This window comes from Variovorax sp. Varisp46 (assembly GCF_059491885.1).
In genome coordinates, this window is record NZ_CP168515.1 from 3,291,752 (window position 1) to 3,348,079 (window position 56,328).

Genomic DNA, 56,328 nt, shown 5'->3' on the forward strand with positions numbered 1-56,328 from the left:
CGTTGCCTGCTTCAGGTCGAGCAGGTAGTTGCCGTCGGGCGAGCCCTTGCCTTCGACCAGGACGACGTAGCGCTCCATTCCCAGGCTGCCGGTGCCGGCGATGCGCCGCGCCACGTCGAGCACCCTGAAGAAGCCCGGGTTGTCCTGCGATGCCGCAAATGCGTCGATCAGCCTGGCCGCTCGCTCGCGCCCGGCCCTGTCGGCCCGCAGCGCGTGCTCGCCGTCGCGGCGAATGCGCCGGCCGCCGTTCTTGCGTTCGGTGCGCTTGTCGAGAAAGGCGGCGCGCGTGCGGGCCTTGAGCGTCGCGAGCAGTTCATGAACGAGGCCGCTGGCGGTGTCGCGCTCCACCCAGCGGGCTTTGCCGAGCGCCAATGCACCGGCGTAGCCTTCGAGAAACGCCTTGCACAGCGCGTTCGAATCGTCGGGCGTTGCGCGCAGGCTGCCGCCGGCCACCAGGATGCTCGACAGGAAGCGCACCAGCTCCCACGTCACAGGCGCCAAGGCGGCCTCGTCGAAGTCGTTGAGATCGAAATAGGCGAGCCGGTTGTCGCCCTTGTAGCTGCCGAAGTTCTCCAGATGGGCATCGCCGCACAGCCAGGCCGCCGGCGCCTTGGTGAACAGCGCACCGGCCGGCAGGCGGTCGTAGAAAAGGTGGCAGGTGCCGCGCAGGAAGACGAAGGGGTTGGCGCGCAGGTTGGCGTACTTCATCACCAGGCGCTCGGGATCGCGCCCGGCGTTGAAGCTGCGGATGGCCTTGGCGACGTTCAGCATGGCGTTGTTCGTTTCCCGCTTGAATGAGCGGCAGATTCTCGGCCAACGCGTGCCGATACCCGGCTTTGCTTGCCGGGCGCGCTTTTTTTCAGGGCATGTCGGGCCCGCCCATGCCGAGCGAGCGCAGCACGGCCGCCGTGCGCGTCTCGACGCCCAGCTTCACGTAGACGTGCTCCAGGTGCTTGTGCACGGTGCGCGGACTGATCGCGAGCAGGGCGGCGATCTCGGCGTCGGTCTTGCCGCGCGAGAGCCAGTGCATGACCTCGCCCTCGCGGGGCGTGAGGCCGGGGGGCGGTGCGTTCATGGCCGGCGCATCGGGCAACGGCGCCTCGGTGCGGCGGGCCAGCCGGTAAAGCAAGGCCACCGCCACCGCATGCTCCAGCCCCACGCGCCGGTAGTAGTCGGCCTGCAGTTCGGCTTGGCGAAATTCGCGCCGGCCCGGTGCCTTGGCGACGTGCAGGGTCGTGCGCAAGCCATTGCTGGCGGCCTCGCGATGCCGCACGGGCGAATGCCCGGACTCGAGCTGCTCCAGAAGGCGAAGTGCGCTTGCGCAATCGTTGCGCGTCAGGTGCGTCATGGCATGCCCCTTTCACGGCACATACGCATTGCTGCGTATGGCGCCTGCATGCATCGAGACGCAGGATGCTCGCAGGCCCTTGCCGCCGATTCAGTATAGGCAGGCAAGCGCCGCGTATGCCGCCGGCCGGCGAAGGGGATACACATGGCTATCGACGAAACACGGCTTAACGCGTTCATGGGTAACTTCGTCCATGGCATCGGTGCCGTGATGCACGCAGCCACCATCGTCGCAGGCGACCAGTTGGGCCTGTACAAGGCGCTGGCCGGGGCCTTTGCCTCGGTGCGCAGGCGGGCGAGCGAGACGCCCTTCAACCTGATTTTCGAAGCACGTCCGTGAGGACATTCCAGGAGCTGCCATGTCACGCCAATACATCGACTGCCGCGAGTATCCGAGCACGATGAACTGCAGTGTCGCGCTGTCCGCAGACAGCGAGAGCGAACTGCTCGATGCCGCCGTCCAACACGCCGTGGCCGTCCACGGCCACACCGACACACCCGAATTGCGCAAGCAACTGGCGAGCATGTTCAAGACCGGCACGCCGCCGGTGCAGGCGCCCGCACAGAAGGCTCCCGCCTGAGACGATCCTGCGCGGATCCGAGCGCCGTTTCGCACGGCGATGAATACCTTCGGGTGCTTGCAATGAGCACCCGTCGATGAAAACCGAGCAGCCCGCTTGAGTGCTGCGCTGCCCGCCGAGCGCGCTTTCCGAAGTCGCGCTATGGTTTGCTGCCACCACGGCGAACCAGACAAGAAGGCGGGTCCATGATCGATCTCAACATCAACGGCCAGTCCGTTGCCCTCAACGCTCCCGACGACATGCCGCTGCTCTGGGCACTGCGCGACGTCGTCGGCCTCACCGGCACCAAGTTCGGTTGCGGCATCGCGCAGTGCGGCGCCTGCACCGTGCAGCTCGACGGCCAGCCCGTGCGTTCATGCGTGCTGCCGATCGGCACCATCGGCAAGAAGGCCGTCACCACCATCGAAGCCGTTTCGCAGACACCGGCCGGCAAGAGCATCCAGAAGGCCTGGCTCGACGTCGACGTGGTGCAGTGCGGCTATTGCCAGTCGGGGCAGATCATGTCCGCGGCCGCGCTGCTGCAGCGCACACCCAACCCGAGCGACGCCGACATCGACATGGCCATGTCGGGCAACATCTGCCGATGCTGCACCTACTCGCGCATCCGCGCGGCCATCAAGCAGGCAGCCACCGGCAAGGCCGAGGTGCTGCAGTCGGTCGTCGCGATGCCTGTCAGGAGCGCATCGTGAAGCCGGCCGCCGTGGGTGCCGTGGGTATCAGCCGGCGCGGCGCACTGCAGGCCGGCGGCCTGGCGCTGGCCTTCACCTGGGTCGGCGGCAGCAAGGCCTTTGCCGCCATCAGCCCGCGGCAGCAGCCCGCCGACGCGGCCGCTGCGCTGGTGGATGGCAACCCCGCCTTCGCGCCGAACGCTTTCATTCGCATCGACGCCGATGGTGGCGTGCGCCTCGTGATGCCGATGGCCGAGATGGGCCAGGCCATCTACACCGGCTCGGCGATGCTGCTGGCCGAGGAACTCGGCGTCGAGCTCGACCAGGTGCGCGTGGAGCATTCGCCGCCGAACGAGGCGCTGTACGGCATGCCGCTGCTCGGCGGCCAGATCACCGGCGGCTCGACCAGCACGCGCGGCACCTACGGCGTGCTTCGCGAGGCCGGCGCGGTGGCGCGCACGCTGCTGGTGAGCGCTGCCGCCGCGCAGTGGAAGGTCGATGCTGCGAGCTGCACGGTCGCGCGCGGCGTGGTGAGCCACGCGCCGTCCAACCGGCAGCTCGGCTTCGGCGCGCTCGCCGGTGCGGCCGCCAAGCTGCCGATGCCTGCCAAGGTGGCGCTGAAGGAACCGAAGGATTTCAGGCTCATCGGCCAGCCGCTGCGGCGCGTCGATTCGGCCGGCAAGGTCGACGGCAGCACGCAGTTCGGCATCGACGTGCGCCTGCCGGGCATGAAGGTGGCGACGGTCAAGGCCTGCCCCACGCTCGGCGGCGTGCTGGCCTCGGTGGACGACAAGGCGGCGCGAGCGATTCCCGGCGTGATCGACGTGCTCCGCATCAAGGACGCGGTTGCGGTGGTGGGCGAGCATTTCTGGGCTGCGAAGCGGGGTCTCGATGCATTGAACGTGCAGTGGACGCCGGGGCAGAACGCCGCGCTCACCACGCAGCAGCTGCGCGCGGCACTGGCCGGTGCGCTGGCGAAGGACAAGGCGATCGTCGGCAAGGAAACCGGCAAGCGGCCCGAGGGCACACTGGTGCAGGCGACCTACGACCTGCCGATGCTGGCCCACGCGACGATGGAGCCGCTCAACACCACGGTGCACGTGCGGCCCGGCGAGTGCGAGATCTGGGTCGGCACGCAGGTGCCAACGCGCTGCGTGAGCGCCGCGGCCAAGGTCGCCGGCCTTGCGGAAGACAAGGTCGTTCTGCACAACCAGTACCTGGGCGGCGGCTTCGGCCGCCGGCTCGAGACCGATTCGGTCGAGCAGGCCGTGGCCTTCGCCAAGCAGGTGCCCTACCCGCTCAAGGTGGTGTGGACGCGCGAGGAAGACATCCGCCACGACATCGTGCGGCCGATGTACCACGACGACATCTCGGCCGTGGTCGACGGCGAGGGCCGGATCCTCTGGTTCGGCGACCGCATTGCGGGCGGCACGGTGCTGGGCCGGTGGGCTCCGGCCTTCATGGGCAAGGACGGCATGGACAGCGACCTGGTCGAATGCGTGGCCGAGCCCTGCTACGACCTGCCGAACCTCAAGGTCGAGTGGGTGCGGCACGACATGCCGCCCGGCTTGAACGTCGGCTGGTGGCGCGGCGTGGGGCCGACGCACAACCTCTTCGTGATGGAGAGCTTCATCGACGAGCTGGCGCAGCGCGCGAAGAAGGACCCGGTGGCCTACCGGCGCGCGATGCTGAAGAAGAACCCGCGCACACTGGCGGTGCTCGACCTGGCCGCCGACAAGATCGGCTGGGGCAAGGGCACGCTGCCGGCCCGCGTCGGGCGCGGCGTGGCCGTGGGCGATGCCTTCGGCAGCCGCGTGTGTGCCATCGTCGAGGTCGAGGTCACGCCGCAGGGCGAGGTGCGCATGCGGCGCGCGGTGGTCGGGCTCGACTGCGGCATTGCCGTGAACGCGAGCTCCATCGAGGCGCAGATCCAGGGCGGCCTGCTGTTCGGCCTGAGCGCCGCGCTCTTCAGCGAGATCACGCTGCGCGAAGGCACCATCGAGCAGAGCAACTTCCACGACTACCGGATGCTGCGCATCAACGAGGCGCCGCCGGTCGAGGTCCATACCGTCAAGAGCGGCGAGGCGCCCGGCGGGCTCGGCGAGGTCGGCACCGCCATTGCGGCGCCCGCACTCGCCAACGCGATCTTCGCGGCCACGGGCGTGCGGCTGCGCGCGCTGCCGGTGAACCGTGCACTGCTGGCGCAGGACAAGGAGGCGCTGAAGAAAAAGATCGCCGATGCCGGGCACGGCGCAAGGAGCGCAGCATGAAGCGGCTCCTCAAGGTGCTGGTGGTGCTGTTCGTCGTTGGCGCGGCGCTGTATTTCTTCCTGAACCGTACCGACGGCTCCGAGGGCGAGGCGCCGGTGCTGGCCGGTGCGCCGGCCGATGCGGCGCTGCTGGTGCGCGGCGAATACCTCACCAAGGCCGCCGACTGCATCGCCTGCCACACGGTGCCCGGCAAGGGGCAGCCCTTTGCGGGCGGCCTGCCCTTCGTGCTGCCCTTCGGCACGATCTACTCGTCGAACATCACCGCGGACCCGGCCACGGGCATCGGCAACTGGAGCGACGACCAATTCGTGCGCGCGCTGCACGACGGCGTGGGCGCGGACGGCAAGCGCCTGTACCCGGCGTTCCCGTACACCTCGTACACCGCGCTGAGCCGCAAGGACATCCTCGCGATCAAGGCGTACATCTTCAGCCTGCCCAAGGTGAACCAGCCGAACAGGGAGGCCGACCTGGGATTTCCGTTCAACCAGCGCTGGGCCATGGGCTTCTGGAATGCGGCCTTCTTCAAGAGCACCCGTTTCGAGGCCGATGCGTCCAAGCCGCCGGCGTGGAACCAGGGCAAGTACCTCGCGACAGCGCTCGGCCACTGCGCGGAATGCCATACGCCGCGCAACTTCGCCTTCGCGATGGAAAGGGGCAACGACCTCGCGGGCGAGTCGGTCCAGGGCTGGCGCGCCTACAACATCACGTCAGATGCGAAGAACGGCCTCGGCGCATGGAGCGATGCCGAGCTTGCCTCGTACCTCACGACCGGGCATGCCGAGGGCCGAGGCTCCGCTTCGGGGCCCATGGGCGAGGCGGTGGAACACAGCCTGCAATACCTGAAGCCGGAGGACGCCTCGGCGCTCGTGAGCTATCTGCGCACGGTACCGGCGAAGTCGGGCAAGGCGCCGATCGAGGTCGATGCGAAGGCACCGTGGGCCGTTGCTGCGAGCGCAGCGGCACCGGCAGCCAACACGGCCGAAGGCCACGAGCAAGGGCTCAGGCTCTTCGCTGCGGCATGCGCGAGCTGCCATCAGTGGAACGGGCAAGGCCAGCAGACGGCCAACGCATCGCTGCTGGGAACGCGCGGCGTGAACGACCCTGACGGCTCCAACGTCACGCAGATGATCCTGCAGGGCGTGAGGATGCGGGTGCTCGACAAGGAGGTCTACATGCCGGCCTTCGGCAAGGCCTACACGGACACCGAAGTCGCGGCGCTCGCCAACTACGTGATCGCGCAATTCGGCAACAAGCAGGGCACGGTGACGCCGGAGTTCGTCGCGAAGCAGCGCACGCAATGACGCCCCCTCCCCCGGGGGCAGCACCGGTGGGGCCGCACCTACACTGCGGCCATGAAAAAAAGAGTCAGGGAAGTTCAGTTCTGCCTGCAGCCTGTGGTGGAGCTTAGGCAAGAAGCCGCGTCTTACGCCTACACGGTTCGCGCGCCGCGTTCGAAAGGCGTGATACCGCCCAGCTCGTACCGTGACGGCGATTTCGCCACGCTCGCCGAGTGCCTGGGCGACGTGGCCCGGGCACTCGGTGGCGATTTCAAACGCATCTATGTGCGGCTCGAAGGCCGCTGCGTCGGGGAGCGCGATCTTGCGGAATTGCGCCAGGAGCCGGAGCAGGTCGCGGCCGAGTTGAAGGCAAGCTGCGATGCGGCGAGCGGCGCCGCGCAATTCGAGTCCACCCTGCCGGCGCCGGAAGCTCCGACAAGCACTCGCGATTGAGGACCGGATCGGCCGCAACGGCCGAGCAGTGCTGTATCCGGCTCGAAACACCGGTTACTTTTAGACACTTATCATGGGGAGTTCCGCGGCAGGCGGCGCTCCACCCTGACGCTTGCGGCCCTCGAGATCGGCCCCAAGAGGCCCGCGCCGCCGCGCCGCGAGCCATGCCGAGCGGTCACGGCACAGGCTGCACGCTCCCACGCACTCCTCATCGGCCTCCTCAGGGGTACCCGGTTCCGGGCATATCGCCGCCCCATACGCGTACTTACATTTTGTCTTGCAAACAAAAACAAGACATCTGCATGCGCAAGAGGAGAGTGCTCCGGCGCACGGGAGCCTGCCCGCCAGGTAACGAACGGACGATTGAAGCCATGAACAAGACTTTTCGAACCCTGTGGAATCCAACGCTCGGCACTTGGGTGGCCGCCCCCGAAACCTCGCGCGGCCACGCGCGGTCGGCGCGGCTGGGCGAACTGGGGGCCGTGGCCATGGCAGTGCTGCTTCTGGGCGCCGGGCCGGCGTTGGCGGCTGGCGGCGCCGGCGGCCAGCCCGTCGGCGACCCGACGCTGCACGCCGGCAGCGGCGGCAGCAACGGCAGCGGTGGCAGCGGCGGGCTCAACGACACCACGGTGGGCGCCAGCGGAGGAACTGGCGGGTCGTCGACCGATGCCGGCGTCACGGCGGGCTCCAACGCGAATATCGGCTCCTTCGGCGGCGCCACCGCCGGCACGGGTGGCGCGGCGGGCACTACCAGCAACGTCGTCAGCCCGGGCGTGATGCAGGGCGACAACGGCGGCGCGGGCCAGTCCCAGACCGGCGATTTCAGCAACGGCAACGGATACGGCGGCGGCGGCGGGGGTGGCTTCCAGGGCGCGTCGATCGGCAGCGGCGTCTCTTCCTCCTCGGACAGCTACACCGGCGGCACCGGGGGCGCGGGCGGCAACGGCTATTGGGCGGCCGGCGGCGGCGGCGCGGGAGGCTACGGGTCCATCCTCAACGGCCCGCTCGGCAACTACACGGCCTCCGGCAGTTCGACGGGCGGCGCGGGGGGCCAGGGCGGCGGCGCCTTCTCGCAAGGCGGTGGCGGCGGCAGCGGCGGCGGCGGATTCTTCCTGAACGCCACGGCACCGGGCCTCACGTTCACCAACAGCGGCACCATCGCGGGCGGAGCCGGCGGCGCAGGCGGGTCCGAACTGCTGCCGGCGCGCAGCAATGCCTCGGGCGGCGGCGGCGGCGCCGGCGGCAATGGCATCACATTGACCGGCAGCACCGTGACCGTGGTCAACACCGGCGCAGTCACGGCTGGCGCCGGAGGCGCTGGCGGAGCCGGCGGCGGCGGCGCGGGAGGCACCGGCGCGCCGGGCGCTGGCGGCGACGGCGGCATCGGCCTGGGAGTCACGGGCGCCGGGGCAACGATCACCAACAGCGGCTCCATCGCCGGCGGCGCCGGGGGCGTCGGCGGCGCCAACAGCAACGGGGGCGCGAGCGGCGCGAACGGTGCAGGCGGCGTGGGCGTGATGGGCGCCAACCTCGCCATCAGCAGCAGCGGCACCATCTCCGGCGGACTGGGCGGCGATGGCATCACCCGGGCCTCGGCCGTGCAGTTCACGGGCGGCAGCAACAGCCTCACCTTGAACACCGGCGCGGCGCTGTCGGGCGCCGTTGCCATCGACAGCGGTGCCACGGCCAGCATCATCGCCGGCGCGGGTGGCCTGAGCCTGGGCAATGCCCTGCTGCTGAGCGGCACGGGCACCTTCAACACCAACGGCCACGACATGGGCTGGACGGGCCCGATCTCGGGCGCCGGCAGCCTCGTGAAGGACGGTGCGGGCACGCTCACCCTGGGCGGCGCCAACATCTACACGGGCGCCACCAGCGTCGCCGCCGGCACCTTGCGCGCCGGCGCGGCCAACACCTTCAGCAGCACGAGCGCCTTCACGGTCGCCTCGGGCGCGACGCTGGACCTGGCCGGCCAGAGCCAGACCATCGCGTCCATGGCCAACGGCGGCACCGTCTCGCTGCTGGGCGGCGCGCCCGGCACCGTCCTCACGGTCACAGGCCCGTGGGTGGGCAACGGCGGCACGCTGCGCCTGGGCACGGCGCTGGGCGACAGCACCAGCGCGAGCGACCGGTTGGTCCTCAGCGGCAGCACCGCCATTGCCAGCGGCACGACCAACGTGCAGATCACCAACCTGGGAGGCCTGGGCGCGCTGACCGCCGGCAACGGCATCGAAGTCGTCAGCGCGCTGAACGGCGCCACGACCACCGCGCAGACCACAAGGAGCGCCTTCGTCCTGGCGGGCGGCCACGTCGATGCCGGCGCCTTCGAGTACCGGCTGTACGCCGCCGACGCGGCCGGCGCGGGCGAGAACTGGTACCTGCGCTCCAGCGCCGTCATCGTCCCGCCGTCCGGTGGCGGGAACGGCGGCGGTACTGGCACCGGCACCGGCACCGGCGGCGGTACTGGCGGTACTGGCGGTACTGGCGGTAATGGCGGTGGCGGCGGCGTGATCGTGCCAACTTACCGCGCCGAAGTGCCGCTGTACGCGGCGCTGCCCGAGCAGCTGCGCCAATCCAATCTGGCGATGCTGGGCAACATGCACCAGCGCGTGGGCGACGACGGCCCGGCCGGCGCCAGCACCGCTACACCGGACCAGGGCTACCGCCAGACCTGGGCCCGCCTCATCAGCACGAACCGCACCATCGACCAGAGCGGCACCGTCAGCCCCGCGAGCAAGGGGCGCCTCACGGGCTTCCAGGCCGGCACCGACCTGTGGGCTGACGCCAACTGGCGTGCCGGCATCTACATCGGCGAACTCGACGGCGACATGCGCGTGACCGGCTTCGCTCGCGGCCTTGCGAACTACGCGGCCGGCTCCAACGACCTGCAGAGCCAGTACCTGGGCGCTTACGCCACCTGGAAGAACGGCAGCGGCCTGTACGTGGACGGCGTGCTGCAGGCCGGCCGCCACCGCTACACGGCGGCACCCACGCTGGGCTTCGGCAGTTCCGGCAGCGGCAACAGCCTGCTGGCCTCCATCGAGGTGGGCCAGGCCTTCTCCATCGCGCCGAACTGGACCCTCGAGCCCCAGCTGCAGTTGGTGCACCAGCGCGTGAGCCTGCACGACACGGGCATCCCGGGCGCCCTGGTGCAGCAGGACAGCCACAGCGGCTGGCTGGCGCGCGCGGGCGTGCGGGTCAAGGGCGAGATCGCCACCTCCGCCGGCCTGCTGCAGCCCTACGTGCGGGTCAACGTCTACCGCAGCGGCGGCGGCACCGACGTCAGCCGCTTCATCGGCCCCGCGGCGTACACCGACATCGCCACGCGCACCGGCGGCACCAGCACCGAGCTGGCGGCAGGCGCCACGCTGCAGCTGACGCCGAGCATGAGCCTGTACGCGGAGCTGGGCAAGCTGTGGGCCTCGGGCGGAGCCACCCGCACGAAGAGCGGAATCGACGGCAGCGTGGGCGTGAAGGTCCGCTGGTAAGGCGCTGCCGCTGTTTCCGCCGCTGCGTCAGTGCGGCGCGGCGCCGAGATCCGCGCGAACCGCCGCGACGACGGACAGCACCGCGTCGATCACCGCATCCGGGTCGTCGAACTGGATGTCGTGACCGGCGTTCGGCAACAGCACCTGCCTGCCTCGCGAGGACCACGTCGCCTCGTCCTCGTGCAGCTGCTTCCAGATGGCCTGCACCTGCGTGCCCTGCCCGGGCGTGATCTTCATCCCCCGGAGTTCCGCCTCGGTGTACGGCGCCATCGCGGTGAGCACCACCAGCGGTCGATTGCCCAGGTCGCGGAAGGCGCCGGCCTCGGCGAGCGTGGCGTCGGTCGCATCGCTTTCCACCAACTGCGTGCTCAACGACTTCGGCGCAAAGGCGCGGATCGCCTGCGCATCGCGCGCCGTCTGGTTCCGCGCCTGGGGTAGCAGCGAGGGAGCCGCCGCGCGCAGCAGGCCGGACCACGCGAGCGACACGGCGATGCGCGAGCGCAACGACCGCGTCTCCGTCATGAAGTCCGCGACGCGCGCGACCTGGTCCGGATGCGAAGGGTCGACGAGAACCAGCCCCACCACCTCGGCGCCGAAGTGCCTCGTGAAACTCGTGGCGAAGAGCCCGCCCAGCGACTGGCCGACCAGCACGTAGGGGCCCCGCTCGCCTGCGCGGGCGAGTGCCGTGTGAAGATCGTGCGCCACCTGCCTGGCACTGGGAGGCGCATCCGAAGGATCGCTCCACATCAGCCCCGCGCGGCTGTACGAGCAGGCGCGCGTGCGCGCTGCGATCTTCGGCTGGACTGCCGACCAGCTCAACGAACCGCCGGCGCTCAGGCCCGCCTCGAACACGACGGTCGGCGAGCCGGAGCCCCGGCAATCCAGCTGGATTCTTCGCCCGCCGATGTCGACCATCTTCCCGGGCGCGGGGAAGTCGCGCGCCGCGCGGTAGCGGCCGGCCTGCTCGTACACGACGCCCATGAGGATGGCCAGGGCGACGATTGCAGCGCTCCAGAGGACGATACGCATCACCAGAAGTTTCGACGAGTGCTTCACTGATGCCGATGGTGCCACCAACGGCGCTGCTGTACCGCGTACTTTCCGCTTCAGCTTATCGACCGCATCCTTTGCGCAATCGATCTTTCGCTGTCGGCGCGCAGCCTTTCGGCTATCTTGAAAAAACCTGTGTGGAATGCGCTACTCCATGCACGCCGAAAGGGAATGAAATCTTCGCTGGCGCAGTGCGAGCCCCGGGGCAGATGTGATGGGAAACACAGTTGGGACGCGAAAGCGCTGTCAACGACCATTGCAATCCGTAGCATCCGGAAGGTGCATAAAACGAATTGTTCGAAGGAGGATCAGATGGTCGCCCTCTCACCACAGACTCCGTGGTCCGTCGCATGGACTCCACGCACAGCGGCGGGGAGCCGCGCGCATGGGGAACATGCCGAGCGAAACGCGCGGGCCGCGCCATTTGTTGCAACCGACGCCGCCCCCACCCTGCAAGCAGCGCCGCGCAGGCCTTGCGCCTATGTGTTCATCGCGAACCTGCCGCACCTCATCGAAGCCTATGGGCAGGATTTCGGAGCCGCCGCCAGCCTTGAAATACAGCGCCGCCTGTGCGCCCACTTCCTCACCTCGGCCGCCACCGACATGGCCCGGCTGCGCGACGACTGCTTCCTGCTGTGGGCCAACGACGCGTTCGTCTGCGGCGCGCGCGACATCCGTGAGCTGCCGCACGACGTACGCCACCGGAGCCGCCCCATCGAGACGCTGCTTGCCGTGCTTGGCGCCGAACCGGTGCGTGCGAAGGGCATCGCCGCGATGGTGCAGTTGCATGCCGACTGGATCGAGGTGCGGCCGCCCGAGCAGCTCGGCACGTCGGAGATCGAGTTCGCCCTGTGGACTGCGCAACCGTTTCCGGATTTGCGCGAGAACAGGGCCGACGAATGGTGCCAGCGCTACCGCTCCGACATGGACGTCGCCGTGCGCGTCAGCGAAGCGCTGCGCACCGAGGCGCTCTCCTTCGAATGGCAGCCGGTGGTGCACGCTGGCGGCAATGCCAGTACTTTCTACCTCGCAGGGCGCGTGCGTCTGCCGCCGAGCCGCAGCGAGCCGGCGCTTCTTGCGCAGGAGGTGTTCTTGCCGTGCCTGCAGCGGCTGGGGCTGGCTCGCGCGTTCGATCGCATCGCGGTGCGCCAGGCCTTGGCGGAACTGCGGTCGCAGACCTGCGCGCACATCGGCGTGGGCATCTGCGCGCAGAGCACCAAGCTCGACCACTGGTGGGCCTCGCTGTGCGCGGCACTCGACGAAGAGCCCGCGCTGGCCTCGCGCCTCGTGATCGAGATCGTGGGCAGCGCCACGCTGGCCGATCTCGAGGCCGCCCACGACTTCTGCGTGCAGATGCAATTGCGCGGTTGCCGCATCGCCGTGCGGGACATCGGCGGCGGCAACGACAACCTCGCCGCGCTGCAGTCCTGCGGGCCCGACATCGTGAAGCTCGATGCGTCGCTGCTGCGCCGCGCGCGCGACGACACCTTCGGCATCGAGTGCCTGCAGGGCATGATTTCCCTTTGCACGCACTTCGCGGCCCAGGTCGTGGTCGACGGCATCGAGCGCGAAGACGACATGCACATCGCTTCGCGCGTGGGCGCGCGGTGGCTGCAGGGCTACGGCGTGCGTGGCACCGAGCCGGCCGCCAAGCCTGCTGCTGTCGCTCCCGGGCATCCTTTCGGGTGACTCGAACCACGGCACGGATTTTCTTCGACCATGTACCTGAATCCTCTCTTCGCCAACGTGTCGCAGGCCGAACGCGTTGCGCTGGTCCAGAGCAGCCAGTTGCGCTCCTACCGGCGCAATGAAGTGGTGCTCGCGGCCGGCAGCTCGAGCGATTGCGTCTATTGCGTGGCCAGCGGACTGCTGCGCGTGGTGGAGCATGGCAAGGGCCGCGCCCACGCCACCAATGTCACGACCGACTTCATCCGCCAGAACGAATTCTTCATCGGTCCGTCTCTTTCCGAGGACACCTACCAGGCCAAGCACACGCTGGTTGCCGCGTTGCCCGCGGCAGTGCACCTCATCCCCGTCGTGGCGTTGCGCAAGATCTGCAGTTCGTACCCGGAGGTGGCCATCAGACTGCTGGAACTCGCGATCGAGCGCATGGCCGTCATGCGCAACCAGCTGCGGCGCATGTCCGCGCTGTCCACCGAAGACGTCGTCGGCCGCGTGCTGCACCAGCTGACCGTGCTGGCCCCCTCGAGCATGGGCGCGTTCGACAAGCGCATCTCCCAATCGGTGATCGCCTCCTACTCGGGTCTGTCGCGCGAAGTGGTCAACAAGACCATGCGCGACATGGAGCAACGCGGCCTCGTGCGGCGCGACGATCAAGGCGTGCACGTGCCCGCCAATTTCGCGTCCACCGACTTCGGCAACCTCTTGCCCGCCGAGGAAAACCTGGCGCGTGCCGAGCCGAGCCAGGTCGAACCGATCTTCTTCGAGAGCTTCCCGGCCCCGGCGAGCGACCCATCCGGGCGCAAACCCGAGGACGATTGATCGCGCTTGCGCTACTTGAAGGCATCGATGTCCAGAGAAAAGAGCAAGCGGATTGCCATGCGGCCCGAACAAGGCTCGAGGGAATCATCGTCCGTGCGCACGGCCGGGTCCAGCGGCGGCGAGCCGCGCGTGGAGGGGACCAGCGATGGAGTGCCGCGAATCGATTCGTCGACTTCCTCGACCGCCGCCGCCCTCCTGTTCGCCAAAGCGGCTCAGCAGGAACTCGTCCTTCTGATGCGCCTGATTGCCGAGGGCGATTCGGCCACGGCGATGCGGATCGCGTGGTGCATCGTGGAACGGGGGCGCGCGGTGCTGGGGCCTGAACTGCCGCCTTCGGCCTCATTGCCGGCACAAGCGAAGCTCTCTTTGCAAACAGAGGAAACGCGCCTCCCGCCATCGGCGAGTCCAGGCACTGGAGGCCGCGCGCTCTCGCGTCGCGAACTCGACGTGCTTCGGATGATTTCGCAAGGCCTGAGCAACCGCCAGATTGCCGAACTGAGCCATCGCTCGCTGCACACGGTGGATGCGCATGCGAAGAGCATCTATCGCAAGCTGGCCGTGAAGTCGCGTGCCCAGGCGGTGCGCGATGCCATGCAGAAGGGCCTGATCGATCTGGAGGCCTGTGAATAGAAATAGCTGCCGCGGCGCGATGGGATGCTGTAGTAAGGAATCCCTAATTCGGGTGATTGCGTTTCGACCTCCCGGCTTTCATCATCGCTGCGTGCACCTGCATCCATTGATTGCCCGCTTGCCGCTGGTGGAACGTTCGGCCATCGGGCAGCTTTGCGAGCTGCGTTCATACGCTCGCAACGAGACGATCCTTGCGTCGAACGAATGCACGCGTTCGTTCTACTGCGTGGAAAGCGGCCTGGTGCGCGTGGTTGCCCAAGGCCGCGACGGCGCGCAGGAAGATACGGAAGTGACCACGGATTTCATTCGCCGGCACGACTTCTATCTTGGTGGCTCCTTGAGCGAGCCGCAGTATCTGGCTGCCCACAGATTGATCGCGGTGCTTCCCAGCACGATATACCTCGTTCCCGTGCCGGTGATCAGGGCGCTTTGCGAGCGGCATCACGGCATCGCACTGGAATTGCTTGGTGCGGAGGCTGCCCGCATGAATGTCTTGCGCCGTCAGATCCGGCGCATCTCTTCGCTTTCTTCAGAAGAGATGGTCGGCCGTGTACTCCACAAGATGACCCAGATAGCTCCCGCTGGCCACGAGGCCTACGACAAGCGCGTCACGCAGGGCGTCATCGCCTCTTACGCCGGCGTTTCTCGCGAGGTCGTCAACAGGACGATGCGGGAGATGGAAAGGCGCGGCGTGTTGCTGCGCGATTCGCAGGGCGTGCATGTTCCCCAGGACTTCGCGGGAACAGATTTCGGCTTGCCGCCTTCCGCACCGTAGCCGGCCACAAGGGCGAAAAAATAGCTGGAACCGGTGAGTTGCATTCGCCAGGGTGAGGCGAAAGAATCGAACGACGATTTCCTCCCGTTGTTTCTACACAGACCTTCCATGTCCCACCTGTTCGTCGCTTGTACGTGCAACATCGCGCACCTTGGGCGCATTCATCGCAGTGGGTGGATGCGCCTGCTGCCCTGGCTGCGTCTTTATGAGTGTGCGAATTGTGGAAGACGCCAGCTTCGCTCCGAACGAGCGGTGGATGATGCGCGTGCGCGGGAGGCGAGCGCTGCGGGGTATACGGGACAGTGATGCGGGTCGGGTAGAACGCTTCCGTATCGCTCGTTGGCATCACCGGCGCCGTACAACCACGTCGCAGGTGGTATGCCCCTACGCCCACGGCCTCATCCCCGATGCTGGAACAATGCGTCCACCCATGGACGGCCTCGATCTCATCAAAACATTCCGCGAAGTCGCGTTCCGGCGCAGCTTCTCCCGCGCAGCGATCTCGCTGGGCATGTCCAAGGCCACGGTCAGCCGCTACGTGGCGGAGCTCGAAACGCGCAGCGGCGTGCGCCTGCTGAACCGCTCGACCCGCTCCCTGAGCCTGACCGACGCCGGCCAGGTGCTGCTCGACCGCAGCACCGAGCTGGTGACCATGGCCGAGAACACCCTGAACGACCTGCAGGCCCACGGGTCGCACCCGCGCGGGCGCCTACGCATGAGCGCGCCGCACGGGCTGATCGCCGGCTGGCTCTCGGACGTGATCGCCGAGTTCATCAAGCGCTACCCCGACGTCTACGTGAGCCTGGTGTTCACCAACGACGACCTCGACCTGATCGAGGAAGGCATCGACGTGCACCTGACCGGCGGACGCATCGACGACATGAACCTGATCGTGCGCCGGCTGGTGCAGTTCGACATGGTGGTCTGCGCCACGCCGGCCTACTGGGCGCAGCGCGGCATGCCGCAGACGCCCGAGGATCTGGGCCGGCACGAGGTGCTGAGTTACTCGGCGAAGCCGACCACCCACCTTCCCTTCGAGACCGACGGCAGGCAATACGACGTGCCCGTGCACAGCCGCTTGGAAGCCAACGACGCCGTCGCGCTGATCGAACTGGCGCTGCGCAGCGTGGGCGTGGCCTATGTGCCCGAGCCGCTGGCGCAGTCGCACCTGGAACGCGGAGCGCTGGTGCCGGTGCTGCGCGAGCACATGCCGCGCGACCATTGGCTGTACGCGGCCTACTCGCAGCGCCGCCACAACAGCGCCGCGATGCGCGCGATGCTCGACTTCCTGGAGCAATCGATGGGCGCCCTGACCGAGGGTCCGGCGCTGCCGCCCGCGCTACCGGTGGCGGTGATGCCGCCTGGATGCGCCCGTTCCAAGGCGCAGGAGCAGGTCGGCAGTAGCCAATAGCGCCGAGCTGACCGAAGGTTGGGAGCGGCACGCGTTGTGTTGCAATCGCATTTTTTCAGAATGCAGGCCACAGACGCGATGAGTACGCCCCTCCAGATCCGCCCTCCGGCGCCCGACGACTACGCGGCATGGAAGCCGCTATGGGACGGCTACAACGCCTTCTACGGACGCGAGGGTGCGACAGCCCTTGCCGACGAGATCACGCAGGCCACCTGGCAGCGCTTCTTCGATGTCTACGAACCGGTGCATGCGCTGGTCGCCGAGCGCGACGGGCAACTGGTCGGGCTCACCCACTACCTGTTCCACCGGAGCACCACGCGGCTTGAGCCGACCTGCTATCTGCAGGACCTGTTCACGCTGCCATCAGAACGCGGCCGTGGCGTGGGCCGCCAGCTGATCCAGGGCGTGTACGAGCGCGCGAAGCACGCGGGCGTACGCCGCGTGTACTGGCAGACCCATGCGACCAACACGGCCGGCCGCACGCTGTACGACAAGGTCGCGACGCACGACGGCTTCATCGTCTACGGCACGCTGGTCTGAGCCTGCGAAAAATAGGCGATTTATCTTTTTCCTGCAACGCCGTAGAGTCAACGCCTGGGCACCAGCGACAGGAGAAACACATGAACCGCGATGAAGTGATCAAGGCAGGCCAGCTCGAAATTCGCTATCTGGTCGATGGCTCCGCGACAGGGAGCATTGGGGTGTTCGAACTCACCCTGCCGCCGGGCGCCAACGTGCCGCCACCGCACAGCCATCGGGACAACGAGGAGTTCTTCTATGTCGTGGAAGGCGCGGTCACCTATTCGGTCGATGCCGAAACGCGCGAGCTGACACCCGGCGAATGGATGTCGACGCCGCGCGGCTCGGTGCACGGCTTTCGCAATGTCGGATCGCAGACGGCGCGCGCGATCGTCGTGCTCTCGCCGGACATCGGCGCGCAGTACTTTCGCGAGGTCGCGGCCGTGGTCAATGCGGGCGGACCGCCCGACAAGGCGAAGCTGGTCGCGGTGATGTCGCGCTACGGGCTGACGCCGGCCCTGCCCGCGCAGCCTGCTGCGTAGGTCCGACAAAACCCTCTGTCGCGCGCGCGGCCCTCCTGTCAGTACCTGAAGGTAATGCCGGCCTTCACGCCGTTGTTGGCCTTGCCGTCCGACTGAACACCGCCCGAGAGCGACAGATTGCCGCCGGTGCTCGCCCCCAGCGAGTAGGTGGGCCGTGGCGTGGAGGTGTCGGTGCCGATGTAGGTGCCGCTGCCGTCCGGCCGCAGCACGCCGAAGCTCGCCCCCTTGACGGTGGCCGAGGTTTCGGTCGGGTTCACGTTGGGGGCCACGTAGACGGTGCCCTTCTCGTCGCTGTCGACGGGCACCTTGACGGGCTCGGCCTGCACCGTTGCGGCGGCAGCGACCAGCACCAGGGTTGTCGCAAGAATCAATTGACGCATCGCCGACATGCTATGCAGGTGGCGGACGGCCCGCGTAGGACAAAAGGAGATTCAGGGTTCGGGCCCCGACATGAGAACTTGCGTACTCACAAGTTGAAGTGATGGCAAGCGCATGAATCCCGCTCTACGATGCAGTGTCCGAAACCAGACAGGAAATCGCCCATGCCCGCCAACGAAGTCGTCATGCCCGAGCAGCTCCTGAGCGCACTCGAAACCCAGAGCCGCACGCCGATCGCACGGATCGGCGAAGCGCTGATTTCGCTGGGCATGATCACCGACGATCAGCTTCGCTCGGGGCTGGCGCGGCAACAGCTCGATCCCACGGTGCCGCTGGGCGAGACGCTGGTGCGCATGGGCATCGTCAGCAAGGGCCAGCTCCAGACCGCGCTGGTGCGCAAGATGGGCTATCCCCTCGTCAACCTGCACCTGTTCCCCGCGGCGGCCGACGCACTGCGCAAGCTGCCGTATTCCGTGGCCCAGCGCCTGCAGGTCATGCCGCTGCGGCTGCACGAGGGGCGCCTCGTGGTTGCGATCGACGACCCGACCAGCCGGCATTCGGCCCTCGACGAGGTGGAGTTCATCGCGCAGATGAAGGTCACCCCGGTGGTCGGGCAATGCATCGACCTCGACAACGTGCTGCACGCAGCCTACGAAAAAATCGGCGAGTCGACGACCGCCGCCCCCGGTGTCTTTTCCTCGAACCTCGATCCCAGCCGGCCCCTCGAATTCGACATGGCCGGCACCAGCGAACTGCTGCAGACGCTCGAGAAGGAAGGCCCCGCCGCGCCCGCCCCCGAGGCTCCCATCGAGCAGTCGGACAACTCCCTGGTGCGGATGATCAACAGCATGATCCTGGAGGCGCACCGCGAGGGCGCTTCGGACATCCACATCGAAAGCTATCCCGGCCAGGAAAAGACCCGCATCCGCTTTCGCCGCGACGGCCTGCTCTACACCTACCTGGAGCTGCCGCCAAGCTACCGTAACGCCATCGTCGCTCGCGTGAAGATCATGTGCGACCTGGACATCAGCGAAAAGCGCAACCCGCAGGACGGCAAGATCAACTTCGCCAAGTACTCGCCGCAGCACCGCATCGAACTGCGCGTGGCGACCATCCCGACCAACAACGGCCTCGAAGACGTGGTGATGCGCATCCTGGCGTCGGCCAAGCCCATTCCCATGGACAAGCTGGGCCTCTCGCCGAACAACCTCGCGGAGTTGACCAGGGCCGTCGAGCGCCCCTACGGCATGGTGCTGTGCGTGGGCCCCACGGGCTCGGGCAAGACCACCACGCTGCACTCGGCGCTGATGCACATCAACACGCCGGAGCGAAAGATCTGGACCGCCGAAGACCCGATCGAAATCACGCAGACCGGACTGCGGCAGGTACAGATCAACCCGCGCATCGAGTGGACCTTTGCAAAGGCGCTGCGGGCGTTCGTGCGCGCCGATCCGGACGTGATCATGGTCGGCGAGATCCGCGACGAGGAAACAGCGAAGACCGCCATCGAGGCTTCGCTGACCGGCCACCTCGTGCTGTCGACGCTGCACACCAACAGCGCGCCCGAAACCGTGACTCGCCTGCTCGACATGGGCATGGACCCGTTCAACTTCGCGGACTCGCTGCTGGCCGTGCTGGCGCAGCGACTGGTGCGCCGCCTTTGCACCCGCTGCACCAGCAGCACGCCCGCAAGCCCGGAGACGGTCGACGAACTGCTGAACGACTACATGCACGCATTCGGCACGCAGCAAAACGACGCGGTCCAGCGCAAGGCGGTGCAGGACGACTGGATGCAGCGCTACGGCCGCGACGGGCACCTGCACAGCTACACCAGCACCGGGTGCAAGCATTGCGGCGACACCGGCTTCAAGGGACGCGTGGGCATCCATGAGCTGATGACAATGTCCAGAACGCTGCGCCGCCTGGTGCAGACCGGCGCACGTGCGGAAGAACTCCAGCAGACGGCGCTGCAGGAAGGCATGCGCACGCTGCGGCAGGACGGCATCGAGAAGGTGCTGGCCGGGCACACCACCATCGAGGAAGTGCGCGCGACCAGCAACGTGTGAGCGAGGCGCGGCGGCCCGGCGTCCCGAGCCTGCGAATGCCCACCCCATGACCACGCGCCCGGCCCCGAACCTCGACGCTTCCGCGCTGGCGCTGATCGATGCCTGCGCGCGGGCCTCGCTCGAACTGCTGGAAGGCAACCTCACGCCGCACGGCATCCTGGCCGCCAGCCGCACCGAGGCCGCCGTGGCGCGGCGCTACACGCGCATCTTCGGCCGCGACGCCGCCATCTGCGTCATGGCCATGTGCGGCAGCGGCGTGCCCGCGCTGGAGCAAGGCGCCGTGGCCAGCCTCGACGCACTCGCGTCGCAGCAGGCGGCCAACGGGCAGATTCCGAAGTACGTCGACCCCGAGGGGCAGGACGCCGACTTCTGGTATCTGGGCTGCATCGACGCCACCCTGTGGTGGCTCATCGCGGCGGACCATGTGCGCAGGCACGGCGATGTAGGCGCCACGCACTGGCGCGCCGAAGTCGAACGCGCGATCCAATGGCTGCTCGCGCAGGAGCACCAGCACTTTCGCCTGCTGCAGCAGAACGAGGCCAGCGACTGGGCCGACATCATGCCGCGCTCGGGCTACGTGCTGTACACCAACGCGCTGTGGTTCGACGTGAAGCGCCGCTTCGCACTCGAACACGCCGAGGAAACGCAGCACCACTTCAACCACCTGTTCAATCCGTTCCAGCGCGACCTGCCCGAGTACCACCGCGCAAGGCTGCTGCGGCACTATGCGCGGCGCGGCCGGCGCGACCCGGGGCTGTACCTGAGCTTCGTCAATTTCGCGGTGGTCGGCGACGAAGGCGATGTGTTCGGCAACGTGCTGGCGATACAGAGCGGGCTGGCCGATGCGGCGATGGCGCAGCGCATCGTGCGGACCATCGATGCGGCGCATGCATCGCAGCCCTACCCGTTGCGCGTGGTGCTGCATCCGCTGTCGCAGCAGCACGAGCTGTGGCGGGCCTACATGGGGCGGCATCGACAGAACATCGTGCACCAGTACCACAACGGGGGAATCTGGCCGTTCGTCGGCGGGTTCTGGGTGATGGCGCTGGCGCGGCAGGGGCTGCACGAGCAGGCGTGGGCCGAGCTTGCGCGGCTGGCACAAGCGAACGCGCAGGAAGACTGGCGGTTCACGGAGTGGTTCCATGGGCGCACGCTCGCGCCGATGGGAATGGCGGGGCAGAGCTGGAATGCGGCCGCGTTCCTGCTGGCGCAGCGGGCGTTGATGGGGGACGGGGTGGCCTGGTGAATGAGGGCGGCCGGCCCGTCAGGCCGCCCACACCCCCGGCGCGCAGGCGATGCTCACCGTGACGACGGGCGGATACAGATGCCCGGCCGCCGCGCCCGCCGCCATGCGTTCGCACGCGCCGAAGAAGCGGTACCACGCCGGCCCGCCGAAGATGATGCAGATGTGCAGCAGCGCGGCAATGGCGCTCGATGCGGCGCCGACGATCAGGGGAATGTTGTAGCTCACGAAGTCTCTCAAGGAAGATGCTTGCGGTCGCGCACGGTTTCGCGCGTCGGGCCGAAAGCGCCGAAGCGCACGGGCAAGCCGCTCGATGCCTCGGCGTACGCCACCCATGCATGCGGGCTTGCGACGGCGTGCGGCTCATAGATCGGCTCGGCGCCTTGCAGCAGTCGGGTCAATGCGTGCTGATGGCCGAGATCGCGCACGCCGCCGAGCGGTAGCGACGCGAAGCGGCCCGCCTCCGCCGTGCGGTAACCGGCGCACCAGCGCAGCCCCGCGCCGTCGACCGCATCGAGGTGGCTCACCACCAGCCCGTCGAGCGTGCCTGCCGCATCCAGCGCGTACCGCAGCAGCACCGCATCGGGGTGGCCCCTGCGGAACACGCCCTGCCAGCCTTCGTTCGCGTTGTGCGGCTCGCGCAACCGCGCATCGAGTGCCCGGTCGTGCGTGGGCAGCGGTCCCGGGCCATGGCGTGTGAGATAGCTGCGCAGAACACCCAGGTGCTGCACGGGCGCGTCGATGCCCACGTCGCGCAGCACGGCCTCGACCGCCGTCGTCGAGATGGTGCTCCACGTGGTGTGCGGATGGAACCCGCGCCACTCGTCCAGCAGCACGCCCTGCGCGCCCTCGAAGACCACGGCGCCGGGCCGCGCAAGGCGCTCGGCGATGCGGTCCGCCCCCGCAGGCGGCGACTGGGCCAGGCACGGCGCGGCGGCATCGAGCCATCGCCGTGCGAGCGAGTCGTCCTGGAGCACCGACAGTTCCCGCGCGCCATCGGCATGCAAGGGCGCCGCGTGCGCGAACTCGCGAAGCAGCGCAGCGCGGGAGGCTTCCAGTTTTTCCAAGGCAAGGGCCGGCTGCGACAGGTCGCCGTAGTGCAGCGCCTCGTCGGGTGCGGCGAGCGCATGCCGCACCGTTTCGCCGACACCCACGCCGCAGCTGCCGTGCGCCCCCTCCCCCCGCGCCCATTCGCGCAAACGGCCTGCCGCCTGATGAAAGGGCGTGGTCACGCGGCAGCGCGCATCGATCAGCAGGCGCGAGAACGCGTCCTCCACGCCCACCCGCCGCAATGCCGCTTCCTCGACGCGCAGCGCCGTCGGGTGCACCACCACCGGACTCGCAAGCACGGTGCCCACGCCCGCATGAAAACTGCCGGCGCCGAACTGCGAAAAGGTGTGATGCCGCCCATCCGCCAGCACCACGTTGTGCCCGGCCTGCGCGCCGCCGTTGAAGCGCACGACAGTGTGGGCCTGCAGCGCGCCGCACAGGTGGTCTGTGAAGAGCCCCTTGCCGCAGTCCCCGAAGCCGAGGCCGAGCAGTGAGATGTAGCGCGTGGCTGTCGCTGCGGTGCCGGAGCTCACTCGGTCATCAGCCGAAGAGCCGCTTCCACCACGAGGAGCGCGGGCCTGCCGCGCTCATGGCCACGGCCGGCGGCGCGCGGCGCGGCGCAGTCGGGTCGAGCAGCGCGGCATAGCCGTCGAGCGCGTGCAGCACCCCGCCGACGCGTTCCCGTGCCATGCCGGTGCCGCCCATCACGCCGGCCAGCGCCTCGAGGCTGGGCACGGCCTTCTCGGTGAGGGCGACGATGCCGGCGGCCACGGCACAGGCGTCGTCCGGCGAGTCCATGCAGATGACGTGATCGCCCAGCAGCTCGCGCCAGCGCGGCTCGCAGCGGCGGCGGCGCTGGGCGTCGGGAATCAGGAAGAACAGGTTCGTCGTTTCGGCCGCGGCGGCGATGACTTCCTCGATGGGAATGTCCTCGTCGAGCTTCTCGCCGATGAGGCCTTCGATCTGGTGGCGCGAGACGGCGGGGTACGGCAGTTCGTCGCCGGTGACGAACAGGTAGCCGCGCTTCTTGCGCTTGACCCAGCAGTCCATGTCGGTGTGCTGGGCCATGACGTAGAAGGCGAGCTCGTAGCTCTCTTCCCCCGAACCGCCGCCACCGCCTTCGAGATAGCTCCAGGTGAGCCACTGGTCCATCAGGTTGGCGGTCGATTCGAACTGGCCGACCTGCAGCGGTGCGTGGTCGGAGGTGGCGTCGCCGATGGCCATGAACATGAGCTGCGGGTCTGCCACGCCGCAGTCGGTCAGCAGCTTCATGAAGGTGGGCAGCTCCTTGCGCGCCAGCGTCTGCGGAATATCGCCCATGGAGCCCGTGACGTCGAGCGCGAAAACGATGCCCAGCGAGTTCGGATGGTCGGCGTTGTCGCGCGACTCGCGCACCTTCAGCCCTTGCGGGTTCATCAGCGGATGGGTGGAGCGCTGGGTGAAGACCTCGGCGCCCGGCTTGGCGGCGCGGTCGGCAATGAGCGCCGTGTGGGCGGCATGCGAGTAGTTTCCGTAGCCCATGAAGTGACTCCTAGCTTGGTGCGTATGTGCGGTTCAGGCGCCGGTACGGTGGGGAGGCGCGGGATCGAAATGAACGAACTGCGGCGCGCCGAAGGCTTCGCGCGACGCGGCGGAGAGCGCCTGCTCGATGCCCTGCGCGCCAAGGCGCTGGCAGGCGGCACTGTCTTCACTGCACTGGCGCAGCAAGGCCACGAGCGGTGCAGGTGTGTGAGCGCCGAAACCTGGCTCGCCGGCCGCACCGCCGTGCAACACGGCGCGCACGGTCCAGGCGGCTTGCATCAGGTCGCGTGCGGCGGCGGCGTTGTGGACCGTGCCGGTGGCATGTTGCGCGCGCGACCAGCCGATGACGAGCACGCCATGGTCGCGCGGATGCACGAGCGCATGCGCGGGCGACAGGTCGCGGTGCGTCCAGCCGGCACCGTGCACGAAGGCCAGCACTTCGAGCATGCGGCGCCAGATCCACACTGCGTGGCGCGGATCGATGCCTTGGGCGTTGGCCTGCTGCACGTCTTGCAGGCTGCCCCAGAAGCCTGCCGGGTGGCGCAGCACCAGCGCCTGGCGGGCGCCGTCGCCCAGGCCTTCGGCAATGCCCACGCCCAGCGGCTGCGGCAGGCGGCGGGTGAAATAGGCAGCACCCTGCACCGGCAGGTCTTGCAGCGACTGGAGCACCGCGCCTTCACGCACCAGCACGCTGTTGGCGGCGCTGTCTCGCGCGAGCTTGAGCGTGACGCGCTCGGGCAACGCACCGAGGCGTTCGGCGAACAGCACTTCGCTGTGCTCCCCGGTGGCCAGCGGTGCGAGCACGCGGTAGCGCGCGCCGCGCCATGTGAGGATGCGGCCGCCGGGCACGTCGGCATTGGCCCGGCGCAGCGCGGCGCGGAAGCTCTCGCGCTCGATGGTTTCAGTGCCTCGGGTGACGGTGGTGCCGCAGTAACTGCAGTTGACGGTACGCCAGCGGGCAGCGCGCGGCAACGGCGCGGAGCATTGGGGGCAGCTGAGAGCGAGCAGAGACAGCATGGCCCCCGCCTCAATCTTCCTTGGACGGCGCCGTCGGGTCGGGCGACGCCAGCACCCGGTCGATGCGGCGGCCTTCGAGCGCGACGATATCGAAGCACCAGCCGGCGCAGTCGATGCGCTCGCCCACCTCGGGCAGGTGGCCCGACACGGACATCAGCAAGCCGGCCACGGTGTTGTAGCGCCCGCGCTCTTCATCGGGCAATTCGCGGATGCCCAGGCGCGCGCGCAGCTCCGACACGGGCATGAGGCCGTCGAGCTCCCACACGCCGTCGGCCCGCTCGCGCGCCCAGGCGTCGGTCTGCATGCCGGGCTGCAGTTCGCCGGTGATAGCTTCGAGCAGGTCGCGCGGGGTCATGAGGCCCTGGACCACGCCGTACTCGTCGACCACGAACACGAGGCGGCCGGCGCGGGCGCGGAACTGCTCCAGCAGCTCCATGCCGGTGAGGGTCTCGGGCACGAACACGGCGGGCGTCGCCTCCTGGCCCAGCACGCCGCGATGCGCGGAGCCCAGGCGCAGCAGTTGCGCCACGCTGACGACGCCAACCACGTCGTCGAGCGAGTTGCGGCACACGGGGTACCAGGAATGCACGAGGTTGAGCTCGGCCGCGTCGGCGACCTGCTGCAGTGCCCGCTCCACGGTGAACGAAGCATCGAGCCATTCGATGTCGGCGCGCGGGATCATCAGCGACGACAGGCGCCTGTCGTCGAGGTGGAACACATTGCGCACCATCTGGTGCTCGTGCTGCTCGATGACGCCGGCGTCCACGCCTTCTTCGAGGCTGGCCGAGATTTCTTCCTCGGTGACAGAACGGGCCGCGTTGGCGTCGATGCGCAGCAGCTTCAGCATGGTGGCCGTGGCGCCCGCCAGCAGCCACACGAAAGGCTTGGCGCCCTTGGCCAGTCCGCGCATGGGGCGCGACACCCATCGCGCCACGGGCTCGGGATAGAGTTGGCCGATGCGCTTGGGCACCAGTTCGCCGAAGATGATGGTGAAGAAAGTGATGCAGGTGACGACCACCGCGGTGGACGCGACGCTGGCGGTGCCGCGCCCCATGCCGACGCCTTCCATCCAGACCGCGAGCGGCTCGGCAAAGGCGGCCTCGCCGACGATGCCGCTGAGCATGCCGATCGAGGTGATGCCGATCTGCACCGTCGAGAGGAATTGCGTGGGTGACTCCATCAGCTTCAGCGCGGCCACCGCGCCGGTGTCTCCCGTTTCGGCCAGTGCCGCGAGACGTGCGCGCCGGCTGGTGGAAAGGGCCATTTCGGACATTGCGAACAACGCGTTGAGCGTGGTCAACAAGGCCAGGAGGAAGACATCCATGAACTGAGGGAGAAAATGAGGGAATGTCACTTTACTTGATTGGCGACCTGCAAGGCTGCGACGCCCCCTTCGGTCGGCTGCTGCAGAAGATCGATTTCTCCCCCAGCCGCGACACCATCGTGCTGCTGGGCGACCTGGTCAACCGGGGCCCCGATTCGCTCGCGGTGCTGCGCCGCGTGCAGGGCTGCGGCGCCTCGGCGCTGAGCCTGCTCGGCAACCACGACCTGCACCTGCTGGGCGTGGCGCACGGCGCGCGCAAGGCCGGCCGCAAGGACACGCTGGCCGAAGTGCTGGCCGCGCCCGACAGCGAGGCGCTGCTCGAATGGGTGCGCCTGCAGCACATGGCGCTGCACATGCGCATTGGCGACGGCGACCTGCTGATGCTGCATGCGGGCGTCCTGCCGCAGTGGACGGTGGGCGACACGCTGGCGCTGGCGTCCGAGGTCGAGTCGGTGCTGCGCGGGCCGGCGCTGGGCGAGTTCCTGATGTCGATGTACGGCAACGAGCCGGCGCAATGGCACGACACGCTCACGGGCAGCGCGCGGCTGCGCGCCATCGTCAATGCGCTGACGCGGCTGCGCTTCTGCACACCTGAAGGCGTGATGGAGTTCGAGGCCAAAGACAGCGCGGCCACCCCGCCCGAAGGCTACATGCCGTGGTTCGACGTGCCCGGGCGCAAGACGGCCAGGGCCACGGTCGCCTGCGGCCACTGGTCGACGCTGGGCTGGCTGTCGCGGCCCGACCTGCTCTCGATCGACACCGGCTGCGTGTGGGGCGGCTGCCTGAGCGCGGTGCGCATCGGCGCGACGCTGGACGAGCGAGAGCTGATCCAGGTCGAGTGCGAGCAGTCGCAGAAGCCGGGCAAATAGATTCCGGCCCGGCGCGACTCACTCAGGAAGAAGGCAGCCGGAACTTGTCGAGCGACATGCGCTGCCGGCCCTGCGCGTCGAAGTTGCCGGGCGCCAGCCAGCGCTCGAACGCGGTGCGCACCGCGGGCCACTCGCCGTCGATGATCGAGAACCACGCGGTGTCGCGGCTGCGGCCCTTGTAGACCACGGCCTGGCGGAACAGGCCCTCGTACTTGAAGCCCAGCCGAAGCGCCGCGCGCTTCGATGGCTCGTTGAAGTTGTCGCATTTCCACTCGTAGCGGCGGTAGCCGAGTTCGTCGAAGGCGAGCTTCATCAGCAGGTACTGCGCTTCGGTGGACATCGGCGTGTTCTTCAGCAGCGGCGAAAAATTGACGGTCCCCACTTCGATGGCCCCGTTGGCCGGGTCGATGCGCATCAGCGCCAGCGAGCCCACGGCGCGGCCGCTTTGCCTGTCGATGACGGCGAAGTGCAGCGGGTCGGTGCTCTTCGCGATGCGCTCGATGTAGGCGCGGGTGCCTTCCGCTTCGGCGGGGCGCTCGACGCCGAGGTAGGTCCAGTCGCGCCCATCGGGGGCCTGCGCGTAGGCGGCGTGCAGATCGTCGGCGTGCTTCGAGGCATCGATCGGTTCGAGCCTGCAGAAACGGCCTTCGACCACACGGCGCGGCGGCTGGGCGCGCGGCGTCCATTCGGGAAGATCGGGACCGATGGACTGGCCGAACTTGTTTTGGCGGGCTGACATGAAAGGCTCTTTCGGAAAAAAGGAAAAACTGGGCGGGAGCACGTAAAGTACGCGCAACGTGGCTCCAGCGTAAGTGCCACGTTGGATTCATTTCATGGTGCCACGACCTACCCTCTCTCCCACTGCCCTGCTCGAGTCCTCCCTCTTAAGGGACCGCGGCGCAGGCTCGATGCAGCACCAGCTGCACGACCGGCTCAAGCGCGCCATCCTCGACGGCAGCCTGGTCGCCGGCAGCCGCCTGCCGGGCTCGCGCGCCCTGGCCGAGGCGCTGGCCGTATCCCGCAACACCGTCACCGCGACCTACGAGCATCTGGCGGCCGAGGGCTATGTGCAGCCCGACCGGCAGGGCACGCGCGTGACCGAACTCTCGTCCTCCGTCCTGCCGAAGCGCACGGGCAAGCCGACCGGCGCACCAGCCACCGCGCTGCGTCTCGCGAAGATCAAGCCAGGCACGTCGCGCGGCGAGATGGAGGCGGCGCTGCGCCCCGGTGTGCCCGCGTTGTCGCACTTTCCGTCGGCCCCATGGCGGCGCGCGCTCGACCGGGCGATCCGCGGCGCCGGATCGGCCGCGCTGGGCTACGGCGATCCGCTGGGCGAATCGCCGCTGCGCGCGGCCATCGCGCGGCATCTGTCGGTGGCGCGCGGCGTGCGCTGCGAGCCGCAACATGTCGTCATCGCCGAAGGCGCGCAGGAGGCCATCTCGCTGTGCGTGCGGCTGCTGGCCAACCCGGGCGAGACCGGCTGGGTCGAAGACCCGGGCTACCGCGGCGTGAAGGCCGCCATGCATGCGGGCGACATGCGCATCGTGCCGGTGCGGGTCGACGCCGAAGGCCTGTGCGTGACCGAACGCGACTGGCAAAAGCACCCGCCCCGGCTGATCTACACCACGCCCTCGCACCAGTACCCGGGCGGCTCGGTGCTGAGCATCGCGCGCCGGCTCGCGCTGATCGCGCAAGCCCGCCAGCACGGCGCGTGGATCATCGAGGACGACTACGACAGCGAGTTCCGCCACACGGGCGAGCCCATCGGTGCGATGCAGGGGCTGGTGGACGACGCGCCCGTGCTCTACGTCGGCACCTTCAGCAAGACGATGTTTCCGTCACTGCGGCTGGGCTTTCTCGTGCTGCCCGCGCAGCTGCTGCCAGTCGTGCAGGCACCGCTGGAAGAAATGCTGCGCGGCGGGCATCGCTACGAGCAGCTGGCCATGGCCGACTTCATCGAGAGCGGGCAGTTCAGCCGGCACCTGGGCCGCATGCGGCGGCTGTACCGCGACCGGCAGCAGGCGCTGCGGCTTGCGCTGCAGAAGTATTTCAAGGTGCCGCACGAGATCGACGGCGGCTACTGCGGGTTGCACCTGACGGTGCGGTTGCCCGCGCGCTTCGATGACCGCCGGATCGCGGCCGAGGCGCTGCGACATGGCATCGCGCCGTTTCCGCTGTCGGGATTTGCGATGCGGCCGACACCATCGGACAACGGGTTGGTACTGGGTTACGGGAACACGCCCATGGAACTGTTCGAGCCGCTGGTCAAACGCTTGTCACAGTTCGCGCGCGCAGCGGCATCGCAGGATTAGCCAGCATCACACGGCTCAAGAGTCCTTTCGTTCAAAACAAGAAGGGGCTTGGAGCCCATTGACTACATCCGTCGTAAGCAAGCGTGGATTTGGCATGTCAACTTGTTGGCATACCTGCAACAAGAATCCCTACGCCAAAAGGCAAGACCTGCGCGTTGCCGAACATTGGAATCACATAATTGCAATCGCTTGAAGCGTCCTGTCGCAGTGCACGATGACGCATCGAGAGCTGGCCATTCGCTCTCAAGGCAAGCAGCAATCAATAACGACAGCAGGGAGAGTGCGTGACTCACGCCATTGCGACAACATTCGTCGCGTCCCCGGTGATCTTGCCGATCCCGTGGAGACGCCATCCGTGAAGCGCCGCGTCACGATCCAGACGCCCTTGGGCGAGGCACTGCAATTCCATCGCCTCGTCGGTCGAGAGACGCTCAGCCAGGCTTACGTTTTTGAAATCGATCTGCTGGGCAGCAGCAACGCCATCGATCCCAAGACCCTGCTGGGCAAGGCCGCCACCGTCGCGATGGAAACCGAGAGCGGCGCCCTGCGCCACCTTGCCGGCATCGTCACGCGCTTCGGCCTTTCGCAGCAAGACGCGCGACAGTCCTTCTACAAGATGCGGCTGCGTCCCTGGCTCTGGCTCGCCACCCGCCGAAGCGACTTCCGCATCTTCCAGGACCAGACCGTTCCGGACATCCTTGCCGCGGTGCTCGGGCGCTACGGCCACCCGCTCGAGCAGAAGCTCAGCCGCAGCTACCGCACCTGGAACTACTGCGTTCAGTACCACGAGAGCGACTTCGATTTTGTCTCGCGCCTGTGCGAGCACGAAGGCATCTATTTCTTCTTCCGGCATGCAGCCGAGCAGCACGTGCTGGTCTTCGCCGACGACATCGCCAGCTCGCACGGCCCCCTGCCTGGCGGCGAGACCGTGCGCTACCACCCCCACGAACACTCGGGCATGACGGGAGGCCTGGAGCCCGGCGAGCGCATTCATGCATGGGAGCAGGCCGAAGAGATTCGCTCCGGCCACCACTACACCGACGACTACGACTTCGAAAAGCCGAGGGCCGACCTGGCGAGCCGCCAGCAAATGCCGCCCGGCCATGACCACGACAGCCATGAAGCCTACGAGTGGCCGGGTGGCTTCATCCAGCACGGCGACGGCGAGGACTACGCGCGCCTCCGCACGGAGGAGCAACTGAGCGAACGCCGCCGGGCCAGGGGCCGCTCCAACCTGCGCGAACTGGCGCCGGGCCACACCTTCCGCCTCGCCGGCCACCCGCGCGACGACCAGAACCGGCAGTACCTGCTGCTCGGTGTCGGCTATCACCTGCAAGAGACCATCCAGGCCAGTGAAGGACAGAACGGCGCCGAGGGCTCCGTGCAGCGCTTCACCTTCGATGCCCAGCCCACGAGCTTCGCCTGGCGCCCGCGGCGCACGACACCCAAGCCGTGGACCGAGGGACCGCAGACGGCGAAGGTGGTCGGCCCGGCCGGCGAAGAAATCTGGACCGACCGATACGGCCGCATCAAGGTCCAGTTCCACTGGGACCGCATCGGCGAGGACAACGAGCACGCCAGCTGCTGGGTACGCGTGTCGACGGCCTGGGCGGGTTCGACCTTCGGCATGGCCGCGCTGCCACGCATCGGGCAGGAGGTCATCGTCGACTTCCTCAATGGCGATCCGGACTGCCCCATCGTCACCGGGCGTGTGCACAACGCCGACGAGATGCCGGCCTGGCAGCTACCCGATCAGAAGCACCTTTCGGGCATCCGCAGCCGGGAACTGGGCGGCGGCCGCAGCAACCATCTCGCACTCGATGATTCGAGCGGCAAGGTCCAGGCCCAGCTCAAGAGCGACCATCAAAGCTCCAGCCTGAGCCTGGGGCACATCGCGCGCATCGAGGACGTGGCAGGCCGCAAGGACGACCGGGGCCAGGGCTTCGAACTGCGCACCGACGGGCACGGCGCGGTGCGCGCCGCGAACGGCCTGCTGCTGAGCACCGAGGCTCGCGCGAACGCCCAGGCCCACGTCGCGGACATGCGCGAGAACGCACAGCCTGGTCGGGCCTGCCAGCCTGCCGGTCAAGCCGCACAGCGAATCGGACTGCAAGCTCAGGGAAAACGGCGCGGCCAACGAAGGCGCGGGCTCATTGGCACGTTGACCCGATGGCGCTTCCCGACAACACACCTTCGGACCCACGCTGCGTTGCGCTGGTCCGGCAACTGCGATCGGCCTTCAACGCATCGGCTCGAGTGCTCGACGCTGCCGGAGGGCGCCCCTTGCGCGCCTATCTCGTGCTCGAGAACTGGCACGCCGGCGCATTGACCGGCGCCCTCGAAGAACACTACCCCGGCATGGCCGAGGAACGCGTGGCCGTGCCCGACCGCCACTTCAAGCACCGCGAAGAGGACGCGCCCTGCCTACTTCAGTTGCCGGAGCATTGGGCCGATTCGTCCCCGCAACCGGCGCTCGCACGCCTGGTCGCCAACGATCTGCCCGGATGGCTCGCGCAAGCCTGGGTGCAGGCCGAACAGCGCCAGATGCGGCAACCGCTGTGCGGCGTCCTCTTCAGCGAATTTATCGCCGTGGCCATTGCCGATCATTGGGCGGTGCTGGGCGATCAGCTGTCGCCTGCTGATGGCAGCGCGCGCCTCTTGCGCTATCAGGACCCGCGCGTGCTGCAGCGCGCATGGCCCGTGCTGTCCGACGCGCAGCGGCAACGGTGGCTCGGCCCCGTGCGGCGCTGGTGGACGCTGGAGCAGCCCTGGGGACCATGGTCCTTGGCCGACTTGGTGCAGCAGGACGTCCTGGCCACCTCTCGCGAGCCCGAGTGGTTCCAGGCATCCGCCAGGCCCGACGGCAACGCCGAAGTGCTGTCGTCGTCATCCGTCGGCCGCCTGGGTTTCGACCTGCCCCAATGGCAGGCTGCGCATTCCGCGCCGGCGGGCCATCGCGTTTGGGCGCGCCTTGCGGGCAATGGCGTGCCCGTCGACCGGCAACCCGGCGGCGCCGCAATGAGCCGCCTGCTGGCCCAAGGCCAGAGCCTCGGCCTGAGCGACGACAACCTGGAAGATTTCGTCGACCTCACCTGGCGAGCACATCCGACCCAAGGCGCGAACCGAGAGGCCTTCTGGCAGTCGCCAAGCGAAGCCGCCCTGCTCGCCCGGATCCTGGACGCGTTGCGCCGCCGGCCGGACCTGCGTTTTGGCACCGCATACGCCGATGCGGTTTCTGCGACATAAGAAAAGAAAGAAAGCCCCGATGCCCTGCGCCACACCTTGCAAGAACTGCGACCGCAAGGGCCTGCCCATTCTGTTTGTCCGCTATGCGGCGGCTTACAGCGCGCAGACCAAAGGCATGAATGCCCTCAAGCAACTGCAACCCATGGGCCAATTGCAGGCCCAACCCGGAGGCGTCGCCATGCAGGCCGCGCTGTACAACGTGCGCCTGCTGCGCGCAGGCTACTTGTATGTACGCATCGAGCGCAAAGGTCTCGCCCCCGAGTGGCAGGGCTACGTCGTGCACCCGCATGGCTACCTGGGTGAGTTTCCGGTGGCTCTGCCGCAGGCGGCAGAGTCTCACCCGGCATGCGAGATGGAGTTCCGTGGAGCCAACAGCTCGATGGTGTGGGTGAGCGATGCAAAGAACGTCACCAAGCTCGACTACATGTTCAATCCCGACCCGATCGACTACGAACACCTGAAGAAGGAGATCGAGCCGAACCTGGACAAGTACACACAAGGCTTCGACGTTGCGGGATGGGCAGGCGGTAACACGAGCCAAAAGGACACGCTGCAGCCCGGACAACTCAACGGGCAGGTGGTGGAGTTCAGCGCGCTGAGCACGCCATCCGTGCGCGACGCCATCGAGCCGCAGATGTATGGGCTGATGGGAAGCAATGCGCAGGAGCGTGGTTGGGGCGACTATGACGAACAGGTTGAGGTGCAAAGTCCAGGCTATGACGTGATGGGAAACGCTACCGGCGTCACGGAGATCAGCACCGACACGAGGAGGCGCATCGGTCCAAGCTATGACAAAGCCCATGGAGCTCGCCTGGAGCGTATGCGCACTTTCCTGTTGAAGAACAAGGGGGCGGTGGTGGCATGCGACGATGCCGTGGGCATTGCCCAGGAGCTTGGGCACTTGCAAACAGAAGCTCAAACGCCCTACAGCCATTGGCAGATCGAGCAAGCCGGCGGGTTTTCCAAGGGCGTGACCAAGGAATGGGTTCTTCAAACGGCAGTGAGCGCCAAGAGCCTGCGAGACCTCGTCAAGAAAGGCGCGTTTCAAACGATTGGCAGCGGCTACGAAGAATCCAAGAGCTTCCGTGCGCCGTTGCCCAACGATCCTCAGGCACGCGCCCTGGAGCTTGCTGCACGAAATGCCAGCAGAGAGCGAAACAGAGCGCAGCAGGAAACGACCGCCACTCAAAAAATAGACGCGCAATTCATGCGGCTGTTCGATGAATCGACGGCCAAAAGCTTTATCGATACCGTTCACAAGCCAGCGCATGACAAGGTCCAAGCCTCGCGCTCCAAGCTTGGAGAGGATCAGGGCCGCTGGCTGGGCAGCTCATCTCTCTTCAATGTGATGGGTCGCTACAGTGGCAAGGACGCTCGCGTAGATCGCCCCGGTGGTGGAGCAAACCTGAGTCTTCAACTGGCCCAATGCCTGGCAGGCACCGAAAGCAATGACTGGGGCCGCAAGTGGCTGGAGCAGTTGGATCTCTGGGGTGACAACGCCCTCTCTCGCACGCTGTGCTTCAACAACTTGGCGTACCTGGCGTCGCTCCGACCCGCGGTGGAAGAGGAAGGACAGGCCGGGCAAACGACGGCGTTGCCAGCGCCGGACCCCAGCGTTCGATTGCTGGAAAGCCTGGCAGTCAAGCTCAAACTGCTCGCTGGGCGCGTCGGCCTTGGCGACAAGGCCCTTGCATTCATGAGTGAGTTTCCCGCCCTCGGAGAAAGCGGCAGGTTGCGCAAACTGGCGTGGCCCGCGCATGTCATGACACTGATGAGTGTGAAGATGGTCGCGGGCCTTTCCGCATTGCCTGTGACCCGCAAGGAAGCGCAGTTGGTCCGCTATATGGCGTTGACCGGCATCACCACGCTAGGGCGAACGGTGGAGAATGAAGCCGAGCGTTTGCAGTTGCGCGCCAATGACGTAAGGCGCGCACAGATGCTGGGGCGTGCCGAGAAGTTGACCAAGCTTTCCACTGCTCAGAAGGGCAAGGCCGGCGAAGCGGCGATGGATCGAGCGAAAGGTGCAGCGCCTGGTTCACGCGCAGCGATGCTGGCCGGTGTCTTTGACTTCGGAACCAGCTTGTTGAAGGGTGGACAACTTATCGTCAACCCTGATGGGCGCACCGCGGTGGAAATGGCGGGCAACGTCTTGCAAAGTATCGGCTCGATTGCAGACTGGCGCGCCAAAGCGTACGAAGAGACGATCTTCAAGGGCATCAAAGGCGCCAACGTATACAAGGAGAAGGTCTTGGAGATCGGTTTGGACACGTTGAATGTCGCGCAGCTGAGGAATCTGCAAAAAATGGCATTCAAGTTCTTGCTGCCCGCGGCGATGGTTTCTGTTTGGTTTGATGGCGTCGATGCACGAATTTCTGACCGACGGGGACAGGGAGGGTTAAGAAATGCGCAGATTGCGAGCGTCTTGGGAACGGCATTCACTATTGCGAGCACCGCAGTGGTTGCCTTTGATATCTCGATCATGGGGCTGGCGGCGGCAAGTCTCGGAGCAGTGCTAGGTCTGATTGGTGCTGCGTTGGTTGTCGCTTCTGTCGTTGCAATTTCTCTTCTCAAGGAAGATGAATGGGTCAACTGGTTGACGGATTGCCCATTGAACAAGAAGAAAATCCCGATTCACACCAATCTACAAGAAACGCTACAGAAACTCTCCAACGTGCAAGCTGAATTGCAATCGGTCCACTAGGAATTCCAGGATGTTCCCAAATGAGCATGTCTATCAGCGTGCGCGCCAACGCTCAATCGATGAGGGCCGCAGGTGCGTGCAGGCCGACGGTAGCAAGAGACTGTTGAAGCCCGTTGAGCGTGTCGAACGCAGTGGTGCGCCCCTACCAGCAGGACGAAGCATCTATGCGCAGAACGAAACTTACCTAGAGTTGTGCAACTCAGGGTGGGAGCGGCAATGGAAAGCAGGCATCGGAACGGTATTTGTTCTGCTCCCGTGCCTGTTGATTTTCTGGGGGTTCTATGGCTTTTCCCTTCATCCTATCGCTTTTGATCATGTGCTGCTGTTTTGGGGTGCCAGCGAAAATACGGCCACTTCAGCCGATCTATGGTTCGGCTGGCTGCTGCTTTTCCCCTTGTCCCTCGGCTGCTGCATCCTGTTGTGGCTGTGGTTCGACGTCATGGGCGTGCGCACGTGCTTCTTCACCTATGCACGAGGCCGCATTCGCTTCAATCGGGTGACGCGCAAGGTCTATCTGCTGAGGCCACGAGGTTGTGGTGGCAACGCCGTGTTCGACTGGGACCGCCTGCGCGCCATCGTCGACATGGACGGCTATGACCTGCTGGCCAGAAAGAATGGTGCGCCCAGCAAGGCTGCTTACTACTCGCTCATCCTCTACCACCCACCGCTTGATGCAGCCGACCCGCTTGCCAAGGGCGAAGACGCCGTCTTCGTTGGCCCCACACTGCCCATGCAGCAGGAGGCGGCCCCCCTGTGGGAGTACATCCGCTGCTACATGGAATACGGTCCTGGCCAGGAAGGCATCCCCGAACGGATAGAGCAGCAACACACTACCTATTGCGGCAAACCCAGTTCCAGTCAGTACAAGCTGGAGCAACGCCCAGGGGTGATGGAAACCGCTTATCACATGCTCAGTCAAGTCACCTGCTCGTGGCCGGCATTTCCAAAGGAATGGCAAAGCGATTCGGGCATCGGCGAACCTGAAGACAAGCCGGTGCAAACGGGCGCCGTGATGACGGCGCTCGTTTATCGGGCCCAAGGCAAGCTGAGCAAGGCCGATGAGATCGAGTTCTTGCAGCGATGGGGAACGGCCGAAGCGGTACAGGAAGCAATGCCAAACAGGAAGTGAAGCAACTGCGAGCAGTTGCACATAGGCACGTCCTCGGTGCGAATCACCCTCGCTTGCTCACCACATGCTCCCGCCGAAAGTTGCGCGGCGTACTCCCCACCCACTGACGAAAGCGCCGGTTGAAATACGCCTCGTCGGTAAACCCGCACTGGTGCGCAATCTCCCGCACCAGCAGCGAGGTGGAGGACAGCAATTCTTTCGCCCGCTCGATGCGCCGCTCGGTAACCAGGTCGGTGAATGTGCGATCGGTTTCCTTGCGCAGCAGGTTGGCGAGGTAGTTGGGCGAGAGAAACGCAGCGGCCGCGGCATCGGTCAGCGACAGTGGCTTGTCGAGGTTGTCGCGCACGTAGCGCACCACGCGTTGCAACGCGTCCCGCTGCGAGGTTTTCCCGTTGTGCTGCAGCGAAAGGCGCATCAGCGCCTGCTCCTGCCGCATGCAGGCCAGGGCGATGATCTGCTGCACGATGCCACGCATCGCGATCTTGGCACCGAAGCTGCGGCCCGCGTTCAGCGCGTGCAGCTCGTCGAGCCAGCCGCGCACGCGGGCGAAGTCGGCCTCGTCGAAGGCGAAGTCGACGTACTCCTGGAACAGGAAGGGCGCGAGATCGGGGTAGCGCGCGAGCGACACGTCGTCGAGGTCGAGCGCGTCGACCTCGAGTTCGGGCCACAGGAAGCGCTGGTCGAAGTTGACGATGCAGTACAGCGCATCGGGCGGATGCGGAATCACGTGCACCCGGTACGGCAGCACGAAGCTCAGGTGGCGCGGGCCGAAGGGGCGCACCTCGCCGCCGATGGCCTGCTGCGAGCTGCCCTCGATGCCGATCTGGATCTGGAAGTACGCGTGCCGGTGCGGCAGCGTGAGCTCGTTGCGCGCACCCTGGAAGCGGATGTCGAAGTCGAGGTGGTCGGCACGCTCGTGCATGCCGTAGGTGCGGACGGACGTGGGGGGAGGAGAGGTGCGCATCGGAGAACGGGCGGGTCGGCAGGCGTCTGCCCGCGAGGGTACGCCAACTCGCGGCCCGGAAGGCCGGCCCGGCTCGATGCGCGGGCCGTCCTCAAGCTCAGACGACCGCGACTTCCAGCGCGCCCACGCCCGCCACCGTGCCGCGCATGCGGTCGCCCCGCTGCACGGCGGCGACGCCGGCCGGGGTGCCCGTGAAGATCAGGTCTCCGGGCTGCAGCGTGAACAGTGTCGACAGGTAGGCGATGGTGTCGGGCACGTTCCAGATCATGTCGGCAAGGTCGCCGACCTGGCGTTGCGTGCCGTTCACTTCGAGGCGGATCTCGCCCGTCGCGGGGTGACCGGCCTTGGCCACGGGCACGAGTTCGCCGCAGGGCGCGGAGCCGTCGAAGGCCTTGCCGGTGTCCCAGGGGCGGCCCATTTTCTTGGCCTCGCCCTGCAGGTCGCGGCGGGTCATGTCGAGGCCGACGGCGTAGCCATATACATGGCCGAGTGCGGCCGAGGCGGCGATGTTCGACCCGCCGGTCTTGAGCGCGACCACGAGTTCGATCTCGTGGTGCACGTCGTTGGACAGCGGCGGATAGGCGAACTCGCCGCCGTCGGCCACGATGGCGCTGGCCGGCTTCATGAAAAAGAACGGCGGTTCGCGGTCGGGGTTGTGGCCCATCTCGCGGGCGTGCTCGGAGTAGTTGCGGCCCACGCAGAAGATGCGGTTGACCGGGAAGCGCGCGCGTTCGCCCTGGATGGGCAGCGAATGAACGGGCGCGGGGGGAATGGCGTAAAGAGTGTCGGTAGTCATTCGACGACTCTAGCCATCACCGCCCTGCGCCTTGGGGACGTATCTATGCGAGTCTTGGACTCAGCTACGGTTTCATCTCGGTTTTTTCCGGGGTGCGTGCACAGGCCACCGGGTGCTCCCCGCAGCGAAATAAAGGAGGAGGCCGCAGGCCGGGGGACATTCGCGGAGCAAGGTACCCCGTCGGCGTGACCGCGCCCTGAACAGCTGCACGAATTGCTACCCAGCCGCACCGAACCCCGTATCGAAGGTACCCTTCACGTCGAGCGGCTGCTTGATAAGCCCGACCTGCCAGTAAAAGTCCGCCGTGCCCTGCTGGTCGGCGATGACCTGCGCGTCGATGGCCACCCACTTCTGCTGGCGGCGTTCGAACTGCAGCTTCGCCGCCTCGGGCGGAATGCCGATGATGCGCGCCAGCGCGGCCGAGTAGGCGTCGACGTTGCGGTACGACCAGAGCTGCGCCTTCACCACGCGCTGCAGAAAGTCCTGCAGCACGGGCCGCTTCGACGCGATGGCGCTGTCGGTGGCCGCGAGATAGCTGAGCCCCGGCAGCAGGCCGCGCCCGCTGACGAGCACGCGCGCATGATGGCTGACCTCGGCCAATGCGGTGTACGGCTCCCACGTGGCCCAGGCGTCGACCGAGCCCTGCGTCAGTGCGAGCTTGGCGTCGGCGGGCGCGAGGAACCGGATGTTCACGTCCTCGGGCTTGAGGCCGGCCGAGGTGATGGCCTTCAGCGTGACGTAGTGGCCGATGGAGCCGCGGTTCGTCGCGATGCTCTTGCCCTTGAGGTCGGCGGCGGTCTTCAGCGGTGAGTCGGGCCGCACCAGCACGGCCGTGCCGTAGGAGTCGGAGCGGTTCGCGCCTATGGCCTTGACGCGCGTGCCCGCCGCCAGCGCGAAGATCAGCGGCGCGTCGCCGATGGGGCCCGAATCGACCGCAGCGGCATTGAGTGCTTCGGCCAACGGCGCCGCGGCCGGGAACTCCGACCACTGGATGTCGTAACCGAGGCCTTCGAGCCCGCCCGCCGCTTCGAGCAGCGCGCGCAGGCCGCCCTTCTGGTCGCCGGCCTTGAGCACCGGACGACCCTGTGCGGCAACCGCTCCCGGCAGAGCGACAGCGGCGGCAATCGATGCCCCCTGGACGAGAAACCGGCGGCGGGAACCGCGGACAATGGATGTGCTGAAGTTCATGGCATTGCCCGTCGTCACAGCAGGAGTTCGGGCTCGGCTTCGAGCAGGCCTTCGTAAAGGCTGTCGAAGGAATGGATCGCACCGTCGGGTCCGCCGATCTGGCTGTGCGTGTGGCGCGCGGTTTCTTCGTCGATGGGCTGCGGCTTGCCGGCGGCTTCGGCGAGCAGTTGCGTGTGGCAGGCGTTGTCGAGCGCGATGTACCACCACGCAGCGGCTTCCACCGTAGGCCCGGCCGTCAGGATGCCGTGGTTCCTGAGGATGGCCCCCTTGCGGTCGCCCAGCGCCTGGGCGATGCGGTCGCCCTCGCTGGTGTCGACCACCATGCCGGTGAAATCGTCGAACAGCGCCACGTCATCGTGGAACACGCAGCTGTCCTGCGTGAGGGTGTCGAGCTTGCGGCCCAGCGTGGACCAGGCCTTGCCGTAGGTCGAATGCGTGTGGGCAGCCGCAACGATCTTCGGGTTGTGCTCGTGGATCGCGGCGTGGATGGCAAAGGCGGCCTTGTTGAGCGGCCTGTCGCCAATGACGGTCTCGCCCTTCGAATTGACGAGCAGCAGGTCGGACACCTTGATGCGCGAGAAATGAACGCCGAGCGGGTTGACCCAGAAGTGGTCGCTCAGCTCGGGGTCGCGCGCGGTGATGTGGCCGGCCAGGCCCTGCGCAAAGCCGAAGCGCGCGAACAGGCGGAAGGCGCCAGCCAGGCGCTCCTGCCGATGGCGGCGCTCGGCCTGGACGGTGGGGCGCGCAGGGATGGGGTCGAACCAGTATTTCTGCTGCGGGTTCGGGTTGAGCTTCAGCGACGCGTGGCGGTCGATGGAAAGAACGGCACTCATGGGGAGATTCCTTGGTATTCGGTTTTGCTCCCTCCCCCAGAGGGGGAGAGAGAAAGAAGGGTCAGGCGGCCTTGCGGGCGGAAGCCAAGCGCTGCGCCACCAACTCCCGCGTGCGCGGAATCAGCTCGCGCCCATAGTCCAGCGCGTCCTCCAGCGGATCGAAGCCGCGGATCAGGAAGGTCGTCACGCCCAGGTCGTAGTAGTCGAGCAGCGCATCAGCCACCTGCTCCGGCGTGCCGACCAGCGCGGTGCTGTTCGAGCGGCCGCCGATCTCCTGTGCCACTGCGGTCCATAGCCGCTTGTCGAGCCGCGAGCCTTTCTCGGCCGCGGCCAGCAGGCGCTTCGCGCCTTCGCTCTGCTGCGGACCGCCTCGGTTGTAGCCCTGCACCACGCGCAGGCGCTTGGTCTCCGCGAGGATGTTCTCCGCGCGCGCCCACGCGGCCTCTTCGGTCTGCGCCAGGATCGGACGGAACGACACCGAGAAGCGCACGCCGCGCCCATGCTTCGCCGCCTCGGCGCGCACGCGCGTGGTGAGCTCGCGCGCCTGGTCGAGCGACTCGCCCCACAGCGCGTACACGTCGGCGTACTTGCCCGCGACCGGAATCGCGGCCTCGGAAGCCCCGCCGAAATACACCGGCACATGCGGCTTGCCGCTGCGCGTCTGCACCGGCTTGACTTCGGAGAAGGCGTTCTGGAAGCGGTAGTGCGCGCCCTCGTGATCGAAGGGCTTGTCGGCCGTCCATACCTTGTGCAGCACCTCGAGGTATTCGTCGGTGCGGGCGTAGCGCTGGTCGTGATCGAGCCAGTCGCCGTCGCGGCGCTGTTCCTCGTCGGAGCCGCCCGAGATGTAGTGCACGCCAAGCCGGCCACCGCTGAACTGGTCGAGCGAGGCAAACTGCCGCGCGGCCAGCGTGGGCGCGACGAAGCCGGGGCGGTGCGCGAGCATGAAGTGGATGCGTTCGGTGACCGAGGCGGCGTAAGCCACCGTGAGCGTGGCGTCGGGGCTGGTCGAGTGGTGCGGCACGAGCACGCGGTCGAAGCCGGCCTTCTCGTGGGCCTGCGCGAAGGCGCGCACGTAGTCGCGGTCGAGCGACGGTCCCTTGGCGGCGTGGATCTCCGAGACCTTCTGGCCCTGGATCATGCCGATGAACTCGACGCCGTCCTGGTGTTGCTGGCTCATGGTTCTTGTCCTCGTGAATGGAAAGTGGATGTCAGGCGGCGGGCAGGCGCAGCACGCTCTCGAAGCTGCGGTCCCACAGCGGTTTGACGTCGGCCGGACCGTCGAGCACGCCGATCTTCAGGAAGGTGTCGGCCACGTCCTGGTGGCTGCGCACGACCGCATCGCTGACGGGGCCGAGGCTGTACTCACCGCTGCGGCGGTTGAAGAGCTCGACGATGTCGCCCACGGGCACGCGCGTTTCGGCCGACTGCGCGCGGGCGTAGGCCAGGAAGTTGCCGTTGATCCACGCGAACGAGCGTTGCAGTCGCTGCAGCAGGTCGCCCAGCGCGGCACGGTGCAATGCATCGTCGAGCGCGCGCGGATTGGCGTAGATGGGGAAGTTGCCCGAGAGATACCCCACGCCGGTCTTGATGACCCGCGCGCCGTACTGCGTGCGTGCCAACTGGCCGTTGTAGCCATAGATGGCCCAGGCATCGAGGTCACCGCGCGCGAAGGCCGAGAGGCCGTCCGACGGCGTGAGACTCACGGCCTGGATGTCGCTGAACGACAGGCCCGCTTCGGCCAGTTGCCTGGCGAGGTAGTAGTGCGAAGTGGTGGCGCGCACGTAGCCTACGCGCTTGCCCTTGAAGTCGGCGATGCTGCGGATGGGTGCATCCTTGCGCGCCAGCGTGGCCTGGTTGTTCAGGTCTTCGTGCGTCACGGCCACCAGCTTCACGCTGGACTTCTGCCGCGCCGCGAACACCGGCGGAATCTCGCTGCCCGAGCCCAGGTCGAGTGCATCGCCGTTGATGGCCTCGATGTGCAGCACGCCGTTGTTGAGCTCGCGCCAATCGATCTTGTAGGGCGTGTCGGCCTGGCCCGAAGCGGTGAGCAGCGGCCGCCAGAGGCCCTTGTAGGTGCCCACGCGCAGCGTGACGCCCGACAGGTCGCGCGACGGCGACGCAGCCTGGGCCAGGCCCGCTGCTCCGGCGGTTGCAGCCGTGCCCCACGCGGCGGCGGCTTGCAGCAGGCGGCGCCGGTCGAAAAGGAAGTCTGTTTTCATCCACCGAACCGTAACCAGGCGGGCAGCGGAAGCGAACGCAGAAAAACGAGTTTGCATATGCGGGATGCGTCGTTTCCCGGCGGCAGGCGGCCCGCTAACGTCTGGGCACCATGAGTGCACTCCCCTTGCGCCGCGCGCCGGCCACGCCTGAAGAACCATCGCCTCCCCCACCCGCCACCGTCGATGCCGCGGTCCTGGCGCGGCTGTCGGCGCAGTTCGCCGCCACCGCAGCCGACCATGATCGCAGTGGCGCCTTTCCACGCGAGAACTTCGCGGCGCTGCAGGCGCAAGGGCTCATCGGGCTCGTCGCCCCCGCCGAACACGGCGGCGGCGGCGCCACGCTGGCAACGGCACGGCGGGTGATCGCGGCCGTGGCGCGCGGCGAGCCAGCCACGGCGCTGATCCTCACGATGACCTATCTGCAGCACCACGCGCTGACGCGCACCGACAGCCGTTGGCCGCCGCAGCTGCGCGAACGCGTGGCGCGCGATGCGGTGGCGCACGGCGCGCTGATCAATGCGCTGCGGGTTGAGCCCGTACTGGGTTCGCCCGCCCGCGGCGGCTTGCCGGCCACGGTCGCGCGGCGCGAGGGCAGCGGCTGGAAAATCGATGGCCACAAGCTCTATACGACAGGCATCGAGGGCCTGAGCTGGCTCGCGGTGTGGGCCCGCACCGACGAGGCCACGCCGCGCACCGGCGTGTTCCTGGTGCCGCGCGAAGCACCCGGCGTGCGCGTGATTCCCAGCTGGGACCACCTGGGCCTGCGCGCCTCGGGCAGCCACGAGGTGGTGTTCGAGAACGTCGCCATCGGCCTCGACCATGCAGCAGACCTGCGCGCGCCGGCCGACTGGGCGCCTGACGCGGGCAGCCAGACCGACATCGACGCCCATGCCACGCAACAGGCATGGATGACGGTGCTGCTCGGCAGCCTCTACGACGCGGTAGCGACAGCCGCGCGCGACTGGCTGGTGGGCTTCCTGAACCAGCGCGCGCCCGGCAGCCTCGGCGCGCCGCTGGCGAGCCTGCCGCGCGTGCAGGAGCACGTGGGCGAAATCGAGGCGCTGCTGCGAACCAACCGCCTGCTGCTCGACGACGCGGCCGCCGCTGTCGATCATGGCCATCCACCGCCGGCCGCCGACAGCGGCCTGCTCAAGTACACGGTGACGGGCAACGCGGTCCGCGCGGTCGAACTGGCCCTGCAGCTCAGCGGCAACCACGGCCTCACGCGGCAGAACCCGCTGGAGCGGCACTACCGCGACGTGCTGTGCAGCCGCATCCACACGCCGCAGAACGACGCAATCCTGGTCGCGGCGGGCAAGCGTGCGCTGCTGTCGCCGGGAGTCGCCGCATGACGTCCCTGCCCTTCCCGAAAGCTTCGCGCCGCGATTGGTTCAAGCAAGGCGCCGCCCTCTCATTGGCTGCAGCCGGTTCGCTGCGCGCCCTCGCACAACCACAGACCACGCTGGTGCTCGGCGACCAGGCCGGCGGCCTGCGCTCGCTGTTCGAGGCCTCGCGCACGCTCGAAGGCGCACCCTTCGCCTACCGCTGGGCCAACTTCCAGGGCGCGGCGCCGCTGTTCGAGGCGCAGCGCAGCGCGGCGGTCGACACGGCCATGGCCGGCGACCTGCCCGTGCTGGCCGCGGCCGTCGGAAAGACGCCGCTGAAGATCGTCGCCACGCGCGTCGGCAAGGCCGACTCGCTGGGCATCGTGGTGCAGCCTGATTCGCCGCTGCGCAGCGTGGCCGACTTGCGCGGCAAGACGGTGATCGTCTCCTCGGCGCGCGGCAGCATCTCGCAGTACCAGCTGTACGGTGCGCTCGAAGAAGCCGGCGTGCCGCGCAGCGAGGTGACGGTGAAGTTCGTGCTGCCGACCGATGCGGCATCCGCCTTCGCGTCGAAGCAGATCGATGCGTGGGCCATCTTCGATCCGTACTACACGATCGCCTTGCAGCAGGGCGGGCGCATCCTGCGCGACGGGCGCGGCATCAATACCGCCCTGGGCTTCATCACCGCGAGCGAACATTCGCTGGCAGACCCCGCCCGGCGCGCGGCCATCGTGCAGTTTCTGGACCGGCTGGCCCGCGCGGGCGACTGGGCGCTGGCCAACCCCGAGGCCTACGCGCAGGCCTACAGCCAGCTCACGCGGCTTCCGATCGAGTCCGCTCGCATCATCACGGCGCGGGCGTCCGTGGCGGGCCGGCCGGTGAGCGAGGCGGACATCGTCGCGCTGCAGGCTGTGGCCGACCGCTCGGCGCGCGACGGCATCCTGCCGGTGCGCGTCGACGTTCGCGCGATCACGGACACCAGCGTCTGGAAGCGCACGGCGTGATCGCGCCGCTGCGCGAATTCGTCGGTGCCTTCGGCCGGCTGCTCGACAGCACGCCCGACGAGCCCCGCATTCTTTCGGAAGGCGGCGCGCTGCTGCGCACGCTGGTGGCGCGCGACGACTGGCTGCCCGAGGCCTTTGCACAACCTGACCCGCTGCGCTACCAGCAATTCCTGCTGCACGCGGACAGCACCGAGCGCTTCTCGGTCGTGAGTTTCGTGTGGGGACCAGGGCAGGCCACGCCGGTGCACGACCACACGGTGTGGGGACTGATCGGCATGCTGCGCGGCGCGGAGTACAGCCAGGGCCATGTGCTCGACGCGCAGGGCCGTGCGCAGCCGCAAGGCGAAGCGGTGCGGCTCGATGCCGGTGACGTGGAAGCCGTGTCGCCCACCGTCGGCGACCTGCACCGCGTTCACAACGCGCATGCGGACCGCGTATCGATCAGCATCCACGTCTACGGCGCGAACATCGGCGCCGTGCGGCGGCATACTTACCCGGCGCAGGGCGGCCGCAAGCCCTTCGTCTCCGGATACTCCAATGCGCTGCTGCCCAACCTGTGGGACCGCTGCGCCGAACTCGGATCTTCTTCGACAACCGCATGACGACTGCCTCCTTTCCCACCCTTCCCTTCGCCGCCGTGCGCGCGCGGCTCATCGCACGCGAAGAAACCGCCCTGCTCGACGTGCGCGAGGAAGATCCGTTCGCACAGGAACACCCGCTGTGGGCTGCGAACCTGCCGCTCTCGCGCGTCGAGATAGAGGCCTGGCGGCGCATTCCGCGGCTCGACACGCTGATCGTGCTGTACGGCGAGCACGGCGGCGCCGACCTTGCCCCGCCGGCCGCGAACACGCTGGCCGCGCTGGGCTACACGAACGTGCACCTGCTCGAAGGCGGCCTCGAAGGCTGGCGCAAGGCGGGCGGCGAGCTGTATCGCGACGTGAACGTGCCGAGCAAGTCATTCGGCGAGCTGGTCGAGCACGAGCGGCACACGCCCTCGCTCTCTGCGCCCGAGGTGAAAGCGCTGGTCGATGCGAAGGCCAACGTGGTGGTGCTCGACGCGCGCCGCTTCGACGAATACCGGACGATGAGCATTCCCTCGGCCACCAGCGTGCCGGGCGCGGAGCTGGTGCTGCGCGTGCGCGAGCTGGCACCCGATCCGGCCACGCAGGTGATCGTGAATTGCGCGGGGCGCACGCGCAGCATCATCGGCACGCAGTCGCTGGTGAATGCGGGCATTCCGAACCCGGTGGCGGCGCTTCGCAATGGCACGATCGGATGGAAGCTCGCGGGACAGGTGCTGGACCATGGCGCGAACCGGCAGGCGCCCGTTGCGGTGTCGCCGGCGCATCGCGCGCAGGCGCAGGCCGATGCAAGGCGCGTGGCCGATCTGGCCGGTGTGCGCCGCATTGCACTCGACGCCCTGCAAACGCTCGAAGCGCCCGGACGCACCGTGTACCGCTTCGACGTGCGCACGCCTGAGGAATATGCGGCGGGCCACCTGCCCGGCTTTGCCAGCGCACCCGGCGGACAACTGGTGCAGGAAACGGATCACCAGGTGCCAGTGCGCGGCGCGCGCATCGTGCTGGCGGACGACGATGGCGTGCGCGCTTCGATGAGCGCCTCATGGCTCGCGCAGATGGGGTGGGAGGCCTACGTGCTGGAAGTGGTGCCGACGGCTGCGGCGTTCACCGAAACAGCGGCACCGGCGAGCGCCTATCCAGCTGTCGCCGCTGCCGTGGGCGAGATCGCACCGAAGGAACTCGCGGTGTTGCTGCAGCAGCAAACCGGCACGGCGGTGATCGACGTGACCACCAGCGCGAACTACGTGAAGCGCCACATTCCGGGCGCCTGGTACGCGATCCGCGCACAACTCGCGCAGGCGCTCGACGCCGTCATTCCACCCGCCCAGCGCTACGTGCTGACCTGCGGCAGCAGCCTGCTCGCCCGCTATGCCGCAGCCGACCTGCGCGCCCTGCTCGACGCGCGCGGCGAGGGCGACGTCGAGGTGCGTGTGTTGGAGGGTGGCAACGCGGCCTGGTTCGCAGCAGGCCTCGAAGCGGAGACCGGCGAGACGCGCCTCGCGACCGCACGCACCGACCGCTATCGCCGCCCCTATGAGGGCACTGACGCCTCCGCCGAAGCGATGCAGGCCTACCTCGATTGGGAGTACGGCCTGGTCGCACAGCTGGGACGCGATGGCTCGCATCACTTCAACGTGATCTGACCCGCGAAAGAAAGCATTTTGAAAGGATTTCGACACGCCGGTGACACTGTGTCGCCAGGGTAAAGGCCGTCATCCGGCTAAGCGGCAAGGCGTTGGAGATTCATATCGACAACAACTCGTCCCAGGAGCTTTGCCATGAGATTTCCTGTTCTTGCCCTGTCCGCTGCCGCGCTGGCAGCCACCCTGACCGGCTGCGTGGTTGCGCCGGCTCAACCCGTCTATGCGGCGCCTCCGGGCGTGGCCTACGTCGCTCCGACGTACGTGTCGCCCGGCGTCGGGTTCACATGGGCCTACCACCCGCGCTACGGCTGGGGCTGGCGCCACCCGCAATACGGCTGGCACCGCGGATGGCGCTGAGCTGCGGCGGCTGACGCCGTTGCGCAGCCAGGCCAGCTAGCTCGGCTCGGCGCTCTTGAACAGCGCCGCGACCTTGCGCTTGGACTTGATGTTGCTGGAGATGCCGCGCGCGGGCGTGGCTGCCTTGGCGGCAGCTTCCCAGGCGGGCGTGGCGTCCGGCTCGCCGGGCTCGTAGGGCTTGTCGAAGAACGGATCGCGCGGCGCCGACGGCGCGCGGTGCGGGCGTCCACCGCCGCGGCGGGCTTCGGCTTCGCGGCGTTCGCGCGGCTGGTCGAGCACATCTCGTGCATCGCCGGCTTCGCCTTCTTCGCGCCAGTGGCGGCGTCCGTCGTTGATGCGGCCGCGCGGGCGGTCTTCCTCGAATTCGACCGGCTCGAGTTCGATCTTCTTCTTGATCAGTTTCTCGATGTCGGCCACCAGGCGCGCATCGTTGCCACCGCTGGCAAAGCTCACGGCGAGGCCCGAAGCGCCGGCGCGGCCGGTGCGGCCGATGCGGTGCACATAGTCTTCGGCGTTGAACGGCACATCGAAGTTGAAGACCGCCGGCACGTCCTTGATGTCGAGGCCGCGCGCCGCGACGTCGGTGCACACCAGCAGATCGACTTCGCCGGCCTTGAACGCGGCGAGGGCCTTCAGGCGTTCGTCCTGGCTCTTGTCGCCGTGCAGTGCGGTGGTGCGCAGGCCATCGCGCTCCAGCGAGCGTGCGAGGCGCGCGCAGCCGAGCTTGCTGTTGACGAACACGAAGGCCTGCGTGATGCCGCGCTGCTTCACGATCTGCTTGAGCGCACGGCGCTTGTCGTCGTCGCCCACGCTGTAGAAATGCTGCTCGACGGTGGAAGCCGTTTCGTTCGGCCGAGCCACTTCGATGGTGACGGGGTTCTGCAGGTAGCTGCTGGCGAGGCGCTTGATCTCAGGCGAGAACGTCGCCGAGAACAGCAGCGTGGTGCGCTGCTTGGGCAGGTAGCTCAGGATGCGCTGCAGGTCGGGCAGGAAGCCGATGTCGAGCATGCGGTCGGCTTCGTCGAGCACGACGTATTCGACCTGGTTGAGCACCGCGTTCTTGGCTTCGATGTGATCGAGCAGCCGGCCCGGCGTGGCCACCAGCACTTCGATGCCCTTCTTCAGTTCCAGCGTCTGCGGCTTCATGTCGATGCCGCCGAACACGACCGTGCTGCGCAGGTTGGTGTACTTGGCGTACAGCTTGACCTGTTGCGCGACCTGGTCCGCCAGTTCGCGCGTGGGCAGCAGCACGAGGGCCCGGACCGGGTGCCGCGCCGGAGAGGTCGAGGCATTTTCATGCTTGAGCATGCGCTGCAGCAGCGGGAGCGAAAACGCCGCCGTCTTGCCGGTGCCTGTCTGGGCGGCGCCCATCACATCCTGGCCCGAGAGCACGACCGGAATGGCCTGCTCCTGGATCGGTGTCATGGTCTCGTAGCCCATTTCGGCCACGGCGCGCGCCAGCGGTTCCGCCAGCATCAAATTGGAGAAGGAGCTTGTCATTGAGCCCGCTATTGTCGCATTGCCGCAAAAAACGGCAGTGACTTCGGCATGACAACGCCCGCGCCCATGGAGTTGCTATTTATTCAATAGCAATCCAGCCAGCATCGACGGGGTATTCGGGGACATGCAACTCAAAGGCTGCGTGCATTGAAAGTGTCGCAGGTCTTGATGTCGCCGCTTTGATAGCCCGAGCCGAACCACCGTTGGCGCTGCGCGCTCGATCCGTGGGTGAAGCTGTCGGGCACCACCGCACGGCCCGCGGAACGCTGCAAAGCGTCGTCGCCGATCTTCTGCGCAGCATTCATCGCGGCCTCGATGTCGCCCGGGTCGAGCCATTTCTTCGACTCCTGCGAATGGTGGGCCCACACGCCCGCGAAGCAGTCGGCCTGCAGCTCGACGCGCACGCTCATCGCGTTGTTCTGCGTCTGGCTGAGTCGGCCGCGCATGCCGTCGACCTTGGCGGTGATGCCGAGTTCGTCCTGCACGTGATGGCCGACCTCGTGCGCAATGACGTACGCCTGCGCGAACTCGCCCGGCGCGCCGAGCTGGTTCTTCAGCGTGTCGTAGAAGCCGAGGTCGATGTAGACCTTCTGGTCGCCCGGGCAGTAGAACGGCCCCATCGCCGACTGCCCCGTGCCGCAGGCCGTGGGCGTGGCATCGCGGAACAGCACGAGGCGCGGTGCGTGGTAGGTGCCGCCGTTCTGCCTGAATACGGCCGTCCACACGACCTCGGTGTTCTTGAGCACCGTCGAGACGAACGCCGCTTCGCGGTCGCCGGACGGCGGCTTGGGCGCGGGTCCCTGCTGTTGTTGCTGCACCTGGGCCGGACCGCCACCGCCGCTGAGCAGGCTCAGTACCGTGAGCGGGTTGATGCCGAAGACCCAGCCCGCGATCAGCGCGACCGCGATGGTCCCGATGCCGATGCTGCGCCCGCCGATGAAGCCGCCCCCACCGCCGCCACCTTCACCGCGGCGGTCTTCGACGTTGTCCGATTGTTCGTTGCCTTCCCATCTCATCGCAGTCTCCTTGCCGGCCATTGCAGGAGGATTTGCCGGCGTTCGCAGGATGGTACTTGTCCCGGCGCCCCCCAGGGTAACCGGCCGTCAGCGGCCGGCCGGCAATACGTCAGGTTTTTGGCAGAGTGACGCCGCGCTGGCCCTGGTACTTGCCGCCACGGTCCTTGTAGCTGGTCTCGCAGACCTCGTCGCTCTCGAAGAACAGCACCTGCGCGCAGCCCTCGCCCGCGTAGATCTTGGCGGGCAGCGGCGTGGTGTTGCTGAATTCGAGCGTCACGTAGCCTTCCCATTCGGGCTCGAACGGCGTGACGTTGACGATGATCCCGCAGCGCGCGTACGTGCTTTTGCCCAGGCAGATGGTCAGCACGTTGCGCGGGATGCGGAAGTACTCGACCGTGCGCGCCAGCGCGAAGCTGTTGGGCGGGATGATGCAGTAGTCGCCGTGCATGTCGACGAAGCTCTTCTCGTCGAAGTTCTTCGGGTCTACCACGGTGCTGTGGATGTTGGTGAAGACCTTGAATTCAGGCGCGCACCGGATGTCGTAGCCATAGCTCGAGGTGCCGTAGCTGATGATCTTGTGGCCTGCGGCCTCGCGCACCTGGCCGGGCTCGAAGGGCTCGATCATGCCGTTCTGCTCGGCCATGCGCCGGATCCATTTGTCGCTCTTAATAGACATTGAAAACACCCCAGTCTTCGCGCACTTCGTGTCGCTACGCCAACCCCTCAAGGGGCAACACCAGCGGCCCGGCAAAGCCGGTTCCGCGGTGTTCCTGGAAAAGGTTTCGCCGCGCTCGCTGGGTCGGCGATTGTGGCATGGGCGGGTTCGCCCTCTCAGGCCTCAGCCAGCCTGCGAAATCACCGTGCGCTCGACCAACCGGTCGTCGCCCAGCACGATCATCGCGAAGAGCATTTCTTCCAGCGTGTTCGCCAGCTTCGTCTTGCGCGCCAGCAGCGGCGTGGCCGCCGGATTGAGCACCAGGAAGTCGGCTTCGCAGCCCGGCTGCAGGTTGCCGACCACGCCGTCGAGTCCCAGCGCGCGCGCCGCGCCGCCGGTATGGCGCCACCAGAGTTCCGAGGGCGCGATGCTCAGGCCGGCCTTGGTCTGGCCTTCACGGCCGACGTAGTAGGCCGCCATCATGGTGTGGAAGGGGCTGAAGCTGGTGCCGCCGCCCACGTCGCTGGCCAGCCCGTACGGGTAGCCCACGCGGTCGGCCGCGCCGAAGTCGAAGAAGCCGCTGCCGAGGAACAGGTTGCTGGTCGGGCTCACGGCCGCGGCCGTCTTCGTCTCGCGCAGCAGCTCGCGGTCGGCCTCGTCGAGGTAGATGCAGTGCGCGTACACGGCGCGCTCGCGCATCAGGCCGAAGCCGGCGTACACGTCGAGGTAGGAACGCGCCTTCGGATACAGCTCGCGCACCCATTTCACTTCGTCGCGGTTCTCCGCCACGTGCGACTGAATCCAGGTGTCGGCGTACTTCGCGGCCAGTTCGCCCGCGCCGCGCAACTGGGCTTCGGTGCTCGCGGGCGCGAAGCGCGGCGTGATGGCATAGCCCAGGCGGTCGACGTTGTGCCACTTGCGGATCAGTGCCTCGGTATCGATCAGGCTCTGCTCCGTTTCGTCGCGCACGCCGTCGGGCGAGTTGCGGTCCTGCAGCACCTTGCCGGTGATCATGCGCAGGCCGCGGCGCTGGGCGCCTTCGAAGAAGGCGTCGACCGAGGCCACGTGCGAGGTCGCGAAGGTCAGCGAGGTGGTGACGCCGTTGCGCAGCAGTTCGTCGAAGAACACGTCGGCCACTTCGTTCGAATGCGCAGGGTCGGCGAATTTGCTTTCGGCCGGGAAGGTGTAGTTCTCGAGCCAGGGCAGCAACCCCGGCGAGGGCGAACCGATGATGTCGGTTTGCGGGAAGTGGATGTGCATGTCCACGAACCCCGGCGCGAGGATGCGCCCGGGCAGGTGGGTCGTGTGCGCATCGGGATGGCGCGGCGCGACGGCGGCATGGCTGCCGGCATCGAGCACGCGCTGGCGGCCGGTGCTGTCGGGGGCGACGACCAGCAGCCCGTCTTCATCGAAAACGGGCTGGCCGGCGGCATCGAATCGCAGGAGGGAGGCGCGGTAGGCTTTTTTCATCGTGGGTAGGGAGGGTAATCCAGCCCCGCCGGCCCACGATTTCCACGCGCGTATGAGTGCTATATGCGGAATGCACTCAGCGCGCTGGCAGTGCACGCGACTGGATGTCGAAGGGCACGCCGGTCGGCACAGGCCCATCGCCGTCCTTGCGCTTGGTCAGCAGCGAATACTTCGACTCGATGAAATAGACGCGGTTGCCCCACACCGCACCGGACGACGGGTCGTTGAGCCCCGCCACCACCGTCTGCAGGCCGAGCCTTGCACCGTCGACGCGCGCCACGGTGACCTGGCCGCCATAGGGACCCTCGCCGAAGGCATTGCTTTCGAACAGCACGAGCCGGCCCGGCTTCCAGGCGCGGATCGCGTCGACGTTCTTCAGCACGCGCGGAGCTTCGATGCGCGTGACCTCTCCCGCATTGCCGTCGGCGCCCAGGCCGATGCGCAGCACGTAGGACGCCGCGGCCACGAGACTCACGTAGACATCGCGCCCGCCGTCGATGGCGATGCCATTCAGCCCCTTGTAGGGCCCCGGACCGGCCAGCGCCGGGTCTTCCTTCCAGACCGCGAGCGCGGCGGCGCCCGGCGCGAGCTTCAGCACGCGCGGGTGAAAGGAGTCGGTCACGTAGAGGTTGCCGCGCGCGTCCTGGGCGAGGTCGTTGCAGTAGCCGTTGTCGGGCATCGCATAGCTGGCACGCGGTGCGCCGGTGGCCAGGTCGTAGCGCTTGAGCGCGCTCGGCGTCTGCGGCACGGTGGTGAAGCCACTGTTGCCCGAGCAGATCCACAGCGCCCGGTGCTTCGCATCGACCAGCACGCCCTGCCCGTTCGCAAGCCCGTTGGCGCCGGGCTTCACCAGCACTTCGGCCTTCGGGGCGACGCCCGGCTTCAGCCGCGCGACCGCGCCCTCGCGCCAGCTGCCGACGTAGAACGTACCGTCGGGGCCGATGGCGACGCTTTCCGGATACCAGTCGTCGGGCAGGGCCTGTACGGCGGGCGGGGCGGCCGAGGCCGTCGCCGCGACGTACGCGAGCAACGCCCCGAGCAGCAGTGCGCGCGCCCGCGTCATTGCCACACGCGATATACGCGTCCCGTCTGCGGCCCTTCGACACTGCGGATGTAGGCCTGCGCAGCCTTCGCCGCCGACACCGACTCGAAACCCGGAAAGAACGACCCGTACAGCGGCAGCGACTCGGCCAGCACCGTCGGGCTCACCACGTTGATGCGGATGCCGCGCGGCAGTTCGATGGCAGCGCCGCGCACGAAGCCTTCGACCGCCGAGTTGACCGCCGTGGCATTCGCGCCGTGGCGGATCGGCTCGTCCGCCACGATGCCCGTGGTCAGCGTGATCGAGCCGCCGTCGGTCAGCACATGCTGGCCCAGCAGCGCGAGCCGCACCTGGCCGAGCAGCTTGTCCTGCAGGCCGACGTTGAAGTCGGCCGGCCGCATCTCGTTCAGCGGCCCGAAGAACAGCCCGCCCGCCGCCGACACGATGGCATCGACCCGACCGACCGCCGCATACAGCGCCTCGACGCTCGCGTCGCTCGTGATGTCGACCTGGTGATCGCCCCGCGTGCGGCCTGCGCGAATCACCTCGTGGTGGCGCTCGGCCAATGCCTGCGCCACCGCACTGCCGATGGCGCCTGTCGCGCCCACAACCAGAACTCTCATGAAAACCTCGCCGGATTGAATGAACAGGCGGCCATTGTTTTGCGAACCATCAATTTGATAAATTGCCGTCCGGTTCGGTCATTCGAAACTTCAGGTTTTCAATATGGACAAGCTGCGCGCCATGGAAGTCTTCGTCGCCACGGTGGATGCGGGCAGCTTCGCTGCGGCCGCGGAGGCGCTCGACCTGTCGGCCGTGATGGTCGGCAAGCACATCCGCGCGCTCGAAGAAGAGCTCGGCGCGCGCCTGCTGGAGCGCACCACGCGCCGCCATTCGCTCACGGAAATCGGCGCCGCCTATCTCGAGCGCTGCCGCGACGTGCTCTCCAGCGTGCACATCGCCGACGGCGTGGCCGAGTCGCTGCGCGCCATGCCGCAGGGCGTGCTGCGCGTGACCGCGCCGGTGGCATATGGCGCGCACCGGCTCACGCCCGTGATCGGCGAGTACATCGCCGCCTATCCGCAGGTGAAGGTGGAGCTGAGCCTCAACGACCGCGTGGTGGATCTCGCGGAGGAAGGCTTCGACTGCGGCATCCGCTCGGGCGCCGCGGTCGACGAACGGCTCATTGCAAGGCCGCTGGCGCTGTCGCGCATGTACGCGGTGGCCAGCCCCGAATGGGTCGCACGCCACGGGCAACCCAAGCACCCATCCGACCTGGAGGCCTTCCCGCTGCTGGGCTTCGCGACCTGGGGACCGGACCATGCATGGCGCTTCACGCGCAAGGGCAAGACGGTGCATGTGCCCGTGCGCGGCCCGCTCACCACCAACAACGGCCAGGCCCTGCTGGCCGCAGCCATGGCCGGCGTAGGCGTGATCGTGCAGGCCGACGCGCTGCTCGGGCCCGCCATCGCCTCGGGCCAGGTGGTGCGGCTGTTGCCCGGATGGGAACTGCCCACGCGGCAGGTGCACATCATGCGGCTGCCGGAAGCGCGGCCGAGTGCCAAGCTGCGGACCTTCGTGGACTTTGTGGTCGAGCGGCTGGGCTGAAGATCCGCGTTCTACTGACAAATGACGTCAGCGGTGACACCTGCGCCGCTTCGCCAGCGCATCAAGACCCTGTTGCGCCGAAGCTCCATCGCCACGGGCAACGCCGTCGGCCCGCAAGCCCGTTAACGGGCCACCCGCCCCTGCACACCTTCGACCAGCCAGTTCATCTTCAGGATCTGCTCGTCATTGAGCTGCGCGCCCTTGGCGATCACGACGTGGCCCTCGTTGTCGCGCACGTCGGCGGGCACCGCACGAAACGGCTGCAGCTTGCCGGCCGCGATGTCCTTCTGCCGCGCCAGCACCTCGTCCTGCACGGCCTTGGGCACCTTGGTGCCGAAGTCGCCGACGCGGATCATTCCTTCCCTCACGCCGCCCCAGAGGTTGCCGCTCTTCCAACTGCCTTCGAGCACGGCCTTCGCGCGCTGCGTGTAGTAGCCGCCCCACTGGTGCGTGACCGCGACGATCTGCGCGTCGGGCGCGATCTTGCGCATGTCGGAGTGATAGGCAACGGCCATCCTGCCGCGCTCCTGCGCCGCGGCCATCACGGCGGTGGAGCCGGTGTGGAAGGCCACCACGTCGGCGTTCCGGTCGAACAGCGCCATCGCGGCGTCGCGCTCCTTCGGCGGATCGAACCACTCGTTGAGCCACACCACGTGGACCTTCGCAGCCGGATTCACCGAGCGCATGCCGAGCGCGAAGGCGTTGATGCCCTGCAACACCTCGGGAATCGGGAAACCCGCGACGTAGCCGGCGATGTTGGTCTTCGTCATGCGGCCGGCCGCGATGCCCGCGAGGTAGCGGCCCTCGTAGTAGCGCGCATTGGCGGTCGCGACGTTGGGCGCGGTCTTGTAGCCGGTGATCGATTCGAACTTCACCTCGGGGAAGTCCTTCGCCACCTTCAGCGTCGGCTCCATGTAGCCGAAGCTCGGCGTGAAGATGAGCGCGTTGCCCTGCTGCGCGAGGTCGCGGATCACGCGCTCGGCGTCGGCGCCTTCAGCCACGTTCTCGACGTAGGTGGTCTGGACCTTGCCGCCCAGCGCCGCATCGACGGCCTTGCGGCCTTCCTCGTGCTGGCGCACCCAGCCGGCATCGGTGACGGGCGTGACGTAGACGAAGCCGATCTTCAGCGGCGCTTTGGGCGACTGCGTCTGCGAAAAGGCGGGAGAAAAGAAAAAACAGGCGGCAGCGCACGCCAGAACGGCGCGGCCAACGAGGTTTTTGTACATGGTGTTCCTCTACATGGTCCCGGAAAAGCACAACCCGCAGCCGGCCGGGACGCCCGGCTGCGGGGTTCGGATTTTAGTGCGGCCTTCGCGCGGCCGTTTTTCTACTCGAGCTGCACATGCTGGCGCACAGCCTCCAGCAACAGCGTGGCCAGCCGGCTCGCCGGGGCCTCGGAGTGGGCCTGCGCACGATAGAGCACGAGCGATATCTGCGGCAGCGCCGGCAGGGACAGCGTCGCGCGATCGATGGCGCGTACGTGCGAGGGCAGCCCGAAAGGCGTGCGCACCGTAAGACCCAGTCCGGCCGATGCGGCGGCCCACAGCGCCGCGAGGCTGGCACTGCCGAAAGCCCGGCGCCACGGCACGCCGGCGCGGTCGAGCGCGGTGATCACGATCTCGCGCAACGGGCACGGGGCGTCGAGCATGATCAGCGGCAGCGGCTCCTTGCTCCTGGCCTGGCGCGTACCGGCGCCGCGGCTCTCGCGCTCCGTCCACCAGGGTGCTTCGACCCTATCGGGCGTCTTCGGGCCGA

The 56,328-nt window shown here is 67.6% G+C and carries 50 protein-coding genes and 2 pseudogenes (2 of these 52 only partly in view); 28 read left to right on the forward strand and 24 right to left on the reverse strand.

The window, feature by feature from the left end:
* Both ACEN9N_RS15520 and ACEN9N_RS15525 read right to left on the reverse strand, forming a co-directional pair.
* Window positions 1-771, reverse strand: partial view of a DUF2252 domain-containing protein gene (locus tag ACEN9N_RS15520; protein ID WP_495653930.1) — the 5' portion only. Its footprint begins 432 nt before the window's first position; 771 of the gene's 1,203 nt are visible here — the first part of the coding sequence; its start codon is at window positions 769-771; its stop codon lies off the left edge, out of view.
* An 88-nt stretch (window positions 772-859) separates the two neighbouring features.
* The gene (locus ACEN9N_RS15525; protein ID WP_478180156.1) at window positions 860-1,348 is read right to left on the reverse strand and encodes a helix-turn-helix transcriptional regulator; all 489 of its coding nucleotides are present in this window, start codon (window positions 1,346-1,348) and stop codon (window positions 860-862) included.
* Window positions 1,349-1,492: 144 nt separating this feature from the next.
* On the opposite strand from ACEN9N_RS15525, the pseudogene ACEN9N_RS15530 reads away from it, so the two are divergent.
* The 7 genes and pseudogenes from ACEN9N_RS15530 to ACEN9N_RS15560 all read left to right on the forward strand — a co-directional run.
* A pseudogene (locus tag ACEN9N_RS15530) lies at window positions 1,493-1,615 on the forward strand (SAM-dependent methyltransferase); the annotation flags it as partial.
* 91 nt (window positions 1,616-1,706) lie between these two features.
* Entirely contained in the window at window positions 1,707-1,928 is a 222-nt protein-coding gene (locus ACEN9N_RS15535; RefSeq protein WP_007835573.1) for a DUF1059 domain-containing protein, read from the forward strand.
* A gap of 185 nt (window positions 1,929-2,113) precedes the next feature.
* Window positions 2,114-2,617: a (2Fe-2S)-binding protein gene (locus tag ACEN9N_RS15540; RefSeq protein WP_007835577.1), complete on the forward strand. Its 504-nt coding sequence runs from the start codon at window positions 2,114-2,116 to the stop codon at window positions 2,615-2,617.
* Window positions 2,614-4,866, forward strand: a complete 2,253-nt coding sequence (locus ACEN9N_RS15545) for a xanthine dehydrogenase family protein molybdopterin-binding subunit (RefSeq protein WP_495653931.1) — start codon at window positions 2,614-2,616, stop codon at window positions 4,864-4,866. The genes ACEN9N_RS15540 and ACEN9N_RS15545 overlap by 4 nt, the downstream gene beginning before the upstream one ends.
* On the forward strand, window positions 4,863-6,167 hold the full coding sequence (locus ACEN9N_RS15550; protein WP_007835586.1) for a c-type cytochrome: 1,305 nt from the start codon (window positions 4,863-4,865) through the stop codon (window positions 6,165-6,167). The genes ACEN9N_RS15545 and ACEN9N_RS15550 overlap by 4 nt, the downstream gene beginning before the upstream one ends.
* Window positions 6,168-6,218: 51 nt before the next feature.
* On the forward strand, window positions 6,219-6,596 hold the full coding sequence (locus tag ACEN9N_RS15555) for a hypothetical protein (protein ID WP_495653932.1): 378 nt from the start codon (window positions 6,219-6,221) through the stop codon (window positions 6,594-6,596).
* 371 nt (window positions 6,597-6,967) lie between these two features.
* Window positions 6,968-10,084, forward strand: coding sequence for an autotransporter outer membrane beta-barrel domain-containing protein (locus ACEN9N_RS15560; RefSeq protein WP_495653933.1), 3,117 nt, complete (start codon window positions 6,968-6,970; stop codon window positions 10,082-10,084).
* Window positions 10,085-10,111: 27 nt separating this feature from the next.
* Here ACEN9N_RS15560 and ACEN9N_RS15565 read toward each other — a convergent pair whose 3' ends face one another.
* Complete coding sequence (locus ACEN9N_RS15565; protein WP_495656390.1) at window positions 10,112-11,113, reverse strand: alpha/beta hydrolase; 1,002 nt, start codon at window positions 11,111-11,113, stop codon at window positions 10,112-10,114.
* Window positions 11,114-11,617: 504 nt separating this feature from the next.
* On the opposite strand from ACEN9N_RS15565, the gene ACEN9N_RS15570 reads away from it, so the two are divergent.
* From ACEN9N_RS15570 to ACEN9N_RS15600, 7 genes are all read left to right on the forward strand, one after another.
* A complete protein-coding gene (locus ACEN9N_RS15570; RefSeq protein ID WP_237726114.1) occupies window positions 11,618-12,823 on the forward strand; it encodes an EAL domain-containing protein in 1,206 nt (401 codons plus the stop codon).
* A gap of 30 nt (window positions 12,824-12,853) precedes the next feature.
* A complete protein-coding gene (locus ACEN9N_RS15575; protein ID WP_007835595.1) occupies window positions 12,854-13,636 on the forward strand; it encodes a Crp/Fnr family transcriptional regulator in 783 nt (260 codons plus the stop codon).
* Window positions 13,637-13,663: 27 nt separating this feature from the next.
* Window positions 13,664-14,266, forward strand: coding sequence for a response regulator transcription factor (locus ACEN9N_RS15580; protein WP_495653934.1), 603 nt, complete (start codon window positions 13,664-13,666; stop codon window positions 14,264-14,266).
* A gap of 52 nt (window positions 14,267-14,318) precedes the next feature.
* A complete protein-coding gene (locus tag ACEN9N_RS15585) occupies window positions 14,319-15,041 on the forward strand; it encodes a Crp/Fnr family transcriptional regulator (protein ID WP_413315811.1) in 723 nt (240 codons plus the stop codon).
* A gap of 430 nt (window positions 15,042-15,471) precedes the next feature.
* Window positions 15,472-16,452 (forward strand): LysR family transcriptional regulator, encoded by a 981-nt coding sequence (locus ACEN9N_RS15590; protein ID WP_413315812.1) that lies wholly within the window; start codon window positions 15,472-15,474, stop codon window positions 16,450-16,452.
* A gap of 78 nt (window positions 16,453-16,530) precedes the next feature.
* Window positions 16,531-16,992: a GNAT family N-acetyltransferase gene (locus tag ACEN9N_RS15595; protein WP_413315813.1), complete on the forward strand. Its 462-nt coding sequence runs from the start codon at window positions 16,531-16,533 to the stop codon at window positions 16,990-16,992.
* 80 nt (window positions 16,993-17,072) lie between these two features.
* Window positions 17,073-17,513, forward strand: coding sequence for a cupin domain-containing protein (locus ACEN9N_RS15600; protein WP_495653935.1), 441 nt, complete (start codon window positions 17,073-17,075; stop codon window positions 17,511-17,513).
* A gap of 38 nt (window positions 17,514-17,551) precedes the next feature.
* Here the strand turns inward: ACEN9N_RS15600 and ACEN9N_RS15605 are convergent, their stop codons facing one another.
* Entirely contained in the window at window positions 17,552-17,893 is a 342-nt protein-coding gene (locus ACEN9N_RS15605) for a hypothetical protein (RefSeq protein WP_007835607.1), read from the reverse strand.
* Between the two features lie 162 nt (window positions 17,894-18,055).
* Between ACEN9N_RS15605 and ACEN9N_RS15610 the strand changes: the two genes are divergently transcribed.
* Entirely contained in the window at window positions 18,056-19,957 is a 1,902-nt protein-coding gene (locus tag ACEN9N_RS15610) for a GspE/PulE family protein (protein ID WP_495653936.1), read from the forward strand.
* A 46-nt stretch (window positions 19,958-20,003) separates the two neighbouring features.
* Window positions 20,004-21,203 (forward strand): amylo-alpha-1,6-glucosidase, encoded by a 1,200-nt coding sequence (locus ACEN9N_RS15615; RefSeq protein WP_495653937.1) that lies wholly within the window; start codon window positions 20,004-20,006, stop codon window positions 21,201-21,203.
* A gap of 18 nt (window positions 21,204-21,221) precedes the next feature.
* Here the strand turns inward: ACEN9N_RS15615 and ACEN9N_RS15620 are convergent, their stop codons facing one another.
* Genes ACEN9N_RS15620 through ACEN9N_RS15640 form a run of 5 tightly spaced genes read right to left on the reverse strand, consistent with a single transcriptional unit; the run spans window position 21,222 to window position 26,112 of the window.
* Window positions 21,222-21,428: a hypothetical protein gene (locus tag ACEN9N_RS15620; protein WP_413315817.1), complete on the reverse strand. Its 207-nt coding sequence runs from the start codon at window positions 21,426-21,428 to the stop codon at window positions 21,222-21,224.
* An 8-nt stretch (window positions 21,429-21,436) separates the two neighbouring features.
* Window positions 21,437-22,783, reverse strand: a complete 1,347-nt coding sequence (locus ACEN9N_RS15625; RefSeq protein WP_495653938.1) for an adenylosuccinate synthetase — start codon at window positions 22,781-22,783, stop codon at window positions 21,437-21,439.
* Window positions 22,784-22,790: 7 nt separating this feature from the next.
* Window positions 22,791-23,771, reverse strand: coding sequence for a VWA domain-containing protein (locus ACEN9N_RS15630; protein ID WP_413315819.1), 981 nt, complete (start codon window positions 23,769-23,771; stop codon window positions 22,791-22,793).
* Window positions 23,772-23,804: 33 nt separating this feature from the next.
* The gene (locus ACEN9N_RS15635; protein ID WP_007835619.1) at window positions 23,805-24,788 is read right to left on the reverse strand and encodes a lipopolysaccharide kinase InaA family protein; all 984 of its coding nucleotides are present in this window, start codon (window positions 24,786-24,788) and stop codon (window positions 23,805-23,807) included.
* Between the two features lie 10 nt (window positions 24,789-24,798).
* The gene (locus ACEN9N_RS15640; protein WP_413315820.1) at window positions 24,799-26,112 is read right to left on the reverse strand and encodes a hemolysin family protein; all 1,314 of its coding nucleotides are present in this window, start codon (window positions 26,110-26,112) and stop codon (window positions 24,799-24,801) included.
* 23 nt (window positions 26,113-26,135) lie between these two features.
* On the opposite strand from ACEN9N_RS15640, the gene ACEN9N_RS15645 reads away from it, so the two are divergent.
* Window positions 26,136-26,981, forward strand: coding sequence for a symmetrical bis(5'-nucleosyl)-tetraphosphatase (locus tag ACEN9N_RS15645; protein WP_495653939.1), 846 nt, complete (start codon window positions 26,136-26,138; stop codon window positions 26,979-26,981).
* Between the two features lie 22 nt (window positions 26,982-27,003).
* Here ACEN9N_RS15645 and ACEN9N_RS15650 read toward each other — a convergent pair whose 3' ends face one another.
* Entirely contained in the window at window positions 27,004-27,720 is a 717-nt protein-coding gene (locus ACEN9N_RS15650; protein ID WP_413315822.1) for a GNAT family N-acetyltransferase, read from the reverse strand.
* 94 nt (window positions 27,721-27,814) lie between these two features.
* Between ACEN9N_RS15650 and pdxR the strand changes: the two genes are divergently transcribed.
* From pdxR to ACEN9N_RS15675, 5 genes and pseudogenes are all read left to right on the forward strand, one after another.
* Complete coding sequence (gene pdxR, locus ACEN9N_RS15655) at window positions 27,815-29,293, forward strand: MocR-like pyridoxine biosynthesis transcription factor PdxR (RefSeq protein WP_495653940.1); 1,479 nt, start codon at window positions 27,815-27,817, stop codon at window positions 29,291-29,293.
* Window positions 29,294-29,648: 355 nt separating this feature from the next.
* A pseudogene (locus tag ACEN9N_RS15660) lies at window positions 29,649-31,344 on the forward strand (type VI secretion system Vgr family protein); the annotation flags it as partial.
* A 232-nt stretch (window positions 31,345-31,576) separates the two neighbouring features.
* Window positions 31,577-32,539 (forward strand): DUF4123 domain-containing protein, encoded by a 963-nt coding sequence (locus ACEN9N_RS15665; RefSeq protein WP_495653941.1) that lies wholly within the window; start codon window positions 31,577-31,579, stop codon window positions 32,537-32,539.
* Between the two features lie 19 nt (window positions 32,540-32,558).
* Complete coding sequence (locus ACEN9N_RS15670; protein WP_495653942.1) at window positions 32,559-35,240, forward strand: T6SS effector BTH_I2691 family protein; 2,682 nt, start codon at window positions 32,559-32,561, stop codon at window positions 35,238-35,240.
* Between the two features lie 10 nt (window positions 35,241-35,250).
* Entirely contained in the window at window positions 35,251-36,369 is a 1,119-nt protein-coding gene (locus ACEN9N_RS15675) for a hypothetical protein (protein ID WP_495653943.1), read from the forward strand.
* 43 nt (window positions 36,370-36,412) lie between these two features.
* Here the strand turns inward: ACEN9N_RS15675 and ACEN9N_RS15680 are convergent, their stop codons facing one another.
* From ACEN9N_RS15680 to ACEN9N_RS15705, 6 genes are all read right to left on the reverse strand, one after another.
* On the reverse strand, window positions 36,413-37,333 hold the full coding sequence (locus tag ACEN9N_RS15680; protein WP_007837300.1) for a helix-turn-helix transcriptional regulator: 921 nt from the start codon (window positions 37,331-37,333) through the stop codon (window positions 36,413-36,415).
* 97 nt (window positions 37,334-37,430) lie between these two features.
* Window positions 37,431-38,129: a fumarylacetoacetate hydrolase family protein gene (locus ACEN9N_RS15685; protein ID WP_495653944.1), complete on the reverse strand. Its 699-nt coding sequence runs from the start codon at window positions 38,127-38,129 to the stop codon at window positions 37,431-37,433.
* A gap of 216 nt (window positions 38,130-38,345) precedes the next feature.
* Window positions 38,346-39,317: an ABC transporter substrate-binding protein gene (locus ACEN9N_RS15690; RefSeq protein WP_495653945.1), complete on the reverse strand. Its 972-nt coding sequence runs from the start codon at window positions 39,315-39,317 to the stop codon at window positions 38,346-38,348.
* 14 nt (window positions 39,318-39,331) lie between these two features.
* Window positions 39,332-40,150 carry a class II aldolase/adducin family protein gene (locus ACEN9N_RS15695; protein WP_007837307.1) on the reverse strand — a complete coding sequence of 273 codons (819 nt, stop codon included), beginning with the start codon at window positions 40,148-40,150 and terminating at the stop codon, window positions 39,332-39,334.
* A gap of 61 nt (window positions 40,151-40,211) precedes the next feature.
* Complete coding sequence (locus tag ACEN9N_RS15700; protein ID WP_495653946.1) at window positions 40,212-41,330, reverse strand: LLM class flavin-dependent oxidoreductase; 1,119 nt, start codon at window positions 41,328-41,330, stop codon at window positions 40,212-40,214.
* Between the two features lie 31 nt (window positions 41,331-41,361).
* Window positions 41,362-42,372: an ABC transporter substrate-binding protein gene (locus ACEN9N_RS15705; RefSeq protein ID WP_495653947.1), complete on the reverse strand. Its 1,011-nt coding sequence runs from the start codon at window positions 42,370-42,372 to the stop codon at window positions 41,362-41,364.
* Window positions 42,373-42,482: 110 nt separating this feature from the next.
* Here ACEN9N_RS15705 and ACEN9N_RS15710 point away from each other — a divergent pair, with 110 nt between their 5' ends.
* The 5 genes from ACEN9N_RS15710 (at window position 42,483) to ACEN9N_RS15730 (ending at window position 47,282) form a co-directional block, all read left to right on the forward strand.
* Complete coding sequence (locus ACEN9N_RS15710; protein ID WP_495653948.1) at window positions 42,483-43,724, forward strand: acyl-CoA dehydrogenase family protein; 1,242 nt, start codon at window positions 42,483-42,485, stop codon at window positions 43,722-43,724.
* Window positions 43,721-44,701, forward strand: a complete 981-nt coding sequence (locus ACEN9N_RS15715; RefSeq protein WP_413314594.1) for an ABC transporter substrate-binding protein — start codon at window positions 43,721-43,723, stop codon at window positions 44,699-44,701. The genes ACEN9N_RS15710 and ACEN9N_RS15715 overlap by 4 nt, the downstream gene beginning before the upstream one ends.
* Window positions 44,698-45,303 (forward strand): cysteine dioxygenase family protein, encoded by a 606-nt coding sequence (locus tag ACEN9N_RS15720; protein ID WP_495653949.1) that lies wholly within the window; start codon window positions 44,698-44,700, stop codon window positions 45,301-45,303. Before ACEN9N_RS15715 ends, ACEN9N_RS15720 begins: the two co-directional genes overlap by 4 nt.
* Complete coding sequence (locus ACEN9N_RS15725) at window positions 45,300-46,925, forward strand: rhodanese-related sulfurtransferase (RefSeq protein WP_495653950.1); 1,626 nt, start codon at window positions 45,300-45,302, stop codon at window positions 46,923-46,925. Before ACEN9N_RS15720 ends, ACEN9N_RS15725 begins: the two co-directional genes overlap by 4 nt.
* Window positions 46,926-47,060: 135 nt before the next feature.
* Complete coding sequence (locus ACEN9N_RS15730) at window positions 47,061-47,282, forward strand: hypothetical protein (protein ID WP_007837319.1); 222 nt, start codon at window positions 47,061-47,063, stop codon at window positions 47,280-47,282.
* A gap of 36 nt (window positions 47,283-47,318) precedes the next feature.
* On the opposite strand, the gene ACEN9N_RS15735 is transcribed toward ACEN9N_RS15730, so the two are convergent.
* The 6 genes from ACEN9N_RS15735 to ACEN9N_RS15760 form a co-directional block, all read right to left on the reverse strand.
* Window positions 47,319-48,782, reverse strand: a complete 1,464-nt coding sequence (locus ACEN9N_RS15735) for a DEAD/DEAH box helicase (RefSeq protein ID WP_495653951.1) — start codon at window positions 48,780-48,782, stop codon at window positions 47,319-47,321.
* 131 nt (window positions 48,783-48,913) lie between these two features.
* Entirely contained in the window at window positions 48,914-49,798 is an 885-nt protein-coding gene (gene ypfJ, locus ACEN9N_RS15740) for a KPN_02809 family neutral zinc metallopeptidase (RefSeq protein ID WP_478180003.1), read from the reverse strand.
* Between the two features lie 109 nt (window positions 49,799-49,907).
* Complete coding sequence (gene dcd / locus ACEN9N_RS15745) at window positions 49,908-50,474, reverse strand: dCTP deaminase (protein ID WP_015866656.1); 567 nt, start codon at window positions 50,472-50,474, stop codon at window positions 49,908-49,910.
* Window positions 50,475-50,636: 162 nt separating this feature from the next.
* Window positions 50,637-51,923 (reverse strand): guanine deaminase, encoded by a 1,287-nt coding sequence (gene guaD / locus ACEN9N_RS15750; RefSeq protein ID WP_495653952.1) that lies wholly within the window; start codon window positions 51,921-51,923, stop codon window positions 50,637-50,639.
* Between the two features lie 76 nt (window positions 51,924-51,999).
* Window positions 52,000-52,986 carry a hypothetical protein gene (locus ACEN9N_RS15755; RefSeq protein ID WP_495653953.1) on the reverse strand — a complete coding sequence of 329 codons (987 nt, stop codon included), beginning with the start codon at window positions 52,984-52,986 and terminating at the stop codon, window positions 52,000-52,002.
* Window positions 52,983-53,588, reverse strand: a complete 606-nt coding sequence (locus ACEN9N_RS15760; protein ID WP_413314601.1) for a short chain dehydrogenase — start codon at window positions 53,586-53,588, stop codon at window positions 52,983-52,985. Before ACEN9N_RS15760 ends, ACEN9N_RS15755 begins: the two co-directional genes overlap by 4 nt.
* 103 nt (window positions 53,589-53,691) lie before the next feature.
* On the opposite strand from ACEN9N_RS15760, the gene ACEN9N_RS15765 reads away from it, so the two are divergent.
* On the forward strand, window positions 53,692-54,573 hold the full coding sequence (locus tag ACEN9N_RS15765) for a LysR substrate-binding domain-containing protein (protein WP_495653954.1): 882 nt from the start codon (window positions 53,692-53,694) through the stop codon (window positions 54,571-54,573).
* Between the two features lie 122 nt (window positions 54,574-54,695).
* Here ACEN9N_RS15765 and ACEN9N_RS15770 read toward each other — a convergent pair whose 3' ends face one another.
* Together ACEN9N_RS15770 and ACEN9N_RS15775 are read right to left on the reverse strand one after the other, a co-directional pair.
* Entirely contained in the window at window positions 54,696-55,799 is a 1,104-nt protein-coding gene (locus ACEN9N_RS15770) for a BMP family ABC transporter substrate-binding protein (protein ID WP_495653955.1), read from the reverse strand.
* 101 nt (window positions 55,800-55,900) lie between these two features.
* Window positions 55,901-56,328, reverse strand: the 3' end of a protein-coding gene (locus tag ACEN9N_RS15775; RefSeq protein ID WP_007832790.1) for a LysR substrate-binding domain-containing protein. Its footprint extends 514 nt past the window's final position; only the last 428 of its 942 coding nucleotides appear in the window; the start codon falls outside the window, past its right edge — the gene reads right to left on this strand; its stop codon occupies window positions 55,901-55,903.

Excerpts from the sequence above, each read along its gene's own strand:
- ACEN9N_RS15770 (WP_495653955.1), bottom strand. The coding sequence starts at position 55,799 with ATGTACAAAAACCTCGTTGGCCGCGCCGTTCTGGCGTGCGCTGCCGCC.
- pdxR (WP_495653940.1), top strand. The coding sequence starts at position 27,815 with ATGGTGCCACGACCTACCCTCTCTCCCACTGCCCTGCTCGAGTCCTCC.
- ACEN9N_RS15705 (WP_495653947.1), bottom strand. The coding sequence starts at position 42,372 with ATGAAAACAGACTTCCTTTTCGACCGGCGCCGCCTGCTGCAAGCCGCC.
- ACEN9N_RS15755 (WP_495653953.1), bottom strand. The coding sequence starts at position 52,986 with ATGACGCGGGCGCGCGCACTGCTGCTCGGGGCGTTGCTCGCGTACGTC.
- ACEN9N_RS15630 (WP_413315819.1), bottom strand. The coding sequence starts at position 23,771 with ATGGGCTACGGAAACTACTCGCATGCCGCCCACACGGCGCTCATTGCC.
- ACEN9N_RS15670 (WP_495653942.1), top strand. The coding sequence starts at position 32,559 with ATGCCCTGCGCCACACCTTGCAAGAACTGCGACCGCAAGGGCCTGCCC.
- ACEN9N_RS15535 (WP_007835573.1), top strand. The coding sequence starts at position 1,707 with ATGTCACGCCAATACATCGACTGCCGCGAGTATCCGAGCACGATGAAC.
- ACEN9N_RS15715 (WP_413314594.1), top strand. The coding sequence starts at position 43,721 with ATGACGTCCCTGCCCTTCCCGAAAGCTTCGCGCCGCGATTGGTTCAAG.
- dcd (WP_015866656.1), bottom strand. The coding sequence starts at position 50,474 with ATGTCTATTAAGAGCGACAAATGGATCCGGCGCATGGCCGAGCAGAAC.
- ACEN9N_RS15675 (WP_495653943.1), top strand. The coding sequence starts at position 35,251 with ATGTTCCCAAATGAGCATGTCTATCAGCGTGCGCGCCAACGCTCAATC.
- ACEN9N_RS15640 (WP_413315820.1), bottom strand. The coding sequence starts at position 26,112 with ATGGATGTCTTCCTCCTGGCCTTGTTGACCACGCTCAACGCGTTGTTC.
- ACEN9N_RS15700 (WP_495653946.1), bottom strand. The coding sequence starts at position 41,330 with ATGAGCCAGCAACACCAGGACGGCGTCGAGTTCATCGGCATGATCCAG.
- ACEN9N_RS15615 (WP_495653937.1), top strand. The coding sequence starts at position 20,004 with ATGACCACGCGCCCGGCCCCGAACCTCGACGCTTCCGCGCTGGCGCTG.
- ACEN9N_RS15550 (WP_007835586.1), top strand. The coding sequence starts at position 4,863 with ATGAAGCGGCTCCTCAAGGTGCTGGTGGTGCTGTTCGTCGTTGGCGCG.
- ACEN9N_RS15540 (WP_007835577.1), top strand. The coding sequence starts at position 2,114 with ATGATCGATCTCAACATCAACGGCCAGTCCGTTGCCCTCAACGCTCCC.
- ACEN9N_RS15635 (WP_007835619.1), bottom strand. The coding sequence starts at position 24,788 with ATGCTGTCTCTGCTCGCTCTCAGCTGCCCCCAATGCTCCGCGCCGTTG.
- guaD (WP_495653952.1), bottom strand. The coding sequence starts at position 51,923 with ATGAAAAAAGCCTACCGCGCCTCCCTCCTGCGATTCGATGCCGCCGGC.
- ACEN9N_RS15710 (WP_495653948.1), top strand. The coding sequence starts at position 42,483 with ATGAGTGCACTCCCCTTGCGCCGCGCGCCGGCCACGCCTGAAGAACCA.
- ypfJ (WP_478180003.1), bottom strand. The coding sequence starts at position 49,798 with ATGAGATGGGAAGGCAACGAACAATCGGACAACGTCGAAGACCGCCGC.
- ACEN9N_RS15590 (WP_413315812.1), top strand. The coding sequence starts at position 15,472 with ATGGACGGCCTCGATCTCATCAAAACATTCCGCGAAGTCGCGTTCCGG.
- ACEN9N_RS15565 (WP_495656390.1), bottom strand. The coding sequence starts at position 11,113 with ATGCGTATCGTCCTCTGGAGCGCTGCAATCGTCGCCCTGGCCATCCTC.
- ACEN9N_RS15575 (WP_007835595.1), top strand. The coding sequence starts at position 12,854 with ATGTACCTGAATCCTCTCTTCGCCAACGTGTCGCAGGCCGAACGCGTT.
- ACEN9N_RS15760 (WP_413314601.1), bottom strand. The coding sequence starts at position 53,588 with ATGAGAGTTCTGGTTGTGGGCGCGACAGGCGCCATCGGCAGTGCGGTG.
- ACEN9N_RS15580 (WP_495653934.1), top strand. The coding sequence starts at position 13,664 with ATGTCCAGAGAAAAGAGCAAGCGGATTGCCATGCGGCCCGAACAAGGC.
- ACEN9N_RS15735 (WP_495653951.1), bottom strand. The coding sequence starts at position 48,782 with ATGACAAGCTCCTTCTCCAATTTGATGCTGGCGGAACCGCTGGCGCGC.
- ACEN9N_RS15680 (WP_007837300.1), bottom strand. The coding sequence starts at position 37,333 with ATGCGCACCTCTCCTCCCCCCACGTCCGTCCGCACCTACGGCATGCAC.
- ACEN9N_RS15650 (WP_413315822.1), bottom strand. The coding sequence starts at position 27,720 with ATGTCAGCCCGCCAAAACAAGTTCGGCCAGTCCATCGGTCCCGATCTT.
- ACEN9N_RS15695 (WP_007837307.1), bottom strand. The coding sequence starts at position 40,150 with ATGAGTGCCGTTCTTTCCATCGACCGCCACGCGTCGCTGAAGCTCAAC.
- ACEN9N_RS15525 (WP_478180156.1), bottom strand. The coding sequence starts at position 1,348 with ATGACGCACCTGACGCGCAACGATTGCGCAAGCGCACTTCGCCTTCTG.
- ACEN9N_RS15645 (WP_495653939.1), top strand. The coding sequence starts at position 26,136 with ATGTCACTTTACTTGATTGGCGACCTGCAAGGCTGCGACGCCCCCTTC.
- ACEN9N_RS15765 (WP_495653954.1), top strand. The coding sequence starts at position 53,692 with ATGGACAAGCTGCGCGCCATGGAAGTCTTCGTCGCCACGGTGGATGCG.
- ACEN9N_RS15610 (WP_495653936.1), top strand. The coding sequence starts at position 18,056 with ATGCCCGCCAACGAAGTCGTCATGCCCGAGCAGCTCCTGAGCGCACTC.
- ACEN9N_RS15605 (WP_007835607.1), bottom strand. The coding sequence starts at position 17,893 with ATGCGTCAATTGATTCTTGCGACAACCCTGGTGCTGGTCGCTGCCGCC.
- ACEN9N_RS15730 (WP_007837319.1), top strand. The coding sequence starts at position 47,061 with ATGAGATTTCCTGTTCTTGCCCTGTCCGCTGCCGCGCTGGCAGCCACC.
- ACEN9N_RS15685 (WP_495653944.1), bottom strand. The coding sequence starts at position 38,129 with ATGACTACCGACACTCTTTACGCCATTCCCCCCGCGCCCGTTCATTCG.
- ACEN9N_RS15600 (WP_495653935.1), top strand. The coding sequence starts at position 17,073 with ATGAACCGCGATGAAGTGATCAAGGCAGGCCAGCTCGAAATTCGCTAT.
- ACEN9N_RS15725 (WP_495653950.1), top strand. The coding sequence starts at position 45,300 with ATGACGACTGCCTCCTTTCCCACCCTTCCCTTCGCCGCCGTGCGCGCG.
- ACEN9N_RS15595 (WP_413315813.1), top strand. The coding sequence starts at position 16,531 with ATGAGTACGCCCCTCCAGATCCGCCCTCCGGCGCCCGACGACTACGCG.
- ACEN9N_RS15560 (WP_495653933.1), top strand. The coding sequence starts at position 6,968 with ATGAACAAGACTTTTCGAACCCTGTGGAATCCAACGCTCGGCACTTGG.
- ACEN9N_RS15690 (WP_495653945.1), bottom strand. The coding sequence starts at position 39,317 with ATGAACTTCAGCACATCCATTGTCCGCGGTTCCCGCCGCCGGTTTCTC.
- ACEN9N_RS15555 (WP_495653932.1), top strand. The coding sequence starts at position 6,219 with ATGAAAAAAAGAGTCAGGGAAGTTCAGTTCTGCCTGCAGCCTGTGGTG.